The following is a 57671-nucleotide window of genomic DNA, read 5'->3' on the forward strand; positions in this document are numbered from 1 at the left end:
CGGCAGCAACAGCCAGATCATTAAATCGATAACAGTATGAACAACATCAAGATGTTGCCCCGATGTCCTCAACAATAAGCTCATCCACAATGGCGTGACGAAGATTCCGATGGTGCTGGAAATCGAGGCATTGAACACGGCCACCGGCACATTGCCCTTGGCGGCAGAGGTCATGGCGACCGAAGACGAAATGGTCGAGGGCAGGGCGCACAGATAGAACAGACCGATCCTCAGGTCCGGCACGATCCAATTACCCGCCAGCAGCAAAAACACGGCGCCTATGGCCGGAAACAGCAGGAAGGTCGCACCCTGGATGATCAGGTGCAACCGCCAGCGCAAAACCCCGTCCTTCAAGGCCGCAAACGACAGGCCGGCGCCATTGAGAAAGAAGACCAGCGCAATGCCCGCCTTGGTCAGCAATTCCGGATGCAGGATGCCGCCCTCGGCGCCGGGCGCCGGCAAGAGCGCCGCCAGGATGATCGCCACCCCCATGCCGGTCAAAAACCAGTCCGGCAGTTTCAGCCGCTTCAACACCCTACAGCCCTTGGGCGGCGTAAATCATAATGCCCGTCGCCACCGACAGGTTGAGGCTGTCGGCCCGGCCGCGCATCGGGATCTTGACGTTGGTATCGCAGATCGCCGCCACTTCCGGCGTCAGGCCGGATTGCTCCGTCCCCATCAAAACAAGGGTCGGGCGACGGTATTCCGCCGTGCGATGATTATGCGTAGCGGTCAACAGGGTACCGACGACCGAGCCGGTCCAGCGCGACCGGTCGGCCAGGAACTCATCACGTGTACATTTGACGATCGGCAGGGCGAAGATCGAGCCCATGGTGGCGCGCACGGTCTCGACCGAAAACGGATCGACGCAGTCGCCGATCAGGATGACTCCGCCAATGCCCGCCGCATCGGCGGTGCGGATGATGGTGCCGAGATTACCGGGGTCGCGCACCTGTTCCAGCGCCACCCAGACCTCGGCCGAGGACGGCTCAATATCGCTCAACTGTCGGATCACCTGGGCGAAGACGGCGATCACCATCTGCGGGTTGTCCTTGCGCGAAATTTTCTCAAGGATTTCGCGGGTTACTTCAAGAACCTCACCATGTGTCTTAAGCGTCTCGGCGATGGCGCGGTCCAACAATGGATGGCGGTCGGCGTCCTTGCCATAGACCAGTATCTGTGGCGCAAAGCCTTGATCCAAGGCATCGACAATGATCTTCAAACCTTCAGCGAGGAACTGCCCGGTCGCTTCACGCTCCTTGCGCATGTGCAGCGCGCGAATGTCCTTGATCGTCTGGTTGGTCAGCGAGGTGATCGTCTTAATCACGCAGCCACCTCGCAAAAAACGACAGGCCGATCTCCCGCGGAGCCACATCGGCCGCCCGCAAGCCCTTGGGCGCCTTGGCATCCTCGATCAGGGTCAGTTCGCCGTAGTCGATGCGTCCATCTTTTGCGGGGCCGACGGCTTCGGCGACGAGGTGCGCCAGAGCCGGGCCCGACACCCGCGCCGCATAGGCATTCAGCAACAGAAAAGCCGCATCGTCCGACAGCAGCTGCGCGCACAGATGGATCATTTCCGGCAGGTCTTCGAACAACCGCCATACCTCACCGGTCGGACCGCGGCCATATTTCGGCGGATCGAGGATGATGCCTTCATATTTCGAACCGCGCTTGACCTCGCGTTGGACGTACTTGCGTGCGTCCTCGCAGATCCACCGCACCGGTGCCTCGGACAAACCCGACAAAGCGGCATTGTCACGCGCCCAACCGATGGCCTTTTTCGAGGCGTCGACATGGGTGACCTTGGCGCCGGCGGCCGCCGCCACCAAACTGGCGACGCCGGTATAGCCGAACAGATTGAGCACGCGCATGCCCGGCCGCGCGGCGACGGCTTTCTGTTGCCACGCCCAATTGGCAGCCTGTTCGGGAAAGAAGGCGAGGTGGCGGAAATTGGTGAAACGGCCGTAGAACTTGACCTTGTCCCAGCCCAAAACCCATTGCTCTGCCGGCTTGCGATTGAAGCGCCAATTGCCTTCGTCGTCCTCGCCCTGCGGATCGAAGGTGGCGTCGGCCTTGTCCCATAAGGCCGGATATTTCGGCGCCCACCAACATTGCGGCTCCGGCCGGATAACCAGATACTCGCCATAGCGTTCCAGCTTCTTGCCGTCGCCGGAATCGATTAACGCATAGTCGGCCCACGGCCGGGTGCGCAAGGTGATAGGAAGGTCGCTGATGATCATGTGTTTCCGCATAGGCGGATGGCGCCTTTTCGGCAAGGTTTTTATGGCGCAAAACGACGCCTTTGCCTGTACGTCGCGCGCAGAATCCCTGTACAGCCGTACGAACTAAACCGGTGGCGGGCGGCATATTGAAACACCTCATCTCCATTTGCCTTGCCCATCTGCTGGCCGCCCTGCTGTTCGCCTTGCCGGCGGCCGCGGATCCGCAGCGCATCGTCTCCCTGGATGGCTGTGCCGATCAATATGTCCTGGGCCTGGCGCCTTTGGCCCACGTCGTGGCTGTCTCCGACCGCGCCACCTTGCCCGAATCCTGGTTTCGCGATCGCGTCGGCGCCATCCGCAAGGTCAAACCCAAGCTGGAAACCATTCTGGCCCTGCGCCCCGATGCCGTCGTTCGCACCTGGGGTGGTGATGCCAAGCTGCTTCAGGCGCTGCAACGCTATGGCATAAAGGTTATCAATATCAATGAGGTGTCGACCTATTCTGCTGCGAAAGATGAACTTTTTCGCGTCGGCCATGAGATGAATGAGGACGCCAGCGCCAGCATCGAGGCCCATAATTTCGACGACGCCATGGACGGCATCCGCGACATCGGCCACGGCCGCTCCGTGCTCTACTACACCCCGTCAGGCTATACCGCCGGCCCGGATACCATGCAGGGCGACATGCTGAGAAAGCTGGGTTTCCGTCTTGAGACTCAGGATAAGGGATACGCCTACCTGTCGCCGGAGGTCCTCCTGAGCTTGAAACCCGACGTCTTCGCCCTCGGCTTTTACGACGACCGTTACGCCATGCGCCGTGTGCCTGGGCGCAATCCGCTGGTTCGCGCTGCGATAGCCCGTACCCGCCACTTCACCATTCCCGCCCGCGCCCTGGCCTGCAACGGTTGGTACACGGTCTACGACCTCGAAAACCTGTCGCTGCGAGGCGTGCCGTGATTCACCTCAGCAATTTCACGATCAATGTCGCCCTAGCCGCCACGATCGCGGTCCTGCTCCTGGTCCTGATGGCCTTCGGTGATGTGACCCTGGACGGCACGGCCTGGGTCGGCGCCCTGTTGCATCCCCATTCCCTCGGCGCCGAAATCGTCTGGGGCATCCGCCTGCCGCGCAACCTGACCGCCGTCGGTGTGGGCGCCATGCTGGGCATGAGCGGCGCCATGATGCAAGGCTTGCTGCGTAACCCGCTGGCCGAACCCGGCTTGCTCGGCGTTTCTGCCGGCGCCGGTCTGGGTGCGTCCCTGGCCATCGTGTTCGGTCTCGGTCTCGTCCCGTTCGTTGTCGAGGGCGCCGCCCTCCTGGGCGCGGCCGCCGTTGCCGTTCTGCTGATCGTCTTCGTCCAGCGCTTTCCGCAACGCCAGTCCCTGATCCTGCTCGGCGTTGGCCTGTCCGCCTTCTGCGGCGCCCTGATGTCGCTCGTTTTCAACCTGTCGCCGTCGCCCGTCACGACCGCGGAAATCATAGGCTGGATGATGGGCAGCGTCGAAAACCGCAGCTGGTACGACGTGTTGTGGTGCATGATCGGCCTCGCTGCCGTGAGCCTGTTGTCCCTTCGTCTCGGCAAGGGGCTGCGCTTCCTGACCCTGGGCGAGGAGACGGCGCGATCCATGGGCATCGACATGACCCGCCTGACCCAAATCATCGTCATCGGTTCCAGCCTGTTGGCCGGTCTGTCGGTAGCAGTCGCCGGCATTATCGGTTTCGTCGGCCTGGCGGCCCCGCACTTTATCCGCGCACTGGGTATCAAGGATCCCTATCGCCTGATCTGGCCGTCGGCCCTGGCCGGCGGTTTGATGGTCCTGGCGGCCGACGGTCTGGTGCGCATCATTCCGGCCTCGGGCGATCTGCGGCTCGGTGTCCTGACCTCGCTGATCGGGGCGCCCTTGTTCGCCGTGCTGGCCTATCGCAGCGCCAAATCATGGATGCAGGACTGATGGCGCTCGATCTCACAGATGTCAGTGTCAAATTGGGCGGCCAAACCGTCGTCGAAGCGGTCACCGCGTCCCTGGCGCCGGGCAGGCTCTATATCATGGTCGGCCCCAATGGCGCCGGCAAGACCACCCTGCTGAAGGCCATGGCTGCGCTCTTGCCGTTAAGTGCTGGAACCATAAAGCTAAACGACATCGACGTGACCCGGATGCCCTACGGCCGGCGCGCCGACCACATCGCCTATTTGCCCCAGGATCGCAATATCGCCTGGGACCTGAGCTGCGTCGATGTCGCCGCCCTCGGCGCCCAGCACCTGACGCCCGATCTGGCGCGGCAAAAAGCCTTTGCCGAGCTCCAGGCCCTGGGCCTTCAGGAAGTCGGCGATCGCGGCGTCTTCGGCCTGTCTGGCGGTCAGCGCGCCCGTGTCCTGCTGGCCCGCGTCCTGGTGTCGTCCGCCCAGGTCCTGCTGCTCGACGAGCCCCTGATAGCGCTCGATCCAGCCTGGCAGAGACAGGTTCTGATCCGCCTGAAACAACGCGCCGCGGCCGGCGAAACGGTGATCCTCAGCCTGCATGACCTGCACCTGGCCGCGCAATTCGCCGACGAAGTCCTGCTGATGCACAAGGGCCGCCTGATCAAGCAGGCCACGGCCGAAATCGTCTTTACACCCAGCTATTTGGCGGATGTTTTTAATCTGAAAGGCGAGCTGGTTGTCGCCGGAGAGCAAAGGGCCTTACGGCTCGAAAGCCTGCCCCTTCTTTAGCCTACTTCCGCTTCTTCTTTTTCGCCGGCGCCGCCTTCTTGGCCGGTGTCGCCTTCTTTTTCGCCGCGGGTTTAGCGGACGCCTTGGCCGGCGTCGTCCTCACCGCGGGAGGATCGGCGATCGGCCGCATGGTTGTCGTACCGGACGCCAAGGCCGCCGCGGCCGCACCATCCGTCGTCTGGGCCTTCTGATAGTCGAGATAATTGACCGGAGCGTCCGGAGCCGAACCGTCGCCGATATCACTGTCATCGAAGCCGCCGATCGGCACCGGCATGCCACGCGTTACGTCGGCCATGGCCGTCAACGGGGCCGTGCCGCCGTTCAACCGCGCACGATAGATGCGCATGTTCTCGGTCACCCGCATCATATAGTTGCGCGTTTCGCCAAAGGGATGGCACTCGATGAAAAACAGCGCATCGGCGGTTGGGCCGCGCGGATCGCCGCAATCGCCGATCCAGGTGTTCATGCGGCTGGGGCCAGCATTGTAACTGGCGGCGGCCATGATGTAGGAGCCGTCGAAATGGTCGACCAACTCACCGAGATGATGGGCGCCCAACGACATATTGTAGTCGGCTTCATACAGCCGCGCCTCGCTCCAGGGCATGCCGAGGCGCCTCGCCACCGCCTTGGCGGTCGACGGAATCAACTGCATCATGCCCTTGGCATTGGCGCCGGAACGGACGCTGGGGTCGAAGCCGCTTTCCTGACGCGTGATGGCCAGGACGAAGGCTTTTTCCGGCCCCTGAACGTCCGGGACATTGCGCAGCGGATAGGCGCGTTCCGGCAGGTAGAAGCCGCGCTGCATCGACATCCGCGCCACCTTCATCGCGATTTCCTGACTGTCGAAATTGGCCGTCATATCGACCAATAATGCCTCTTCTTCGGCATTGGGCAGGATGGTGTCGAGCGTCAGGATGATCTGGCGGAACAGGTCGGTTTCGCCGAGACTGCCCAGGATCCGTGCCGCCTGGACCATGTCGCGGCTGTTGAAGCGATCGCGGTCGGCGGCCGACGGGATCGGGTCCTTGCCGAGCACGATCTGTTTGACGCCGGCCTTTTCCGCCGCCAATTGGCCGTAGAAGGCATAGATATATTGCCCGCCCTTAGCGTAATAGGCCTGGGCTGTCGCCGCATCATTCTGGGCGGCGTCGTTGCGCGCTTCATAGGCGCGGCCCAGCCAGTAATTGGCCCGCCCCTGGGTGATCGGTGACGTGCCGGCCGTGCTCAGGGCCTGGAAATGCGAGATCGCCGCTTCCTTGTCGTTCAGTTTGGTCAGGGCGATCCAGCCGGCGAAAAACTCGGCTTCGGCCATGCTTTCGCCCGGCGAGAAGCCCCCGCCGTTCATCGCCGCATAGGCGGCGCGATAGTCGTGCGCTTTCAAGGCCGCCTTGAAATAGGCCAGCCGCAACAGATAGATCTGTGACGCCGCATCGGGCGAAGCCGAGGCCGGCGGCAAATCCGGCAACAACGCGAAGCCCAACGGCTCCAGCCCCTTGCCGGACAGATATTTCGCCCGGGCGAAGGCCAGGACCTTATTGTGCGGATCGCCTGCCAGGGCGGTTTGATAGAGACCGTCGGCGCCCGCGGCGGAGGTCCGCATGGCGATGACGGCATTGCCGACGTCGCGCTGATGCGCATCGGCATAGGCGCCCATGTCGCGAATGGCCTGGGACGGACCGCTTTGGGTGTTCAACTCCAGGCAGGCCATGCGGGCGGCATGGTCGTCCTGGGTCAGGTAACCGCCGAACGCCTGATAAAAATTGGCCTGGGCGTTGGAATCGAAGATATGCGACCGCCACCATGTCTTGGCCAGGGCCGCGGCATCGTCGCGCCGCGCCAGATTGCCATAGGCGTTGATCAGGGCGGTGGCGCCGTCGACGCTTTGCGGCGGCGAGCCCTGGAACCAGTCGACAACCTGCTGAGCCGTCATGCCCGACATGGCCATCTGTTTTTCAGCGGCGATCTGACGCTTGACCTCGCGCGGCCAGCCCCACAGATCGCGGCGCGCCGCGTCCAGACTGGCGAAGCTGTAGATATTGCCGTCATTATTGATGATCGCCCAGGTGACGATCTTGCGGGCCACCGGATTGCTCAATGTATGCCCCAGCGAGTCGGCCTGGGTGAAATTGCGCGACTTGACCGCCTGCAGCGCCATTTCCAGCATCTGCGAGTCCGAATCGGACAGCATGGAGGACGAATAGGCGCCGGGTTGCGCCGGCTGCATGGGCTGGCTTGACGGCGGGGGCAGGGTGGATGGGCCGGTCGCCTGATACGGAATCGGCGCCGATGGCGTATCCTGGGCTGCCACGGATTGCAGGCCCAATAAACTCAGTGCACTGACGCTCAAGGCCATTGTGGCTTTACGCCATCTGTTTGTGCTGTGCGGCGGTCGTTGGCTGGTCATCGGGTCCCCGTATATTTGGTCAATAGGACTATAGGCGATAGTTTCTTTTTATAAAGACATTGCAGCAACAGCTTTGTCGTCATAAGGCTAATTTCTCCATAATGTGATCGGCTGATGATCAATTAGCCACAGATCGACGCGTACAATTTACGGACCCCAGAAAACCACCAAGATGACTGCCAATCCCTTACAGCCCCTCTTCCGCGGCGTGATTACCGCCCTGGTGACGCCCTTCCGCAACGGTGAGGTCGATTACGACGCCTTCGAGAACCTGATCGAGTATCAGATCAAGGGCGGCGTCCACGGCGTCGTCCCCGTCGGCACGACCGGTGAAACCTCGACCCTCAGCATGGAAGAGCACAAGGCGATCGTAAAACTTTGCGTCGAAAAGGCCCGCGGCCGGATCAAGGTCATAGCCGGCGCCGGCTCCAACAACACCGCGGAATCGCTCGACCTGGCGCGCCACGCCAAGGAGGTCGGCGCCGACGCCGTCCTGGTCGTCGCGCCCTATTATAACCGCCCCTCGCAGGAAGGTTTATATCAGCATTTCAAGGCCTTGAACGATCATGTTCAGATTCCGGTTATGCTGTACAATGTCCCCAGCCGCACCGTCGTCGACATGAGCAACGAGACGATCGTCCGTTTGTCCAAGCTGCCTAACATCGTCGGCATCAAGGACGCCACCGGCGCGCTCGATCGCATGAGCCAGCTGCGTGTCGAAATCGACGGCAATTTTTCCTTTATCTCCGGCGACGACCCGACCCTTCTGGGCTACATGGCCCATGGCGGTCATGGCGTGATTTCGGTGACATCGAACGTGGCCCCGGCCGCCGTCGTCGCCATGTATAATGCCGTTAGCCAGGGCGCGATGGACGCCGCCTTGCAATGGCAAGACAAGCTGATCCGCCTGCATAAGGTCCTGTTCGCCGACTCGTCGCCGTCGCCGACCAAATACGCCATGAGCCGTCTCGGTCTGTGCACGGACGAAGTCCGTTTGCCGATCGTCGCCTGTTCCCAGGCCGTCCGTCCGTTGGTCGATCAAGCCATGGCCATTGCCGGCCTGGAGCTGGAGCCCGCGTAATGGACGTCATCTCCGTCGCCAAGGTCATCGCCGACAATCGCCGGGCGCGCTTCGACTATTTCCTCGAAGACAACCGCGAAGCCGGCATCGCCTTGACCGGCACCGAGGTCAAGAGCCTGCGCATGGGCCGCGCCAATATCGCCGAATCCTATGTCAGCATCGAAGACGGCGACGACCTGTACCTGATCAATGCCGACATCCCGCCCTACGGCCAGGCCAACCGCTTCAACCACGAACCGCGCCGTAAACGTAAGCTGCTGATGCACCGCAAGGAGATCAGCCGGCTGATGATCTCGATCCAGCGCGAAGGCATGACCATCATCCCGACCAAACTCTATTTCAACGACCGCGGCCTGGTGAAGCTGGAAATCGCCCTGGCCAAGGGCAAGAAAAACCACGACAAGCGCGAAGCCACCGCCGAACGCGACTGGGCGCGGGACAAGGCCCGCCTGATGCGCGACAAGGGCTGACGGTTAACGAAGCGCATAGCCGATTTTCGTCGAGGGGAGCGAAAACATGGACGGTAGCGAAACCATACCACCATATCAGATGGATGCGTCAGATTGGATCACCCTGCTTGTGCTCGCCGTCCCCGTTGTGGCGGTCATTGTCTGGCTGCTCATCGGCCAGGCCAAACGAGCGCGGCAATCCCAGGCCAACCTGGCCGAGGTTACCCGCCTCCAGGCCAAGTACAAGGACTATAAGCTCTACGTTTCGCCCATCGATCTGACATTTATCGGCATAAATCTTGATCTCGCATCGTTTGTCCTCGGAAGCGCCTCGCGCGAGCGCGTCTACACCTTCGACCAGTTTATCGATGCGAAGGTCTTGCAGGACGCGTCCGACGAAACCAGAACCTCGGGCTACAACTATCAGGGCGGAAGCTATACCGCCACGAGCCGGACCTATTACATCGTCTCAAAGCTCGACCTGAAAATTACCGTTTCGGATACCGAAACACCGGTTCAGGTCGTCAACTTCTATCAGGCCAACGGCGCCGTGTGGCAGGATCTGGACGCCCAGATAGACCTGGTGAACAAGGTCGTGGGCTATCTTAACGCTATCTTGCACGATCGCCGGCAGGCACTTGCCGCGGCCGCTAAGGATGACGACGCTGTCGACGACACCGCCGACGAACTGCAAAAGCTGTGGGACCTTTGCCAAGCCGGCGCCCTGACGACCGAAGAATTTGAAACCATGAAGGCAAAACTGCTGCGTAAAAAGCGATGACCGGCGGCGAAATGGCCGAGGTAATGCTTATCGACAGCGAAGTCATACAATACTGAATATTGATGCCGTCGCGCTCATCCTGTCTCCCAGCCAAAGGAGGCCGCCATGCCCGATACAGCCCAACCCGCCAAATCCCCCGTCCTCAACATCAACGACGCCGAACTGATGCCGCGGCCCCCGCAGATGGCCCCGACGGGCCCAGCCGCCGAGCGCTTTGACGGCGCCCGCGTCGCCTTGATCGGCAAGGCCCTGGGTGCGCAAAAACTGGGCTACAGCGTTATCGCCGTGCCACCTGGCAAACGCGCCTTTCCGTTTCACAATCACCGCAGCAACGAAGAGATGTTCTACATCCTGGAAGGCGAGGGCACGCTCCGTTTCGGCGCCACCACCTATCCCGTCAAGGCCGGCGATGTCATAGCCTGCGTGCCCGGCGACGAAAGCGTGGCCCACCAATTCGTCAATACTGGCACGGCCGAACTGAAATATCTCGCTGTCTCGACCAACCTCTTGCCCGACGTCGCCGACTATCCCGACTCCGGCAAGTTCGGTGTCCTCGACAATGGTTTCAGCTTTATTGGTCGCAAGGATAAGCAGGTGCCTTATTGGGAAGGCGAATAGCCATCGAGATGGGCCCGGCATTCGGCGATGCCGGCCTCAACCTGGGCCTCGCTGTAATACGCCAAAGCTTCCGACCAAAACGCCATGGCCCTGTCCATCCGGCCAAGCGCTTCATTCAGCAGGGCCAAAGGGCGTAAGGTGTTGGCGATGGCCAGGGACTCCTTGGTCGGAAGGTCGCGATAGATATCCAGGGCGGACAGCAGGTGGGTCTCCGCCTTTGAGATATCGCCGTTTTCGCGCTGAATATCGCCAAGATGACGCAGGCAATGGGCGATGGCCAGGTTGCGCCCAAGATGCCGATAGCACTCGATGGCTTCTTCATACAAATCAATCGCTTCGGATGGATTATTGAGGTCACGCTTGATTTGCGCCAATTTGCTGACGTACTCAGCATGGATATCTTCATCGCTAATGTCGACATTGAGCTCGAAAGCCTGGTTCAAAAGGCTTTCCGCATCGTTGAACCGCCCCTCGTGGCGCGCTTCGTTGGCCTGCTTGAACATTGCCCTGATCTTCTTTTCGGTCATGACAAACCCTCGCGAGCCCGATCAAAAATGTCTTTGAAACCATCAACCGTCAGTCGGCCGGTGTTCATATTAAGCCGCGAGCAATGATATGAATTGATCACCCGGTAACCAGCCATGTCCGCCGTGACGCCATGGCCGCCGGACATCGCAGCGGCGCCAAAACCCAGGGCTTGTAAGACATTCCTTCGCGCAACATCGCCTAGAGTCACGATGACTCGAAGCCGTTTCATCTCACCGATCGAGGCCGCCAGGTTCCGCCGGCACGTCGCCTGTTCCAGCGGTGTCGGGGCATTGCCTGGCGGTGCGCACAGGACGGCATTGGTGATGCGGCAGTCGATCAAGCGGATATCGTCGCGCCCATCATCGCTGTAGGTACCGCTGGCAAACCCGGTTCGCATCAAGGTCTCGAACAGCATCCGTCCCGCGGCATCGCCGGTAAATACCCGGCCCGTGCGATTGCCGCCCAATCGTCCTGGCGCCAAACCGACGATCAAGACCCGCGCATCGGCGTCACCGAAAGGGGGGGCCGGCGCGTTATGCCAATCGGGATTCGCCGCCCTGTTGTCCGCGCGGTAATCGACAAGCCGCGGACACAGGCAACAGCCAACGGCGAATGAATTTATTTCATCGCCGTTGGCAGCGGGCAAGCGCCCGCCCGAGCTGTTGCGAGGAGCCATGCGGCGATTGAGCTCATTAGATTCATGAATGGTCATCCTTTATGACCATTCATGTCAGACATGCTGGGACAGCGACAGCAGATTGCCGTCCGGATCCTTGAACCACGCCACCTTGTCGCCGCTGGGCGCCGTCCAAACGCCGTGCGCCGTCTGGGCGTCGCCAAAGAAGTCGTAGTGTTCGAACACCACGCCCTTGGCGGTCAGGCCGAAGACCTTGTCATCGACATTGACGACCTGCCAACCGAACACCGTATAAGGTGCGACGACGATCTGCGGCGGCTTAGCCAGCCGGATGAGGGTCGATCCCGATCGTAGAACCAGAGCGAAATCGTCCTGAGCATAGACCTGCAGGCCCAGGACGCCTTCGTAAAATGCCCGCGCCTTGTCGTAGTCGCTGACGGCGATAAAGCCCATGGGGGTTGCGTCGCTGAGCATGGTCGCACCTCGGAATAAGGGATTCACAGGTTACGCAAATTCTACGCCCGACCACGGGTTAGGCGCCACAAATTACCGCGGTCCCGCCAAAACATCTGCGTGATCCGGCCCTTACACCGTCTCTTCGAAATCCTCTTCGGGGCTGAGGAATTTTGGCGGCGAGGTATGGGCCTGACGCGGACGCCCGACGACGCTGGCCAAATCGGCCAGGTCGACAAAGGTATCGGCCTGACGGCGCAACTCGTCCGATGTCATGGGCGGCGAAGACTTGACGGTCGAGACGACGGTGACGCGCGCGCCCTTACGCTGCACGGCCTCGATCAGGCGGCGGAAGTCGCCGTCGCCGGAAAACAGCACCAGATGGTCGGCCGTCCCGGCCATTTCCATCATGTCGCAGGCGATTTCGATATCCATATCGCCGCGCCAACGCTTGCGGCCCTGGGAATCGACGTATTCCTTGGCCGTCTTGGTGACGAGGGCGAAACCGTTATAGTCGAGCCAGTCGACCAGGGGGCGGATCGGTGAGTAATCGTCGCCTTCTACAAGAGCGGTATAGTAGTACGCGCGGATCAATATTCCACGCTTGCGGAATTCGTCGAGCAGCTTACGATAGTCGATATCGAAGTTGAGGGCTTTCGCGGCGGAATAGAGGTTGGCGCCGTCGATAAACAGCGCGATCCGATCGGTTGGGTAAAAGCTCATTTCAGAAATACTTTCTCTTGAAAATGTGCGGTTAAAATAAAGGCGGTATGCATGGGCTTCGACCACGAGACAATCTTGATTGCCTACGGTTCCAACTTGTCTTTCGGCCCGGAATCTGCATCGCAAGCTTTCGCCTTGGTTGTCAAGACATTGCAGGGAAGGGGGATAATTGTTAACAATATTTCACGTTTGTGGGCATCGAAGGCGTGGCCGGATGAAAGTGACCCTCCCTATGTCAACGCTGTCATAGCCGCCGCAAGCGAACTGGAACCGCTTGATTTACTTGCACTTTTGCATGAAATCGAACGCGAAGGCGGACGTATTCGCGACGGACGCAGAAATGCTCCGCGTACGCTCGATCTTGACCTGATCGCGTACGGTCGCAGAATTGTGAATACCGAAGCCTTAACCCTACCTCATCCACGCGCTCACGATCGCGGTTTTGTCATGGGACCATTGGCGGAGATCCTGCCGGATTGGATTCATCCCACCCTGAACGAAACCGCAGAAAATCTCCGCAAAAACATCACTGTCGGCACCGATGCTCACCCGATAGACAAAGGAAAATAATCATATTTCACCYGCCCCGCCTGCGGGGAAGGTGGCATTTCGCTTGCGAAATGACGGAAGGGGGGACGGTCATATTCCAAAAGTCGGGAAGTCGACTTTTAACTCCGCTCCGCCTCGACGACCGCGCGCTTAGCCCTTTGATCCAGCCACGTGTACAACCCGACCCCCACCAGAACCAGCAAGGTCCCGCAGATATCCGCCACGCTGACATGTTGCCGTAATATCAACGCACTCAGAGCCAGAGTAAAAATCGGATTGACGAAACTGATGATCGCATTGGCCTGCGACGAAATGTGGCTCAGCGCGAAATTGGTCAAATAGCTCGGCAATACCGTCGCCCCGATGGCCAGGCCCAGCACCAGGCTGAACAAGCCGGGCGTCATATGAATATCGCTGATCCTGTGCACGACAAAAAAATGCACCCCCATCGCAATGCCGGCGCCGCTCATGGCCCATGAGGTAAATAACGACGGCCCCATACGCGTGATCAAAGGCTTGGCCAGCAACAGATAAAGCGCAAACGCCAGCGATGAGATCATGCACCAGCTGGCGCCGATAACCACGCCCGAACCATAGGTCGACAGATCGGTGAGGAAGACAAAACCCAGGCCGATATAGCTGATGGCGAACGCCCACACCGCCGACAAGCGCATCGGCTGCTTGAACAAAGCGGCGCCGAACAGGATGACGAACAACGGGTAAGTAAACAGGATCAGGCGTTCGAACTGCGGCGACAGGGTGCGCAGGCCCTCGAAATCGGTATAGCTGGCGATCCAGTAACCGAGCGCCCCAACCGCCAGGGTCTTAATATAAAGGTCCGGCCGTGCCGTGATCCTGGGCAGTGTAACTTCGCCGCGCGACCGCTTGACCCACCAGGTCGCAATACCGAAGGCGACGAAAAACGGCGTCGCCATGGCCAGACGTAGCGCCATCAGGGTCGAGGCATCGATATCGTAATTGTAGGCCAGCTTGATCCAGATGCCCTTGCCGGCGAACAGAAACGCCCCGAGCGCGGCCATGACATAGCCGCCCCAGATGAGCCACCATTGCCTCTGTTGGGAGGGTGGCTTTTGCTGGACGGGGAGGGGGGCGCTGTCTCTGGGCATCGAAAGGGCCTTTTACGGGCACCTTGTCGCGGTTTGGGTGCCCCGGTTACGGGAGGGGCACTGCGAGTTTACACAGGCCTCAGGATTTTTTGCGCAGATTGAGGCGCACATTCTGGCACGCCCAAATGAGGCGCGAGAGAATGTCCATCTGAACGAGGACCTGGCGGGTGGCGAATTGTGTAAACATGGTGCGTGCCTTATAGGTTCGGACGGGCCTTGGCAACCGCCAGCCATGAGGAATCCGAATGTCGCGTTCAATCTGTGTTGCACTTTGTATGGCGGCCTGTGTGATGGCCGGCAACGCGGACGCCAAACCCGTCGTGTTGAAAGGCCATGCCGAGGCCGTCGACGGCGACACTCTGATGCTGAACGGCAAGCGCATCCGTCTGTTCGGCGTCGACGCTTTCGAGTGGGATCAGACCTGCGGCAAATTTGCTTGCGGAGCGCAAGCGGATAGAGCGCTAAGCTTGCTGATCGCAAGTCAATCGATAACTTGCGAACGGCAAGATATTGATCCGTACGGCCGAACGGTTGCGATTTGCAAGACATCGGCCGGCGTTGACATCGGTGGCGAAATGGTTCGCCGAGGCCTGGCCGTCGCCTATCGCACCTTCTCCATGAAATATCTGCCGGACGAAGCCTATGCCAAGGCTCATCACGCCGGAGCCTGGGCCTACGGCTTCCAAAGCCCGCTCGATTACCGAAAGAGCAGGGATTAGCCTTTCAGCTTCCTCACGGCCGCACGCCACATCGCGCCCGGGACCGCAGGCGTCGTTTCACCAAGATGCAGCAACTCCTGCAGGATCGCTGTCAAATCACCGGCGCTGCCCGGCAGGTTCAAATGCAGGATCTCCAGCTTACGGCGCAGGCTCGAATAGGCGTTGGCGGCGTTGAAATGGTTCTGCGACCGTTCGCCCCAACGCTGCACGGCCTGCAGAACCGAAATCAGCGACACGGCACCGCCCAAAACAAAGATCGCCGCGTTGATCAAGGTGCTGTGGGGTTGATAAACCGCCTGATACAAAACGGGCAGGGCCGCCAATAACGACACCAGGAAACCGCCGATCAAGGTGGCGATCGTCGACAACTGGTTCAGCATGTCGAAACGGTTCGTCGCCGCCCAATGGGCATGGGCCGAATGACGCACGCGCGTTTCCGTTTCATGCAGAATCCGCATGAAGTCGTCGGTCACTACGGTGTCGTGCGGGTCCCCCATGCGGGCATATTAGCGTGGTTAACCGGCTCAGTAAAGGAAAGTCGCAGGGGTCGCGGACCCCTGCACCCCATACGTTATTCAGGATTAAGAACAGTCTTCGCAGCCCTTAAAAAGAGCCCCCGAAGTGGGGCTCTTTTTAAGGGCTATAAAGGTTGCTTTACCCGAAAAACTTACGGGGTGTGGGGGCTGTGCCCCCACGTCTTCCCTTACTAAACCGCGTTCGCCGCGCTCAATATCGCCTTCACGGACGCCGTCGCGACATCCGAGTCGATCCCGACGCCGAAGACATGCCGGTCGTCGTGCGTCTTGCATTCGACATAGGCCACCGCCTGGCTTTCGCTGCCGGTATTGAGCGCGTGCTCGGCATAATCCAGCACTTCCAGCCCCAGGTCGTAGTGCGAATTCAGCCCGCGCACGACGCTCGAGATCAGCCCGTTGCCATGCCCGACGACCGAGGTCTCCAGGCCGTCCTTGATGATGCGGCCGACAAAGGTCCGGGTGGCGCCTGAACGCACCGGCCCCTTGTGATCATATTCGATCAGCTCGTATTTTTGCCCGCCGGTCAAACCATAGGCCGCCTGAAACGCCGTCCATATATCGGCGCCGGTCACCTCTTTTGCCGAGGCGTCGGTGATGTCCTGGACCTTGCGTGAGAAATCTACCTGAAACCTGCGGGGAAGCTTCAGGCCATGATTTTGTTCAAGTATCCACGCTATCCCCCCTTTCCCCGATTGCGAGTTGACGCGGATAACGGCCTCGTAGCTTTCGCCCAAGTCGGCCGGATCGATCGGCAAATAGGGCATCTCCCACACATCGTCATTGCGCTGGGCATGGGCGGCAAAGCCCTTCTTGATGGCGTCCTGATGCGATCCGGAAAAGGCGGTGAAGACCAGTTCGCCGGCATAGGGGTGACGCGGATGCACGGGGATATTGTTGCAATGAACGACGGTGCTGACAATCTCCGCCATATTGGAAAAATCGAGTCCCGGCGACACGCCCTGAGTATAGAGGTTGAGCCCGAGCGTCACCAGATCGACATTGCCCGTGCGCTCGCCATTGCCGAACAGACAGCCTTCGACGCGATCGCCGCCGGCCAGCAGAGCCAGCTCCGCCGCGGCCGTACCCGTGCCGCGGTCATTGTGCGGATGCAGGCTGATAACGACGCTGTCACGACGCGAGACGCGGCGGCAGAACCACTCGATCTGGTCGGCATAAATATGCGGACCGGCGACTTCCACCGTCGCCGGCAGGTTCAAGATCAATGGCTTTTCCGGCGTCGGCTGGATAACGGCAATCACCGCTTCACAGACTTCCAAGGCGAATTCCGGCTCAGTGGCCGTAAAGGTTTCCGGCGAATATTCGAACATCCATTCGGTCTTCGGCTGCAAAGCGGCTTCGTCGCGCAGCCAGGTCGCGCCCTTGACGGCCAAGGCCAACACATCGGCCTTTTCCATGTCGAAGACGACGCGGCGGAACAGCGGCGAGGTGGCGTTGTACAGATGCACGATCGCCCGCTTGGCACCGCGCAGGGATTCGAACGAGCGCTTGATCAGGTCCTCGCGCGACTGCGTCAGCACCTGGATGGTGACGTCGTCGGGGATCAGGTCTTCCTCGATCAGCTTGCGCACGAAGTCGAACTCGGTCTGCGACGCCGACGGAAAGCCGACCTCGATTTCCTTCAAACCCATTTTGACCAGCAACTTGAAGAAGGTCATCTTCTTCTCGACATCCATCGGATCGGCCAGCGCCTGATTGCCGTCTCGCAGATCGGTCGACAGCCAGCGCGGCGCCTTGGTCGCCGTTTGCGACGGCCAGGTCCGGTCGGACATGTCGAAACCCGGTACGAACGGGCGGTATTTGGACGATGGGTCTTTTAGCATGACGGGCACTCGGTTCAGGTTCGCATCGCTCTAGCGCGATCCGCGGCAAGAATGAAGGATTTTGTCGCGTGATGATGGTGGACAAACTCCAAACCCACATTTTCTTTTTATAAATTTTGCCCAATATTTGACGAGATTCTGTATCCGATGGCCCCCCAATCCACCGTTCTATGTCCCTTATCGAAGCCCTGCGACATCACACGCGCGCCCAATATGAAGCGCTCCACCAGCACCCGCTTCTGACCGGCCTCTCGGACGACCGGCTGACCCTCGACGACTTTCATCACATCCTGCTGGCCTTCGACGCCTACTATACTCACGCCGAAGCCGCCTGTTTCGCCGAATGGCCCGAGCACGCGCCCAATGCGCCGGTCCTGGCCTGGCTGGCGTCCGACCTGGCGCAGCACCGGCTGGAAAGCTGGGCCGATCGCATCGCGTTTCATCATCCCCCGCTCGATACGCCCTCGAAGATGGCCGGCTATCTCTATGTCAAACAGGGCTCGACCCTGGGCGGTCAGGCGATCAGCAAGCATGTCGAACGCCAACTGGCCTTGATACCGCACATCGATCAATGGTTCTTCGCCAGCTATCATCACGACAATGCGCAACAATGGAAGCGGTTCGCCGAAGTTCTCGACAGCCACGACTTCCACCATGACGATGTCGTCGCCAGCGCTCGCCAATCCTTTGAAAATTTGGCCTGGTTTTGCGATTCCGTCGTCCAGCTGCGGCAGGCCTCGACCTTTGAGAACCAAAACGAAGCCTGATCCGCGACGACACGCTTGACCTCGGGCGTCCTTCGTCGCACCTTGTCGTTTCACAAGAAACGGGCCAATAAGTGGCGCAGGACGGGGCCGGATGGATAACGCAAAAAAAGTCGGGCTTTGGGACATTGTCCTCTACGGCACCGCCATGAATTTCGGCATCCGCTGGCTGGCGACCGGCGCCAAGACCGGCCCCGTTGCCATTCCGATCTGGATCCTCGCCGCCGCGCTCTTCCTGGTGCCGCTGGTCATGGCGACCACGGCCTTGTCGAAGCACTTCCCCGAAGAAGGCGCCATCTACGCCTGGACGCGCAAGACGCAGGGACCCTTCGCCGGCTTCATGTGCGGCTGGCTCTACTGGGCCTGCAATCTGCCCTATTTCGCCGGGCTGCTGATCTTTATCGTCAGCCTGATGTCCCCGGTCATCGGCGGCGATGTCGGACACTGGATCGCCCAGCCCCTGGGCACATTTCTCCTGTCCTCCCTGATCGTCCTCGCCGTCAGCGCCATGCACGCCGCCGGCATCGGCGTCGGCAAATGGGTGCCGATCGTCGGCGCCGTCGCGTCCTTCCTGATCCTCGCCTTCCTCGTCGCAGCGGGCCTCATCCTGACCGGCCGCTTTGGCTCGGCGACCGATTTCGCCACGGCGCAATACCTCCCCAAGCTCGACGGCAACGGCGCCATCCTGTGGTCGACCATGGTCTTTGCCTATGGCGGCGCCGAAGGCGTGGCGCTGCTGCGCAATCAAGCCAAGGGCGGCGCCCCGCAAATCGCCCGCGCCCTGGTGCTCATCGGTGTTTTCCTGGCGGTGGCCTACGCCGTCGGCACGGCAGGCATGCTGATGATCCTGCCTCAGGACCAGGCCTCGCGCCTGGCCGGCCTGCCCGACGCGATGCAGGTCGCCTTGCAGAAGCTGAAAGCGCCGGCCTTGCAGCCCTGGCTGCTCATCGGCCTGGCCAGCACCATGCTGGGTGGCCTGAGCGCCTGGTTCGGCGCGGCGGCGCGCCTGCCGTTCGCCGCCGGCCTCGATCAGGCCATGCCCAAGGCCCTCGCTAAACTCGACCCCAAGACCGGCGCGCCGACGACGGCCATCTGGGGCCAGGCCGTCCTGGTCATCGCCTTGCTGGCCCTCAGCCAGGCCGGCGCCACGGTCGCCGCGGCCTATGACTATATCAACGCCATGAGCGTCCTGTCCTATACCTTGCCGTACCTGTTCCTGTTCGTGGCCTGGCTGATCATCGGCGGCAGCTGGAAGGCCATGCTCGGTTTCGCGGTCGCCCTCAGCGCCATTATTTGCAGTATGGTCCCCAGCCCCGACGCGGCTGACGGCATCATGGCAACCGTGAAACTCGCCATCGCCGCCGGCGTCATGATCGGTGCCGGCGTCATCCTCTATGTCATCGGCCTGATCCGCAAACCCAAAGAAACGTTATGAGCGACACCGTCATCCCCGCCCCGAAAGCCCCCGTCACCGCACCCTCCAGTTGGTATGTCGACCCCCAAATGTGGCCGCTCGAACGCCAGGCCATCTTTGCCAACAATTGGCAGTTCCTCACCTTTGAGACCGAGCTGTCGCAACCGCGCGCCTACCGCGCCGACACCCTGGCAGGCTTCCCTGTCATCGCCGTCCGGGGCGAAGACGGCGTTATCCGCGCCTTCCACAATGTCTGCCGCCATCGCGCCGGCCCGCTGGTCAAGGACGACTCGGGCGTTTGCGACGGCCACCTGACCTGCCAATATCACGGCTGGAAATACATGCTGGACGGCCGCCTGCGCCTGGCGCGCGACTTCGGCGTCGCCAGCGATTTCGACCCGCGCGACTTCGGCCTTTTCCCGGTTCAGGTCGCCCTGTGGCGTGGCCTGGTCTTTGTCGGCATCGGCGACAGCCTGCCGGACTTCGCCGCCCAGATGGAGCCGCTCGACGCCCGCCTGGACTCTCGTCTGGCGGGGGCCGACTGGTCGGGCCTCAAGGTCGGCCTGCGTCGTCACCACGTGCTGAACTGCAACTGGAAAACCTATGTCGAAAACTACCACGAAGGCTACCACGTCCCCGCCATGCACCCTGGCCTCGATGCCGAGATCCAGTCGGCGCTGTACAAGGTGACGGTGGAGGGCAGGGTGGTCCTGCACGACGCCCCGCCGAAATCCAGCGACGCCGTCTATGACGGCCTCTGGGGCTGGGTCTGGCCCAATATCGGCATCAATGTCTATCAACGCGGCCTGATGATCGAGCGCATGTCGCCGATCGGCCACCTCCAAACCCGGCTCGACTACCTCTACCTGACGCCGGACGGCGAAGCTGTTTCCGCCGACACCCTCGCCATGTCGGATCAAGTCACCGCCGAGGACATCTGGATCACCGAACGTGTCCAGGACAACCTCAATGCCGGCGTCTACCAGACCGGCCGCCTGTCGCCGAAGCATGAAATCGCCGTCGCTGCTTTCCAAACCTGGGTGCGCGAGGCACTCGCCAAGTAAAGGCGGCATCGTGATCACCGGCGCATTTTATAAGGAAACCGCAAATTTAGCGGCGGCCTCTATTATAACTATTTGAATTTAAACGAAAAATATTCTGACCGTTTGAAAGTTCAAATAACAATCGATATCTGGATGAACTTTCTTAACCGGTATTGATTTATAGTGATCATCAATAACGGGAGTGGGTTCGGTGTTTTGGCGTGCGTTGCTGCGATGTGTAACCGCCACAAAGGGTAATGTCTCACTGGTCTTCGGCCTGTGTGCCTTGCCATTGACCTTTGTTGCCTGCGCGTCGATCGATCTGTTCTCCGCCTCGAACGAACGTGCCGTGCTGCAAAACGCTGTCGACGCCGGTGCCCTGGCCGGTGCGGGCCACCTGTCCGTCGCCAGTTCATCACGCACCGACAGTGTCACCTCTGCCGCCATCGCCGTGGCGCGCCAGGTCCTGAAGGACGCCCATGTCACCAGCGCCGTCGTTTTCAACGTCGTGCTGGAAAATAACAATCAGGCCGTCACCGTCACGGCCCGCGCCGACCACAAGGCCCTGATCGGTTTTGACGGCTTCGGCAACGCCAACCTGAATGTCAAGGCGACGGCCGAGAGCCTGAACGCCTCGCCCCTGTGTATTCTGCAAACTGGCGGCGGCGGCGGCATCGACATCAAGAACACGGCCCGTATTCGCGCCACCGGTTGCGCCATCCATGCCAACGAAAGTATTATTGTGGACGGCGGCGCCATGATCCAGGCCGACCGCACCCAGGCTGTCGGCACCGTCAAGGGGCCGGTCAGCCCGGCAGGCAATTCCGGCGCCATGGCCATAGATGACCCGTTCGCCTCGATGAATTTGAAGGCACCGACCGCCTGCGTCGGCAAGCCGGAAGAGATCAAGACGGAAAGCGCGGGGATTCTGGTCCTGGCGCCCGGCGTCCATTGCGAGCATTTCAAAATCGAGCAATTTGCCACTCTGCAATTGCTTCCGGGCGACCACTATTTCATGGACGATCTCGAAGCCCATGACAACGCCATTATCCGCGGTGACGACGTGGTGCTGATCTTTGGCTCGACCAAGAAGATCAATTTCGCCGACAAGGCCTCGGTGGAACTCGGCGCGCGCAAAACGGGACCGTTCGCCGGGTTTCTGATCGTCACCACCCGCGACAATCATGAGCAATTCATCATCGCATCGGACCACGTCAGCAAGCTTCTGGGCACCATCTATATTCCCAACGCCCAGCTGGTCGTCCAGACGTCCGGCAATGTCGCCCAGGATTCCGCCTGGAGCATCATCGTCGCCAGTTCCCTGCAACTGACCAAAAACCCAACCCTGGTGATCAATACCGGCTATGCCGGCTCGGGCGTGCCGGTGCCCAACGGCGTCGGCCCCACCAGCCACGCCCCCAAGCTCTCGCGCTGATGGCAATCCTTTGCAGGCGCATTTCTAAAAARGACGAATAGCAATATTTTAGTCTTTTTGCGGTAACTCTTGCACGATGTTTATCATGAGGGTGCCGACATTGTCTTTGCGTGCCAAGTCTATGCGTACCAAGTCTGACGTTCAGCCCAGCCTCCGGGTTGGTTTTTGCGACCGCTTTCGCCGCGACTGCGGCGGCAACACCATCCTGATGTTTGGCTTGTCCCTGTTCGCCATTATTCTGGCCATCGGCTGCGCCATCGACATGACCCGCGTCATGACCGCTCGCAAAAATATGCAGGATGCCGCCGACGCAGCGCTTCTGGCCATCATGATCAAGAGCGCCAGCACGACCCAGGACCAGCGTGTCACCTGGGCTGCCAGCGCCTTCGACAAGAATTTTCACAATCCGTCGGTCTATGGCGTGAACAAGGTCCTGACCAATACCGCCACCGGCACGACAATCAGCCAGTCCTATGCCGTCACCGCCAACGTCACCAGCTATTTCGGCGGCTTCATCGGCATCGATCACTATAATGTCAAGGTCCTCGCCAAGGCCGAATCCCAGATGCAGACCTCGGAAATTGCCCTGGTCCTCGACAGCACCGGTTCGATGGCCGACTCGAACAAGATGACCAACCTGAAATCCTCGGTCGACAGCGTCCTCGCCAGCTTGCTCAACAGTTCCGGCGTCAATGTCTCCAATACCAAGGTCGCCATTGTGCCGTTCAACACCCAGGTCAAGATCGCCCAGGGTACGGCCTTGACCTATGTCGATTACGGCGCCGAGAGCATGAGCGAAGGCTGCAAAAATATCAGCGGTACGATCTGCACGGCGGCGTGGGACGTTTATGACAAGATTTGCAACGGTCTGACCGATCAAACCGCCTGCCGCGCCAGCGTCAAGGGCTGGTCCAATGTCACCTCGCCCGCCGCCGACGGCAGCTATTTCACCACGGTGACCTTCAAGGCCAATGTCAACGGCAATACGGTGACCTTCACCGATATCTACAAGACCAAAACGACGACGACGGCCGCCTACAGCTATACCGACGAAACCGGTGTCCACAATGTCGCGGCCGGCACATCGACCTCTACAGGCTTCTTCAGCGCCTCCACCAGCACGGCATCCGGTAGCGGGGGACTTGGCGTGGCGCCGACCACCACCGACCCCAATGGCTACAAGTCCATTGCCGGAGGTTCACTGGTCTACAATGTCAGCAATAGCGGCGGCTATGGCTCGGTCGCCGCCAAGACGACGGTCAGCACGGTCAACGGCACCTCACGCACCTATCTCTATCCCGCCTATAACGACACCAAGACGGCCTGGACCGGCTGCGTCATCGACCGCACCAAACCTTACGATACTCAGGTGACCGCGCCGACGGCCTCAATCGCCGCGACCCTTTATCCGGCGCGCACCTGCGCCACCAGTACCCTGAAGCCTGTCCAGGCGCTGAGCACCAATATCGCTACGGCCCGCAGTTTCGTCCAGACCCTGACGCCCGGGGGCAATACCAATATCACCATTGGCGTCCAGTGGGGCATGGAAGTCTTGTCGCCGACCGATCCGTTTGTTGGCGGCGTCAATTTCAACGACCCGCTGACCCACAAATATATGATCATCGTCACCGACGGCGAAAACACCGCCAACCGCGACTATACCAGCTCCAATCCGGCCAACGCCGTCAATATCGACCCACGCACCGCACTGGCCTGTACCAATGCCAAGGCCCAGGGCATTACCGTCTTCGTCGTCAAGGTCATCGAAGGCAATTCCGACATGCTGCGCGCCTGCGCCTCACGCTCGGACTATTTCTACGACCTTTCCAGCGCCAGCCAACTCAATACGGCCCTGAGCGCCGTCTTCGAAGCCATCAAGAAGACGCGCCTGACCCAGTAGCCGGCCCGGCACCGTCGACCCCGACACCATCGACGATCATCCGGCGGAACAGGGCGTCCATCTCGCGCGGCGCCGTCGCGGCGCCGCCGTCCAGCCACCAGGTCAGGACCGACATCAGGGCGCCTACCGCGAACTGCACGGCCATTTCGTCGGCTTTCGTTTTCGAAGCGCGGTTGGCGAACCACGGATCCTTGCGCACCGCATCCTGAAGAATATCCCTGATGGTCGACATAGCCACCACACCGCCGGTCGTGCCGAACAGGGCGCGATACAGGTGGAGGTGGTCGCGGGCATGTTCGAACATGGCCAGGCTGAAACCCAGCGGCGCTTCCGCGGCGGAGGCGCCGAGCCGTTGCGCCGTCAGCACCATCCGTAAATGTTCGAGGCCGGCGCGCTTCAGCTCATCCTTCCCGGTATAGTGGGTATAGAAGGTCGATCGGCCGACATCCGCGGCGTCGCAGATGTCCTGAATGGACACCGCGTCATATCCCTTCTCCAGGATCAGGTTCATGAAGGCGTGCTGCAAGGCGCGCCTTGTCTTCACTACGCGTCGATCGATATTCGGCGGATGCATTGTCGTGCTCCAATACTGGTTTACTTCCGCCCACGCTGCGAAGCGGGGAGGCCGGATTCACACAATTTTCTATTTAACTTCCAACATCATCTGGCGGTCGGAAAGGAACAATAAGTTATTGATTTCCTGATCCTCCCCGCTTGCCGGGGAGGGGGACCGCACGACGCCGCGCCTTCGCGGCTAGATGCGGTGGTGGGGCATCGTGCCTGGGTTTGAGCTGATTAAAGGCCGTTCTAAGACAATTGCGAGGTTGACGGCCAACTGCGTGTAAGGGCGCGTTGTGTTGAAGCGTGGAGTGGCGCTCCTCGGTAATGATGTGTGAACACGGTAGGTTTACGGAACGGGGCATTCTTAAGAGTCATAATTAAAGGCCATTGATACAATTCCTGGAAAATTTCAGCCCACCGTCCAGTAACGGAGCACAGCCTCATTTCGTCCGGCAAAAATTATTGAACAGAGTGTCCAATAACGTAGGCCATGTCCAGCTATTCCACAATCATGATTGGACAGGCCCATGGACCACACACATCTTCGCCACCTGCACGGCAAGGRACAAAGACTAAGTCATGACATCGCCTTCAAATCCAAAGCCCTGATTGCCGACGACACCTGGCTGTTCGTCTTCGAAAAACCGCCCGGGTTTCGCTACCGCGCCGGCCAGCACGTCAGAATGACCCTTCCGCGGCTCGCCGGCAAGGATCCGGCCGGCAAATATCGCTTCTGGTCTTTCGCCAGCGCGCCGTTCGAAGCCGACCTGGCCTTTGCCATCCGCATGCGTCCATCGCCGTTCAAGCTTGCCCTGTCCCAGCTGGCGATCGGTGACACGGTCCATATCGACATGCTGGCCAATCCGCCGAAAGGCGCCTTCGCCCTCGACGCGGACGACCATCACCCTGTGGTTTTCCTGGCCGGCGGTATCGGCGTCGTTCCGGCCTATGCCATGCTGAAACAGGCCATGGCCGACGATGTTCAGCGCGACTTCCTGCTTATCTATTCGAACCATCGGCCGGAAGATGCCCCTTTTCTCGCTGAACTTCAGGCCCTGGCCGCCAGCCATCCGAATGTTCGCCTGATCGCTACCATGACCCGGACGGACGACTCCCATGCCTGGTCTGGAAACACCGGGCGGATATCGCCGGCCATGCTGAAACGCTACCTGCCGGATATGAAAGCGCCGGTCTACTACATCGCCGGCCTCCGGGACATGGTGGCGGCGATGCAGGCCATCCTGGCCCAGGCCGGCGTTCCGAAAACCGCCATCCATTCGGAAGAATTCGGCAGTTTCACCATGACGACGAAACACCGCGCGTCCGCGACGGGGCGCCTGTCGCTCGTGGCCCTGGGTTTGGTCCTTGCCGCCGTCGCCGCCCTTCATGCCGTGCCCTTTGTCCTGATCCTGAGAACGCTGAACCTGCATAAACTCGGGTCCAATCCCCTTGTTTACCTTGCAGCGTCGACCGTACTGGCTGCCATCATCATCAAGGTCGGCTTCATGCGTCGATTGCAACGGCGGGCCTGACACAATAACGTGCAACCCCCGCGACAGGCGTTGACCGGCTACCCGTTTACCCTATTGTTGTCTTACCGCGCCCAAGAGCACGGTCGGGGGGAATCGGGAGAAACGCCATGGTCATGATTTATAATATCCGTCAGGGCGAGCGCATCGATGACGGAGCGGAAAATTATATAGCCTCGTCGAACGTCGCCGCCCTGAGTGACGGGACCTATGTGGTTGTGTGGACAGCCTCCGACGAGATCAGCGAGGCAGGCATTGCTTTCGCCCAACACTACTCGGCCGCGGGAGAGAAGCTGGGCGGAATTGTGCAATTGTCGACCCAGGCCGGTGAATTTGGCGGCGTCGTAGCCCTGACGGGAGGCGGCTTCGTTGCCGCCTATTATCGCGATGATGGCATTCATATTCAAAGATATGACGCGGATAACGCGGCCACGGGCGCTGAAATAAGCCTGGGTCATGACCCTTTCGATTGGTTGATAGCGGGAATTTACGCGTTATCGGACGGCGGCTTCGTTGTTGTCCGCGAAGCCGAAAAAACCTACGAAACGGCTTCCAGCGATTATTACGCGAAAGCCTCCCACTACGACGCACAAGGCGTATTGGTGAGTTCTGACGTTGTTTACACCGGCCGCGCCAGCTCCGACGATTGGTACACGTGGGCCGATTTCAGCGTCGATGATCAAGGCCATCTGGTCTATAACTATACTCACTATACCTATGACCTGCATGTTAACGCCTACCCGGGTGCGGGTACGGTCGACCTGGGAACCGCTACGGTAGCAGACTCTCCTGGGAACAGCACCGACCTGGCAGGTGGCGGTAATGTACAACTGGCCGTCAGCTATGATGAAAACGGCCACCTTCTTGGCATCTTTCAGGATGTTAAGGTCTTGACAGACCACGCCGGCGCCGGCGTCGACTATCTTTACGGAGAAGCCGCAACCGACGCCATGGCAGGCCTGGGCGGCGACGACATCTATTTCGTCAACCTCGCCGGCCAGACCGTGGTGGAAAATACCGACGCTGGCCATGATATGGTCAATTCGTCCGTCACTTTTGCCTTGGACGACAATGTCGAAAGCCTGGTCCTGACGGGTACCGCCGCGATTAATGGCACCGGCAATGACCTTGCCAACACCATAACCGGCAATGATGCCGCCAATGTCCTGACCGGCGGCGCCGGTGACGACGCTCTGGATGGCGGGGCGGGGATCGATACCTTGATCGGTGGAACGGGCGATGACAGCTATAGGGTCGACGTCACCGGCGATATGGTGAGCGAGAATGCCGGCGAAGGCGACGACACGGTCAAGGCCGGCGTCAACTTCACGCTCGGCGCCAATATCGAGAACCTGATGCTGACCGGATACGATAATATTTCGGCTACGGGCAACGCGCTTGACAACCATCTGACCGGTAATGGGAGCAGCAATACCTTGAACGGCATGGCCGGGGCCGACATCATGACCGGCGGGTTCGGAAACAACTTCTATTATGTCGACAACGCCGGCGACGTCGTCAATGAAAATGCCGGCGACGGCCGCGACGCCGTCATCGCCGCGGTTGATTACACACTCAGCGCCAATGTCGAAGACCTCTATCTCAGCGGCGGCGCCAAACGCGACGGCAGCGGCAATGCTCTCGACAACGCCATTTTCGGCAACAACAATATCAACCACCTCTTCGGCTTCGACGGCAATGATATGATCGATGGCGCCAAGGGCGGCGACATCATGACCGGAGGCCTCGGCGACGACACCTATGTCGTCGACGATACGGCCGACGTCGTCGTGGAACTGTCCGGCCAGGGGAACGATACGGTGCGCACCAAGCTTAGCTATACGCTCAGCGCCACCGTGGAAAATCTGATCCTGACCGGAACCGCCAATCTGCGCGGCAAGGGCAATGCCGGCGATAACCACCTGAGCGGCAACGCCGGCATCAATACCCTGACAGCGTTCGACGGCAATGACACGCTCGATGGCGGCGCTGGCGCCGACACTATGGCTGGTGGTTTCGGCAACGACACCTACTATGTCGACAATATCCACGATGTCGTGAAGGACTATACCGGACAAGGCACCGACATCGTCTATGCCTCTGTGAATTACAGTCTTGTGGGCCTGTCCGTGGAGCGCCTGACCCTGATCGGCACAACGGCCACCAATGCCACCGGCAACAGCGGCGCCAACGTCCTGACCGGCAACAGCGCCGCCAACAAGATTTACGGCGGTGCCGGTACCGACTATGTCAGCGGCATGGACGGCAACGATATCCTCGATGGCGGCACCGGCGCCGATACCATGCGTGGCGGCTTGGGCAATGACACCTACTATGTCGATGATGCCGGCGATGTCGTGCTGGACTATAGCAATCAGGGCATCGATACGGTCTACGCCTCGGTCAGCTACGCGCTGTCGGGAACCGCGGTCGAGAACCTGGTTCTGACCGGTGCGGCCGATATTGATGCCCGCGGTCACAGCGGTGCCAACTCGCTGACCGGCAACAGCGGAAACAACCTGCTCCTGGGTTATGGCGGTATCGACGAACTGTCGGGACTTGCCGGTAACGACATCCTGAACGGCGGCTCCGGCGCTGACACCATGGCCGGCGGCACTGGCGATGACACCTATTATGTCGATGATGCCAATGACAAGGTCATCGAATCCGCCGCCGGCGGCCACGATACCGTTTACAGTTCGGCGTCCCTCAATCTGGCCTTTGTCGAGGCCGTGACCCTGACAGGAGCGGCTGCCATCAATGCCCAGCTCTACGGCGACCTCGCGATCACGGTCACCGGCAATGGCGGCGATAACCTGCTGACCACGGGAGGCAGTAATGATACGCTCTACGGCGGCGGCGGCAATGACCGCCTCGACGGCAGTGCCGGCGCCGACACCATGATTGGCGGCATGGGCGACGATACCTATCAGATCGACAATGCCGGCGACGTCGTTGTTGAATTGGCCGGGCAGGGGACCGACCTCGTCCGCGCCAGCGTCACCTACAGCCTCGTCGGCAGCCAGGTCGAAAACCTCGACCTCAAGGGCGGTCGTACCCTCAATGCCACCGGCAATGATGGCGACAATATCATCCATKGCAATAGCGGCGCCAATACCGTGTCCGGCCTTGGCGGCAACGACCAGATCGACGGCAAGGAAGGCAACGACATCCTGATCGGTGGCGCCGGTGCCGACACTTTCAAATTTTTCCAGGGCAGCGGCGTGGATGTCATAGGCGATTTTTCTGCGGCCCAGGGAGATAGTATCAATATCCATGGCTATAGCAGCGGGACTGTCGAAGGGCATGGCGTCACCGTTACCCAGTCAGGCTCGGATACCGTCATCGACCTCGGCGCCGGCAACACGATCACGGTTCAGAACGCGATCCTGCCCGACGTCTACAGCCATATCGTCTGGTAACTTGGCAACGGGCGCTCCCCCTGCGCCTTAGCAAATCAGGTCATCGAGGGTCTTGTACATAAAGGGCTTGCTCTTGCGCTTGGGCGGCTTGCTGACGATTTCGCTCGCTTTCTTCGGCGATAGCCACGCAATCATCCGGCACTGCACATCGATCACCAATTTGGCGGCTTCATTCAGCGCCTTGGTCTTCGCCGCCAGCTGCGGATCGCTCGCATCGACCAGGACCTTGACATCCCTTTGGTAGTCTTCGGCGATCACCTGACACGCCGCCCATCGCGCCTCGGCCTGGGCTTCCCGGGCCGCATGATACTTGTCGTGGAAGTCGGGATAGAGCTGGACCCACAGATAGATGGTGCTTTCGCTGGGCAGCGTCATGTCGGCGGCCACCATCCGCTTCAATCCGATCGTACTGACCGCAATCAGCTGGCAAACCCGCTCAGCCAGTTTTTCCGAATAGGTGCTGCGCGGACGCCGCTCTGTCTTTGTCTCGTTGGTCATGGAAGGCCCTCCTCAGGCATAAAAAAGCCCCACCGGTCAAAAACCGTGGGGGTTGATTTCATTCGCAACACTGGATGCTGAGAAAAACCTACCAAGCTTGCCCTGCCATGTCAACGGATAAAATACGAAATATGATAATTAATTTCACATATCGTAATCATGCGGCAACATAATACCCGTCAAAAATCGCCAAATTGAGATTCGGAGCGTCGGTTTTCGGCCAATCCGGGCACAACCACTCCGAATCTCGACCCCGGTCGGCTACATCGGCAGTCGCAACCCAACGAATGTCTTGTTTTCGCCTCAAGCCACCTGTATAGGGAGGCAACTTGTTTTCGCACGCCGGGACACGGATGATGATTCGTGGCCGTGGCGTTGTTGTCATTTGAGGTGCCCATGGCTCGCGTTACCGTCGAAGATTGCGTCGAAAAGATCGACAACCGCTTCAATCTTGTTCTCCTGGCCGCCCACCGTGCGCGCGCCATCTCGTCGGGCTCGGCCATCCTGGTCGACCGCGACAATGACAAGAACCCGGTTGTCTCCTTGCGCGAAATCGCCGATGGCATGTTGGCGCCGACCCAACTGACCGAAAGCCTGATCGCCTCGCTGCAACGTGTCGACGAACGCACCGAAGCCGAGGAAGAGGCCGAAACCCTGGCCCTGCTGGCCGATCCGCAGCACATGCAAATGTCGGAAAGCGAACTGATCCGCGCCCTGCAATCGGATCGCGATGGCGGTCAAGAAGAGCGCTACTAAAAATCTGCGCCCAACATCCTATTTAAAAGGTCCGGAAGTCATCTTCCGGACCTTTTTGTCTTGCGCGCCTTGCCAAGCCTGTGAGACACTTTTTGCACAAATTTGCATTTACAGGACAGGATATGTCGGCAGAGGGTGAACAGCAACTTCAGGCAAAACTGGCGTCCGTCTCGGGCGACGTCCGGTCTGCGCCGGATGATGCGCCCCCGACTCCCGTCGCTCCCACCATCGTCAAGGACGCCGTGGCGCCGCTGATGGCTGTCAACCGGCCGAAATTTCTGCGCCAGGTCGAACTGATCGAACGCGTCTCGGCCTATGACCCGACCGTCGACGAAGCCTTGCTCAACCGCGCCTATGTCTATGCCATGAAGATGCACGGCGCCCAGCTTCGGGCCTCCGGCGACCCGTACTTTGCCCACCCCATCGAAGTCGCCGGCATCCTGACCGACTATAAGCTCGACTCCGCCGCCATCGTCACCGCGCTGCTGCACGACACCATCGAGGATACGGCGGCAACGCGCGAGGAGATCGCCGCCAAGTTCAGCGAGGAAATCGCCACCCTGGTCGAAGGCGTCACCAAGCTGACCCGGCTGGAACTGCAATCCGAATATACCAAGTCGTCGGAAAACCTGCGCAAGTTCATCCTGGCCATCTCCAAGGATATCCGCGTCCTGTTGGTCAAGCTGGCCGACCGCCTGCACAATATGCGCACCCTGCAATATGTCGCGCCGGAAAAGCGCGAGCGGATTTCGCGCGAAACCCTGGAAGTCTATTCGCCGCTGGCCCGCTCGATCGGTTGCAACCGTTTCGCCACCGAGCTCGAAGACCTGGCCTTTTCCTTCATCAACCCGCTGGCCCATCAGGCGATCATCCAGCGCCTGAAGGAAATGAACGAAGAGAAGGGCGGGGCGATCGCCGCCATCGCCCGCGACGTCGCCGGCAAGCTGGAAAAGCAGGGTATCTTTGCTCGCGTCATGGGCCGGGAGAAATCGCCTTATTCGATCTGGAAGAAGCTGCAGCGCAAGAGCGTCGGCTTCGCCCAGCTCTCCGATATCTATGCCTTCCGTGTCGTCGTGCCATCGCCCGAGGAATGCTACAAGGCACTGGGCGTCATCCACCGCGCCTGGCCCTGTGTCCAGGAACGCTTCAAGGACTTTATCTCGACGCCGAAGTCGAATAACTACAAATCCCTGCACACCACGGTCGTCGGCCACAAGGGCACACGTATCGAGCTGCAGATCCGCACCGAGGAAATGGACCGTATCGCCGAAGAAGGCGTCGCCGCCCACTGGGGCTACAAGAACCAGGCCTATGGCTTCGACGAAGAAGCGGCGACCCGCGACGGCGGCCGCAACCCGATGAATTCCCTGCGCAATATCGTCCATATCGTCGAAAACGGCGGCGATTCCGAAGACTGGGTCGAACATGCCAAGATGGAGATGTATCTCGACCAGGTCTTCGTCTTCTCGCCGAAGGGCCGGCTTATCTCCCTGCCGCGCGGCGCCATGCCGCTCGACTTCGCCTTCGCCGTCCACACCGCCATCGGCGAAACCGCCATTGGCTGCCTGATCAATGGCGAGCACAAGCCGCTGCGCACCGTGCTGCAAAACGGCGACCAGGTCGAAATCCTCACCGGCCTCGAAGCCCGCGTCAACCAGGATTGGTTCTCCCTGACCGTCACCGGCAAGGCGCGCTCGGCCATCCGCCGCCACATCCGCCAAAGCGAGCGCGGCGACTTCATCAAGCTCGGCCGCACTGCCGTCGAACGCGCCGCCGCCCAGGTCGACAGGCGCCTGACCGATATCAGCTGGCGCACGGCGTTCGAGCGCTTCCACGTCACCAACGAAGACGATCTCTTCGAACTGTGCGGCCGCGGCAAGATCTTCCCGGCCAAGATCCTCGAAGCCATCTTCCCCGGCCTCAAACTGCCCTTGATGCTGTCGACCGACAGCCTGGTTCGTATCAAGGACGGCGAGGGCGGCATGGCCTTCGTCCGCGGCTCGGCCCTGACCGAAACCCACCGCATGGTGTTCTCGAAATGCTGCTACCCGGTGCCGGGCGACCGCATCGTCGGCATTGTCGAGGACGACGGCATCCACGTCCATTCGATCGAATGCGAAACGCTCGAAGCCCTGGAAGGCGAAAAGGACCGCTGGATCGACCTGCACTGGACGCTCAATGCCGAAAAGAACACGCTCAGCGTGGCGCGCATCCGCGTCAATATGCAGAACAAGCCGGGCGTGCTGGGCCAGGCCTGCACCCTGATCGGCGAGGCCAAGGGCAATATCATCAATGTCCGCATGCACCCGCGCAGCCAACTTCAGGACTTCAACGACACCGACTTCGATATCGAGGTCATGGACGCCCGCCACATCATCAACATCTCCGCCGCCCTGCGGACCTCGCCGATGATCGAAAGCGTCGATCGGGTGAGAGGCTAATACCTCAGCAAAAAGTCCTTCACCGCGCTCAGCGTACTTTTTGCCGGATTTCAGCGGAAAACCTTTAGCTTGAGGCGGCTCTGCGCTAAAGGTTTGAGTCTGGATTTTAAGGTAGATTCCCATGACCTCCGAAGACGTGATCAACGAATTCCGCGCCGCCAACGCCCTGCGCGAAGGCCATTTCGTGCTGTCGAGCGGCCTGCACAGCCCGATGTTCCTGCAAAAGAACCTCGTCTTCATGAATGCCGACCGCTGCGAGCGCCTGTGCAAGGCGCTGGCCGAGAAAATCACGGCCGCCGTCGGAAGCGTCGACGTCGCCATTTCGCCGGCGGTCGGCGGCATCATTCCGGGCTATGAAACCGCACGCCACCTGAAAGTGCCATCCCTCTATGTCGAGCGCGAAGGCGGCGCCTTCAAGCTACGCCGCGGGTTCCATATCGAACCCGGCGCCCGCGTCGTCATGGTCGAGGACATCGTCACCACCGGCCTGTCGTCGCGCGAATGTATCGCCTCGATCCGCGAAGCCGGCGGAAACGTCGTCGCGGCCGCCTGCATCGTCGATCGCTCGGGCGGCAAGGCCGATGTCGGCGTGCCCTTGATCGCGCTCGCCACGCTCGAAGTCCCGGCCTATCCCGCCGATCAATTACCGCCGGAGCTGGCCGCCATTCCCGTCCAGGATCCCGGCTCGCGCCGGCTGGCTACAGCATGACCCCGCAACGCATCCGCCTCGGTATCAATGTCGACCATGTCGCCACCGTGCGCAATGCCCGCGGCGGTCACGCACCCGACCCGGTGCGCGCCGCCCAGATGGCGTTGAAAGCCGGCGTCGACGGCATCACCGCCCACCTCCGCGAAGACCGTCGGCACATTATCGACAAGGACATCTGGGCGCTGAAAGAAGTGTGCGACACCTTCGGCCGTCCGTTGAATTTCGAAATGGCCGTCACCGACGAAATGGTCGGCATGGCCCTGAAGCTGAAACCCCATGCCGCCTGCCTGGTTCCGGAACGCCGCCAGGAGCGCACCACCGAAGGCGGTTTGGACGTGCTTGGCCAGATCGACAATATCGGCGAGGCGGTCAAGCTGCTCGGCAAGGCCGGCGTCCGCGCCTCGCTGTTCATCGCCACCGATCCGGCCCAGATCGAAGCCGCGGCCGCCGTCCACGCCCCCGTTGTTGAATTTCATACCGGTGCGCTTTGCGATGCCTATCGCGAGGAGGAGAGGGCCATTTTCGACCGTGAACTCAAGCGCTTGCAGGACGCCGTCGCCCAAGCGCATGAGCTTGGCATCGAAGTCCATGCCGGTCATGGCATCGACTACGACACCGTGCCTTTCATCTGCGCCATTCCGCATATTCGCGAACTGAATATCGGCCATTTCCTGATCGGCGAAGCGGTGTTTGTCGGCCTCGACGCCGCCATTGGCCGGATGCGCGGCCTGATGGATGCAGGCCTCAAATGATTGTCGGGATCGGCGTCGATCTCTGCGACGGCACACGGATCGCCGCATCGCGTGAACGCTTCGGCGCCCGGTTTCTCAACCGCATCTATACGCCGGGCGAGCAGCAACACGCCCTTGCGGCCGCCAAACCCGACCTCAGCCTGGCCAAACGCTTCGCTGCCAAAGAAGCCGTCGCCAAGGCCCTCGGCACCGGCGTGCGCGGCTTTTTCTTTACCGATATCGAGGTCGTCGCGGGCCCCTTGGGCAAACCGCATGTCCTCCTGCATGGTCCCGCAGCCGAGATTCTACGCGGGCTGCTGCCCGAAAACCACACCGCCCACATCCATCTGTCGCTGAGCGACGAAGCGCCCTACGCGACGGCCTATGCGATCATCGAGGCCCTGCCATTAACCTAGCCCAAACAATCTGAAGCACCTTTCCCCTCGCCCCTTTCAAGGGGAGAGGGTGGCAGGCTTCAGCCTGCCGGGTGAGGGGTACTTCCTTTTACTGCATGTTTTGGTTAGCCCCGCGCCCCCTGAGCGCCAAGACAAGCGACAAGAATGGTCTTGTGCTTGCCATAATCTGTGGTTAGGTGAATTTCGATGTAAAGGGGCGTGCCCCGATTTACCATACCAGGGAAAGTTTGGGGCAATCCTTATGACGACACGCGACAACGACGCGCAAAACGCAGCCGACCAGGCCATCGAATCGGCGGCGGCCAAGCCGGCCGAAGCTGAAGCCGAAAAGATCGAAGCCGCCATGCCTGAAGCCGCTGAAGAAGCCGCCGAGGCCGCGGAAGAGGTCGAGGATACCCGCACCGCCCAGCAAATCGCCATCGACGAGTTCAAGGAAATCGCCTCCGTCGTCGGTATCGCCCTGGTCCTGGTCCTGGTCCTGCGCACCCTGCTGTTCCAGCCCTTCACCATCCCCTCGGCCTCGATGGAGCCAAACCTCTATCAGGGCGATTACATCATCGTGTCGAAGTGGGATTACGGCTATTCCAAGCATTCCATCCTGTTGTCGCCGCCGCTGTTCAGCGGCCGCATCTTCGACCGTCAGCCGACGCGCGGCGATATCGTCGTCTTCAAGCTGCCCAGCAACAACAAGACCGACTATATCAAGCGCGTAGTCGGCTTGCCGGGCGACACGCTCCAGATGAAGAACGACCAGCTCTATATCAATGACAAGCTGGTGCCCAACGCCGTTCTCGGCGAAGTCCCGGCGGAAGACGCCGTGCGCATTTCCGGTCAGCAAACGGCAACCCTGGTGCGTGAAGAGCTGCCCGGCGGCCGCACCCACCTGATGCAGGACATGGTTCAGGACGGTCCGGTTGACAATACCGACGTCTATACCGTCCCCGCCGGCCACTACTTCATGATGGGCGACAACCGCGACAATTCCGAAGACAGCCGCTTCCCGATGGTGACCGGCGGTGTCGACTACGTCCCGGCCGAAAACCTCGAAGGCCGCGCCGTCCTCGTGCTGATGTCGTGGAAGGAAGGCTCGTCGATCTGGAAGCCGTGGACCTGGCTCAACTTCCACTGGGACCGCTTCTTCAAGAGCCTTCACTAAAGGTTTTTATCCGCAGATTGACGCAGATTTTAAGCGGTGATTTTTCACAACCTGATCGGCGAAGCCAGTGGCTGTGCTTCGGTCAAATTGGCGCGGTGCGCCGGTGAAGCTCTGAAAAATCACCGCTTAAAATCTGCGTCAATCTGCGGACAACCTTTTTACCTTTGCGAGACACGTCTCACGGTGTAAACGGGCGGCATGAATCCCCGTCAAAAAGCCATTGAGACGCTGCAGAGCAATCTCGGCTATACATTTCGTAATCCCGATCTGCTCGAACTGGCCCTGACCCATGCCAGCGTCGCAGAGGGCGCGCGCAAGATGGCCGACAACGAACGCCTGGAGTTTCTCGGCGATCGCGTGCTTGGCCTGATGACCGCCGAAGCCCTGATGGAAGCCTTGCCGGACGCCGAAGAAGGCGAACTCAGCCGCCGTTTCCACACCCTGGTCAGCCGCGAAACCTGCGCCGACATCGCCCGCCAGCTCGAAGTCGGCCCGGCCCTGCGCCTGGCCGCCGGCGAGACCAAAAGCGGCGGCCGCATGAACCCGACCATTCTCGGCGACGCCTGCGAAGCCCTGATGGCGGCCGTCTATTGCGACGGCGGCTACGAAGCCGTGACGCGCTGTTTCAAACCGCTGTGGGCCAATGCGCTGAAAAACAGCGGCAACGCCATGGTAACCAACCCGAAATCATTCCTGCAGGAATGGGCCGCGGCCCAGGGCAAGGCGCCGCCGGCCTATAATGTTATCGGCCGTAAAGGCCCCGACCACGCACCCATCTTTACCATTGAGGTCGTCATAGACGGCCTGGAACCCCAATCGGCCCAGGGCAGATCGCGACAGGAGGCCGAGAAGGCCGCCGCCCTGGACCTCATCAAACGAGAAAGACTCCCTTGAGCGAATATAACACGAGCGGCCAGCCGACCACCTGCGGGTTCGTCGCCATTATCGGCGCCCCCAATGCCGGTAAATCGACCCTGGTCAACCAACTGGTCGGCACGAAAGTGTCCATCGTCACCCAGAAGGTCCAGACGACGCGCTTCCCTGTGCGCGGCATCGCCATCGACGGCCAGTGCCAGATGATCCTGGTCGACACCCCGGGCATCTTCAAGCCGCGCCGGCGCCTGGACCGCGCCATGGTCAAATCGGCCTGGGGCGGCGCGCAGGACGCCGACTGTGTCGTCCTGTTGGTCGACGCCGCGGCACAACTGGCGGTCAAGCATCCCAATGCCGAAGCCGAACTGAAAAGCCCCAAGGCGACCGCCGCCGACCATAAGGCGGTCGAAGACGTCGACATGATCGTCAAGGGCCTACAGGACAATGGCGCCCGCGCCATCCTCGCCCTCAACAAGATCGACCTGATGAAGTCGGAAAACCTGCTGGCCGTCGCTGATGAACTCTACAAGACCGGCGTCTTCGACGACGTGTTGATGATCTCGGCGGAAAAAGGACACGGCGTCAAGGATCTGCGCGCCTTGCTGGTCAAGAAGATGCCGCCCAGCCCCTGGCTCTATCCGGAAGACCAGGCCGCCGACGCGCCCGTGCGCATCCTGGCGGCCGAAATCACCCGCGAAAAGCTGTTTCTGCGCGTCCACGAAGAACTGCCCTATGCCGCGGCCGTGGTCACGACCGAATTCACCGATAAGCCCGACGGCTCGGCGCGCATCGAACAGACCATCTATGTCGAACGCGACGGCCAACGCGCCATCGTCCTGGGCAAGGGCGGCCAGACCCTGAAATGGATCGGCCAGAAGTCGCGCGAAGAACTGGCTGTTTTGCTCGACCGTCCGGTCCACCTGTTCCTCCACGTCAAGGTCGAGGAACGCTGGAGCGACGACCGCGCCCTCTACGCCCAGTTCGGCCTCGAGTACGATAACTAATCAACGAGCGTTGCCCTTTCTTCCCCTGGCCCCGTTTCTTTACGGGGAGAGCCGGGCGGCCGGTGCCGGTACCAGGCTTCAGCCTGGCGGGTGAGGGGCCGCCGACGAGGACACGATGTTCGCTGCCAGTCTGACGAGACATTGCCCAACATGCGGTATCTCTTCTAAACCCCTCGCCCCTTTTAAGGGGAGAGGGTGGCAGGCTTCAGCCTGCCGGGTGAGGGGATACTTCCTTCTTTTTAAAATGGCCTTTACATCTCATGGAATTTGAAGACGAAGCCATAGTCCTCGGCGCCCGCGGCCATGGTGAAACGGGCGCCATCGTCCATCTCCTGACCCGCGAGCACGGCGTCTATGCCGCCCATATCGCCGGCGGAGCCTCCCGCCGCATCAAGCCCTTGCTTCAGGCTGGATCCACCGTCCTTGTCACCTATCGCGCCCGTCATTCGGATCAACTCGGCTCGGCGACCCTCGAAGCCACAGGCGGCGGCCTCGACCTGCTCGACGATCCGCTGGGCCTGCTCGGCCTGCAAACCGCCTGCGCCATGACACAACTGGTTCTGCCCGAACGCGAAGCCCACACCGGTGCCTTTTTTGGCCTGTCCGCCCTCTTAATGGCCTTTGCCATGCCGGAAATCTGGCCGGCCATCTATGTCCGCTATGAGGCCGGCCTGCTTGAAGAACTCGGCTTCGGCCTCGACCTCAGCAGTTGCGCCGTCACGGGGTCGCATGATGATCTCGTCTATGTCAGCCCCAAATCCGCCCGCGCCGTCAGCCGCGCCGCCGGCGATCCTTATAAGGACAAGCTCTTGCCCCTGCCGGCCTTCCTCCTGTCGAGCCAGGGCGGCCTGCGCGAAGGCGATATTGCGCGCGGTTTGAGCTTGACCGGCTTCTTTCTCGAACGCCACGTCTTCCATCCCCACAACAAGCCCTTGCCCGATATCCGCAATCGGTTGCTGGACGCCCTGACCGGCGCCGGTTTCGCCTGACACGCGAGGCTTGCGAGTCGCCCCGAACACTGTTTAGTAAGGGATATGTGCGATAACAGCGTACTGACCGGGGCAAAACGCGCGTATGAAGCCATTTAACGAACAGGAATTGTTAGCGGCCAATGTCAATCCCAAGACGGGTTTGGCGACCGACTATCTGAACCTGTTCAACGAAGCCATCATGCTGTTCGAAATGGGCCTCGACATGCCGGACCTTATCGAGGAACTGGCCGATTGGAAAAAGCGTGGCTATGTCGAACACTTCGAAAATTCGGGTTTCGAGCTGAAAGACGTTGTTGTTTCCGCCTATCTCTATGCTCCGCCCACCGTCCGGCACGATTTCGACACCTGTGTCGAACGCGCCCTGACGGCCTTCGATTCCTCGATCGATATCCTGCTCAGCTCCAACCTGGAAGACGAGGCGGCCCGCGCCGACCTCAATGACCGCCTGCGCGACATGAAAGCCTTGGTGCTCGAAATGGACTCGCACATCCATGGCCGCGTCAAGGCCATGGAAACCAACCTGCAAAGCGAAGTCGACGCGCTGTTTTAGACGCGCATTTATCGCTCCATGACGCACAGAAACATTTACAGCCGGCTTGGTGACCCTCTATAGGTCGCGCCTGCGGCCGAAACCCACGCACCACTGGTCGCGCGAAGGTCTGCTGGCCTTGTTTTCCTTCTGTTCCCGCATTAGCGTAATTCCATGAGTGACATTCTGATTCCCGACGACGCCGGCGGGCGTATTCTTGACGAGCCGATGAGCGACGCGCTGTCGAAGCGCTATCTGGCCTATGCCCTGTCCACCATCATGCACCGGGCGCTACCCGACGTGCGCGACGGCATGAAGCCGGTCCACCGCCGCATTATGTACGCCATGAGCAATATGCGCCTGTCGCCCGACGCCGCCGCGCGCAAATGCGCCAAGGTCGTCGGCGAGGTCATGGGTAACTTCCACCCGCACGGCGACCAATCGATCTACGACGCCTTGGTCCGCCTGGCCCAGGACTTCGCCCAACGCTACCAACTGGTCGAAGGCCAGGGCAATTTCGGCAATATCGACGGCGATAACGCCGCCGCCATGCGTTATACCGAATGCAAGCTCACCGTCGCCGCCATGCTGCTGCTCGACGGCATCAACGAAGACGCCGTCGACTTCCGCGCCACCTATGACGATCAGGACGAAGAACCCGTCGTCCTGCCGGCCGGTTTCCCCAATCTCCTGGCCAACGGCGCCACCGGCATCGCCGTCGGCATGGCGACCTCGATTCCACCGCACAATGTCGCCGAACTGATCGACGGCTGCCGGCAATTGTTGCGTAAACCCGAGACCACGACCGAAGAGCTGATGGAGTTCATCCCCGGTCCCGACTTCCCGACCGGCGGCGTCAGCGTCGAAACCCGCGCCTCCCTGCTGAAATCCTATGAGACCGGCCGCGGCGCCGTTCAGGTGCGCGCCCGCTACGAAGTCGAAGACCTCGGCCGCGGCAACTGGCGCATTATCGTCCGCGAAATTCCCTACTATGTGCAAAAATCACGCCTGATCGAACAACTGGCCGATCTGATCGAGGCCAAAAAGGCGCCTCTGCTCGGGGATGTCCGCGACGAATCCGACGAAGAAATCCGTCTGATCCTCGAGCCCAAGACGCGCAATATCGAACCCGAAGTCCTGATGGAGAGCCTGTTCAAGATCTCAGATCTCGAAACGCGTTTCCCGGTCAATATGAACGTGCTCGACGCCACCGGCACGCCGCGCGTCATGGGTCTGAAGGCCTGTCTGATCGCCTTCCTCGACCACCGCCGCGTCGTCCTGGTGCGTATGTCGAACTGGCGCCTCGATCGTATCGAAAAGCGCCTGCACCTGCTCGATGGTCTGATGATTGCCTTCCTCAATCTCGATGAGGTCATCCGCATCATCCGCGAGGACGAGAAGCCGCGCGACGTCCTGATGGCGCGCTTCAGCCTGTCGGAACTCCAGGCCGATTACATCCTCGATACTCGCCTGCGCCAATTGGCGCGGCTCGAAGAGATGACCATTCAGGACGAGCACAAGAAGCTCTCCGAGGAACGCGACGGCATCCAGGCCCTGCTGGCCAACGAAAAACTGCAATGGAAGCGCATCGACCAGCAATTGGTCGAGGTGCGCAAGAAGATGCTTTCGGCGCGCCGCACCACCTATATCGACGCACCCGTCGGTATCGAGATCGCCTCGATCGAATCCTACCTGCCGAAGGAGCCGATCACCGTTATCCTGTCGACCCGTGGCTGGATCCGCGCCGCCAAGGGTAAGGTCGAGGACCCGTCGGAGCTGAAATTTAAGGAAGGCGACGACCTGCACTTCCTGGTGCCGGGCTTCACCACCGACAAGCTGCTCATTCTCACTTCGGACGGCCGTTTCCTGACGCTCGCCTGCGACAAGCTACCGTCGGCCCGCGGCCACGGCGAGCCCTTGCGCCTGATGCTCGACATCGAGGAATCCGCCAAGATCGTCACCATGTTTATGTTCACCCCGGGGCAGAAACGCCTGATGGTGGCCAAGAACGGCTACGGCTTTGTTATGAACGAGGAGGAGGCCGTCGCCAACAAGCGCGCCGGCAAGCAGACCTTGACCGTCGACAAGACCGAGGCCCTGGCGGCCCTGGCCGTCACCGGCGACCACGTCATGGTGCTCGGCGAGAACAACAAGCTTCTGGTCTATCCCGTGGCCGAACTCCCCGAAATGCCGCGCGGCAAGGGCGTCAAGCTCCAGGCTTACAAGGACGGCGGCGTCAAGGACATCGCCATCTTCGACATGGCGACCGGCGCCACCTGGTACGACGGCTCGGGCAAGGCGCGCGACTTCAAGGACGTCAAGGACTATATCGGCCGCCGCGCCAGCGTCGGACGCATAGCCCCGCGTGGCCTGAGGAAACTGCGGCTTTAACCCTGTTCACAAAACTGTGGTATCAAAGTTACCGTCGCGTAAATGGCCACGGTTGTCATGACGTCAGGCCATGGTAAGCTATGGCCGCGTCCGCGGATGGGCGTGTCAGCGTGGACATGACCATGACCGGTGTTCTCAATCGTGGCGCGGAAAATATCGTCGGATCAATAGACGACGGCCATTTCAACGATGTCGATATAACGACCCTGGTTGACGGTACCTATCTCGTCGTCTGTTCGGGCAGTAATCACTTCAACGATGGCATTGCCATGCGTCACTTGAGCGCCGCCGGTCTGCCGATTGGAGACTATGTCTGGATCACCGGTTCGGGACACATCAGTACGGCTCCCAGCATCATCGGCCTGGCCGACGGTGGTTATGCCGTCACCTTCGTCGACAGTCCTAATCAGTACCAAATTACGCACATGTACAGCGCCGCGGGCGTCGAGACAGGATCGGTGTCCTACACGTATGCGGCCGCGGAAACGGCCTCCGCCTCCCTCTCCAACCAGGGGCATGTCCATGCCTTCACGATACCCGTTGGTTCCGGCAGCACCGTGGCAGGGCTCTACTTTCAGCTCCTTACATCGTCGAATAACCTGATAGGTGGTTCCACCCTGGTCAACACTTCGGGTAATATTGCCGTCAACCCGGCCGTCGCCGGCCTGGCCAATGACACCATGGCGGTGGTATGGGCGGAGGTCGTACCGGAGACGGGTTACTATAACATTTTCTCGCGCCTTTATTCCGACACCGGCGTCGCGCTCGGACCCGTTAGTCAGATCGAGACGCCGGTCGCGTCGCACCGCATTCGCCCCGATGTTGTGGCGCTCGAGAGCGGATTCGTCGTCACCTGGGAACAGGAAGGCGACGACGGCGACCGCGACATTTACGCCCAGGTCCTGGATGACAATGGCCAAAACGTGGGCGACATGTTCCGCGTCACGGAATCTTCGGACGGGGCGCAAACCATGCCCTCCATGGCCGCGCTCGACGACGGCGGTTTCGTCGTCACCTGGACCGCCATGGACAATGACGGCAGCGGTCTCAACATCCATGCCCGCCATTTCGACGCCAACGGTCATGCAGTCGGACCGGAGGAGCGCGTCAACACCATCGTCAACGGGACCCAGGACGATTCGCGCATCACCGCCCTGGCCGACGGCGGTTACGCCATTGTGTGGAATAACGAAACGGCCAAGACGATTTCCATGCGGACCTATTCCCCGGCCGGCTCGCTGAACGGCGCCCAGGTCGTCTATGGCACGGCGGATTCCGACACGCTCGACGGCGGATCGGGCAACGATGCCATGTACGGCGGTTGGGGCGACGACACCTATATGGTCAATGCCGTCGGCGACAGCATTGGCGAAGACGCCGACGGCGGCAATGACACGGTCATGGCGTCGGTCGCCTATACGCTCGGCGCCAACCTTGAAAACCTGGTCCTGACGGGACTTTCCCCGCTGAGCGGCACCGGCAACGCCCTGTCTAACATCATCACCGGCAATGCCGGCAACAACAGCCTCGTCGGCCTTGGCGACGACGACTACCTGTACGGCGGCAACGGCAATGACAGGCTGGACGGCGGCGCCGGCAACGATTTTCTCTACGGCGAGACCGGCAACGATACGCTGCAGGCCTCCACGGGCACGGACTATCTGGACGGTGGCACCGGCGCCGACACCTTCGTCGCGATCAAGGCCGGCGGGAGCGCCGTCATCAACCTGACCACAGGCAAGGCGACCCAGGGTGCCGGTGACACGGCCTGGCTCACCAGCGTTGAAAACGCCACCGGCGGCGACGGCGCCGACACCCTGACCGGCACCGGCGACGCTAATGTCCTCGATGGCGGGGGCGGCGCCGATACCATGTCCGGCGGCCTTGGCGACGATACCTACTATTTCGACAATGCCGGCGACATCGTCACGGAGTCCGCGAACGCGGCGCTCGGCGGCATTGACACAGTCTATGCCGCTGTCGACTACACCCTGACCAACTATACCGAAAACCTAATCCTGACCGGCACGGCCGTCACCGGCAATGGCGAGGGCCACGCCAACACCATCACCGGCAATGGCGGCAACAATCTTATCGACGGCAAGGCTGGCGCCGACACCATGACCGGCGGCCTCGGCGACGATACCTATTGGGTCGACATCTCCGGCGACGTCGTTGTCGAAAATCCCGGTGAGGGCACCGACACCGTCCGCGCCGGCGTGACCTATACCCTGAGCGCCAATCTTGAAAACCTGGTCCTCACCGGCACCGGCAATTTCAATGGAACGGGGAACGACGTCGCCAATGCGATCACCGGTAACGCCGGCAACAATATCCTGACGGGCGGGGCGGGGGCCGACACCATGGCCGGTGGCAAGGGCGACGACACCTATTATGTCGACGCCGCCGGCGACATCGTCACCGAGGCCGATGGCGAGGGCAACGACATTGTCTTTAGCTCCGTCACCTACAGTCTGGCCGGACGTTTCATCGAAACCCTGCAACTGACCGGCGAAGGCAATATCAACGCCACCGGCAATTCGAGGGTCAATACCCTGATCGACAATATTGGCAACAATTCCCTGACCGGAGGCGGCGGGGCGGACGTCTTCAAATTCCTGCTCAACAACCACACGGACACCATCACCGACTTTAATTCGTCCCAGGGCGATAGCATCGACGTCACCGCCTACCACGCCGTCTCGCACCTCGTCTATCTGATGGGCACAACGGTCGTCATCGATTTCGGCGGTGGCAACACCATTTCGGTGCTGAACGCCACGATCAACGACGTCACCGCCCACACCGTGTTCTAACGCCCATCCCATTGCTTAGAAAGGCGCCCGCCATGACCACCATCCTCAACATCGGAAACGAACCTCAAACTCGCGTCAACACAACGGTTGCCGACGCACAGGATACGTCGGCGGTCACCGCCCTGGCCGGCGGCGGATATGTCGTGACCTGGCAGAATTATTTTCCGACGTGGACCGCTTATGCGGTTTTCGCCCAAATCTATGACGCCACGGGTGCAAAGATCGGCAACGAATTCCGCGTCGATACCTCTGTTCAGGACAGCGACTACCCTTATCCCGTGCCCTCGATTGCAGCCCTCAGCGACGGCGGCTTTATCGTGGTCTGGAACAATACCAGCACTGGGGACACAAATGGCTCCGGCATCTATGCTCAGCGCTACACAGCGACGGGGGGAGGGGCCAGCGCCGAGTTCCGCGTCAATACCTACATAGCCGGTGACCAGATAAACCCTTCGGTAACGGGCCTGAGCGACGGTGGTTTTGTCGTGACCTGGACCAGTATCGGCCAGGACGGTAGCGGCGCTGGTGTTTACGGTCAACGCTATTACGCAAACAACGCACCGGCCGGTGGCGAGTTCCGCATCAATACCACCACGGCCAACGACCAGGAACTGCCGCAAGTCACCGGCCTCAGCAACGGCGGATTTGTGGTGACGTGGCACAATTACGACTCCAGTGGCAACCTGGGTGATGTTTTCGCGCAGATCTACAGCGCTGCCGGAACGGCGGTCGGCGGTGAATTCCGCGTCAATACCTATACCGCGAACTATCAATTCCGGCAGGCGATCACCAGCCTCAGCGATGGTGGCTTCGTCGTGACGTGGACCAGCTTCCAGCAAGACGGCGACGATTACGGCGTCTATGCCCAGGTCTATAGCGCGGTCGGCGCCCCGGTCGGCGGTGAGTTTCCCGTCAACAGCTATACGACCAATCCCCAGGATTTGCCGGCACTCACCGGCCTGAGCGACGGCGGTTTTGTCGTCACATGGCGAAGCTTTGGCCCGGGCGGTGATGGCTACGACATATATGCCCAGCGCTATGATGGCGAAGGCCGGGCTCTGGGGGGCGAAATTCAGATCAATACCATCACGGTGGGCTTTCAGACCAGTCCATCGGTGGCGGCGCTTGATGACGGTGGCTTCGTCGTCACCTGGACGGACAGCAGCGGGCTGGACGGTGACGGCAATGGCGTCTACCAGAAGGTGTTCGCGGCCGCCGACAGTTTGGGCGGAACCCAATGGCTGTACGGCACATCCGACAGCGACCTGCTCGACGGTGGGGCTGGCGGCGACATCATGTACGGCGGCACGGGCGACGACGTCTATGCCGTCAACAGCACCTCCGACCAGGTCAATGAGCGCGCTGGCGAAGGCGACGATACGGTCGAGGCGACGATCAGCTATACCCTGGGCAATGACGTCGAGAACCTCACCCTGTTGGGCTCGGCGGCGATCAACGGCATGGGTAATGCCGGAGATAACGTCATCCTCGGCAATGCGGGCAAGAACGTGCTCAACGGGTTGGGCGGCGGCGACACCATCGACGGCGGCAGCGGCAACGACACGATCAATGGCGGGGCGGGCGATGACGTGATCAATGGCGGCAACGGCAACGACGTCATCCAGGCGTCGGACGGCGCAGACTATGCGTCCGGTGATTCCGGGCTGGACACCTACGATGTCTCTACAGGCACGGGCGCGGCCGTCATCGACCTCAATGCAGGCAAAAGCACGCAAAACGGCTATATTACCTATCTCGAAACCATCGAGAACGCCGTCGGTGGCAATGCGGCGGATACCATCACCGGCTCGACCGGCGACAACGTCATAGATGGCGGGGCCGGCGCCGATACCCTGTCCGGCGGTTTGGGCGACGACACCTACTATATCGACAACTCGGGCGACGTCGTGGTGGAATCCTCGAATGCTTCGCTGGGCGGTTATGACACGGTCTATGCCAGCGTCGACTACACCCTGGCCAACTATGCCGAAGGCCTGCGCATGACGGGGACGGCCGTGGTCGGCAACGGCAACAGCCGCGACAACGTCATCGTCGGTAACGCCGCCGGCAACGCCATCGACGGCAAGGCCGGCAATGACACTATGACCGGCGGCCTTGGCGACGACATCTACTGGGTCGATAGCGCCGGCGATGTCGTCGTGGAATCCGCGGGGCAGGGGGCTGATACTGTCCGCGCCGGTCTGACCTATACCTTGGGCGCCAATGTCGAAAACCTGATCCTGACCGGCACCGGCAATATCAACGGCACGGGTAATGCCGCCAACAATCAGCTTACCGGCAATGCCGGCAACAACGCCCTGAACGGACTTGCCGGCGGCGACACCATGATCGGCGGCAAGGGCGACGATACCTATTTCGTCGACAATACCGGCGATATCGTCACCGAAGCCGACACCGAAGGCACGGACATCATCTATACGACAGTGACCTATTCCCTGAGCGGTCGTTTCGTCGAAACCCTGGCCCTGACCGGTTCGGCCAATATCAACGCCACCGGTAACAGCCGCGCCAATACCCTGGTCGGCAATGCCGGCAACAATTCGCTGACCGGCGGCGGTGGCGCCGACATCTTCAGTTTCAATCTGAACAGTCACGCCGATACCATCACCGACTTCAACTCGGCCCAGGGTGACAGTATCGACGCCACCGCCTATCACGCTGTCGGCCACTCGGTCACCCTGTCGGGCACCAGCGTCATCATCGACTTCGGAGGGGGCAACACGGTCACCGTATTTAACGCGACTGTGAGCGATGTCACCGCCCATACCGTATTTTAAGCCGCGGACAACGGCGTTATTTCGCTTGTGCGGCTCTTGCGGCGTGTTAGGTTCGGCGTGAACAGGCGTCCGTAGTGACCGGACAGACCGGCGGTGAGGGGCCATAACAGGAAACGCCGCCATGACCTCCGTGCTCAATCTCAGCCCCGAAGCCCTCGTCAATACCTATACCAATGGGGGGCAGGACGTTTACGCCTCTGCCACCCTGACCGATGGCAGTTATGTTCTGGTATGGACATCCGGTCAGGACGGCAGCGGATACGGCATCTACTACCAGCGCTTCGACGCCCAGGGGCAAAAGCTGGGTCTTGAGGGCCGCGCCAATACCTACACGACTTCGGACCAGGATCGCCCCACCATCGCCGCCACCGGTGACGGTGGTTTTGTCATTGTCTGGGACAGTTTCGGGCAGGATGGCGCGAACCAGGGCATTTACGGTCAGCGCTATGCCGCCAACGGCACGGCGAGCGGCACGGAATTCCGTGTCAGCACCCAAACGGCGTTGTCGCAGCTTCAGCCCTGTGTCACCGGGCTTCTGGGCGGTGGTTTCGTTGTGACCTGGGGAAGCGACGGCCAGGACGGTAGTGGATACGGGACATATGCCCAACGTTACAGTGCCGGCGGTGTCGCCGCCGGCATAGAGTTTCGGATTAACACCTCCATCATCGACGATCAGAAGTACAGTACGGTAGCCGCCTTGGCCAATGGCGGGTTTGTCGTGACCTGGTCCGATGCCGACTCGTCCGATGTCTATATGCAGAGATATGATGTCTCCGGTGCGGCCGCCGGCGGCGAGACCCTTGTCAACACGACCCCCTCCGGAATTCTTTCCCATGTTGCGGCATTTGCTGACGGCGGCTTTGTCGTGGCCTGGGCCGCGGATATCCAGGACGGCAATCTGCGGGATGTCTATTTCCGGCGCTTTGACGCCAACGGCAATCCGGTCGGCAGTGGAACCTTGGCAAATGCGACCCGGACAAGCTACGAAACGGTCACTGACGTCACCGCCCTGAGTGACGGTGGTTTCGTCATTACCTGGTACGGCGCGGACAGCGATACCTATGGCACCTGGTTGCAGCGTTTCGACAGCGAAGGCCAGGCCGTCGGTTCGGAAATTCTGATCAATACCTACATGGCCAACGATCAAACAAACGCAACCGTAACGGCACTGGCCGACGGTGGCTTCGCCGTGGCCTGGTCCAGCTACGGCGAGGACGGCAGCGGTTACGGCGTCTATCAACGCGTCTTTACGGCTGCCGACAGTCTGGCCGGCAACCAAATGCTCTACGGTACGGGCGATGCCGACGACCTCGATGGCGGCAGCGGCGCCGACAAGATGTATGGCGGCTTCGGCGACGATACCTACCACGTCAACAGTTTGGGTGATCTTGTCTACGAGTTGACGGACCAGGGCATCGATACGGTGATGAGCTCGGTCAGCTATACCTCGCTGGACGTCAATATCGAAAACCTGGTCCTGACGGGGCTTTCGGCCATTAACGGCAACGGTAACGCCAACGACAACATTCTCATCGGCAACGACGCCGCCAATCACATGCTCGGTGGTGGCGGTTACGACGATATCCATGGCGGTGGTGGCGCCGATACCCTCGACGGCGGACCGGACAACGATACGATTAGCGGTGACGCCGGCGACGACTACATAACCGGCGGCGATGGTTTCGATACCTTGGATGGGGGCGCTGGCTCGGACTTCATCACCGGCGGCAATGACGATGATACCGTCGATGGCGGGGCCGCGAATGACACATTGGTCGGGGGCAATGGCAATGACAACATGCTTGGCGGCGACGGGAATGACGAGCTGTATGGCCAGAGCGATGTCGACGCGCTCGACGGTGGAAGCGGCCAGGACTATGTCGACGGCGGCAGCGGCGGCGACGTCGTCACCGGCGGCAGCGGCAACGATTCGGTCTATGGCGGCACAGGCGATGACATAATCGATGGTGGTACCGGCAATGACACTTTGGACGGCGGCGACGGCAATGATCTTGCGACGGCGGGTGAAGGCGTGGACGTCATCTATCTCTCGACCGGCGCCGACCGCCTCTCGGGTGGTCTTGATGAAGATACGCTTTCTGCCGTCAATATATCCCAGGCAGTAACGATCAATCTTAACAACGCCAGAGCAAGCTTCTCGGCCGGTCCGGGACTACGCAGCACGCTCGACGGCATTGAGGACATTATCGGCAGCGATTATGGCGATACGCTCACTGGCGGCGCAGGCGACAATGTCATCGATGGTGCCTCCGGCGCCGACAAGATGGCCGGATCCCTGGGCAATGACACCTACTATGTCGATGACGCCCTGGACACGGTGACGGAGTCGTCCAATGCGACATCGGGCGGCGCCGACGAAGTCTTCTCGGTCATTTCCTTCACGCTCGGCAGCTATGTCGAGGTCCTGACCCTGACCGGCCTCGGCAATATCGACGGCACCGGCAACAACCTCGACAATGTCATCACCGGCAATGCCGGCAATAATCTGATCGACGCCAAGGCCGGCAGCGACGTCATGATTGGCGGCCTGGGCGATGACACTTATTGGGTCGATGTCGCCGGTGATGTCGTGATCGAGCAGGTGGGCGAGGGCACGGACACCGTCCGCGCAGGCTTAAGCTACACATTGGGGAGCAATGTCGAAAACCTGCTCCTGACCGGCACCGGCGATTTCAGCGGAACCGGCAATTCGGCCGTCAATGCCATCACCGGCAATTCCGGCAAGAATACGCTCGATGGGGGCACCGGCGCCGACATGCTCGCAGGCGGTACGGGCGGCGACACCTACTATGTCGACAATGCCGGCGACAATGTCGTGGAAGCCGACAGTGCCGACGTCGATATCATCTTCTCGTCAGTGACCTATAGCTTGAGCGGCCGCTTCGTCGAGGTGCTGAACCTAACCGGCGCCGGCAATATCAATGCCACTGGCAATAGCAAGGCCAATACCCTGGTCAGCAATGCTGGCAATAATTCGCTGACGGGCGGTGGCGGGGCGGATATCTTCGTCTTCCAGACCGGCAGCAAGGCCGACACCATTACCGATTTCAATTCCACCCAGGGCGACAGCATCAATGCCGCCGCTTATTCGGCGGTGTCCCATACTATCGTCCAATCTGGCACCAACGTCGTCATCGATTTCGGCGGCGGTAATACCATCACCGTTCTGAACGGTACGGTCGCCGATGTCACGGCTCATACCCTGTTCAGTTAAGTTCGTAACTATGTTAGGTTTGCCGGCGAGACCCGCACTGGAGGCTGTGCCATGACCGCTGTACTCGACATTGGGCCCGAGACCCACGTCAATACCGTTACCACCAATGACCAGATGCGCCCCGCCATAGCGACACTTCAGGATGGCAGCTATGTCATCACCTGGGACAGCTACGGTCAGGACGGTTCGGCCGAGGGTATCTATTTCCAGCATTATTCGGCCGAGGGAGCGCGCATCGGTGGCGAAATCCGCGCCAATTCGACGACGACCAACGGCCAGCGTGACCCGTCGATTGCGGCGACCGACGACGGCGGCTTCGTCATTGTCTGGGCTGGTAACGGCTCAGGCGACGCGAACGGCATTTTTGCTCAGAGGTTCAGCGCCGCCGGCACAGCTATCGGAGGCGAAACAAACGTCGTCACCTCATCCGGCAATTTCCAGGCCGTGGCCGACGTCGCTGCCTTGGCGGGTGGTGGCTTCGTCGTCAGTTGGGAGAGCCTCAACCAGGAAGTCGGCCAGTCGAATTACGGTGTCTTTAGCCAGGCGTTCGACGCCTCCGGGTTCAAGTTCGGCGGTGAGATCCAGGTCAATACAACGACGGTGAATGACCAGCATTCGGCCAGCGTCGCCGGCCTCGCTGACGGTAGCTATATTGTTGTGTGGTCCAGTGTCGGCCAGAATGGCGGGTTGGACGGCATCTACAGCCAGCGGCTTTCGGCGAATGGCTCACCCATGACCGCTGAGACGCTCGTCAATACGACCACGACCGGCAACCAGGAAACGCCGACGGTTGTGGCCCTGGCAAGCGGCGGTTATGTCGTCGCGTGGGAGGGCAGCAGCGCCAGCGATAGCGCCGGCATTTTCATGCGGTTCTACGGCTCGTCAGGCAATCCCCTGGGTGGCGATACGATCGTCGAGACAGCGATAGGTGTTTCGCAACATTCCCCCGCCCTGGCCGCTTTGGACGACGGCGGTTTCATGGTGACCTGGGATGCGCCGGCCGACAGCTCCGGCTACGGCGTCTATGCCCAGCGCTATGATGAGGAGGGCAATGCCGTAGGACCGGAAACCCGGATCAATGCCACGACCTCCGGCGATCAATTTGTGTCTGCGGTCGCAGGCCTGCACGACGGCGGCTTTGCCGTTGCCTGGCAGAGCAACCCTCAGGAGGGTTTCCTTACAGGAATCTATAGCCGCGCTTACACAACGGCGGATACTACGGTCGGGGTCCAGGTGCTCTACGGCACGGGGGACGCCGATCGCCTCGATGGCGGCAGCGGCGCCGACCTGATGTATGGTGGCGGTGGTGACGACACCTATGTCGTTTCGGCCACGTTGGACAGTGTCAGCGAAGTGCCGGGGCAGGGCTACGACACGGTTGAAAGCGCCATCAACTGGGCACTCGGCTTTGCCGTCGAGAATCTGACCCTGACCGGTTCGGCGCCGATCACCGGCACCGGCAATGACGACAGCAATGTCATTATCGGCAATAACGGCGCCAACGCCATCCATGGCGCTGGCGGCTCTGACACGGTCGCGAGTGGCCTTGGCAATGATAGCGTCTACGGTGAAAACGGCGACGACTACCTCGACGGCGAGGGCGGCAACGACTATATGGAAGGTGGGTTCGGCGACGACTATATGAGCGGCGGCGCCGGCAAGGACACCGAATTTGGCGGTGACGGCAATGATAGCCTTTACGGCGGCGACGGCGACGATCAGCTGTCCGCCGATACGGGCAACGACACTGTGCACGGTGGCGACGGTAATGACGTCATCTATTCCTCCAGCGGCACCGACACACTGAGCGGCGACGGCGGCGAGGATACCTACAATGCCGGCGGTCTCGTCGCTTCAGTCAATGCCAGCCTGTCGCGCGGCACGGCGTCTCAGGGCGGCTACACCGCCCGTATCTATGGCTTCGAGGACATCCACGGATCGTCTGTCAACGACATCCTGGCAGGCGACACCAATGCCAATATCATCGATGGCGGCACAGGCGGCGACGCCATGGCCGGGTCTCTGGGCGATGACAGCTATATTGTCGACGACCTCGGCGATACCGTGACCGAATCTTCGAATGTCGAAGGCGGCTACGACATGGTCACGTCTTCCGTCGACTTCACCCTGGGCAACTATATCGAAAAGCTTGTCCTCACCGGCACGAATGACCTTTCAGGAAACGGTAACAGCTTCAGCAATGTCATTATCGGCAATGACGGCGCCAATTTCCTCGACGGCAAGGTCGGCAGCGATACCCTGACCGGCGGGTATGGTGACGATACCTATTGGGTCGATGTCGCCGGCGATGTCGTGGTCGAACAGGCGGAAGGGGGGACGGATACAGTGCGTGCCGGCCTGAGCTGGAGTCTGGGGACGTATTTCGAAAACCTCGTCCTGACCGGCACAGGCAATTTCGACGGCACCGGCAACGCAGACGCCAACAGCCTGACCGGCAATGCCGGCAACAATGTCCTGAATGGGGTCGCCGGTGCCGACACGCTGGCCGGTGGCAAGGGCGACGACACCTACTTTGTCGACAACACCGGCGACAATGTCGTCGAAGCCGACGGTGAAGGCACCGACATCATCAATGCTTCGGTCACCTATAGCTTGAGCGGCCGTTTCGTCGAGACTTTGTGGCTGACCGGCTCCGCTGCGATCAACGCCACCGGCAACAGCCGAGCCAATACCTTGGTCGGCAATAGTGGCGCCAACACCCTGAACGGCGGTGGCGGCAACGACTCGCTCACCGGCGGCCTCGGCGCCGACATCTTCCTGTTTTCCGGCGGCAGCGGCGCCGACACAATCAACGATTTTGCCTCCGCTCAGGGCGACACCATCAATGCCCACGCCTATAACGCTGTGTCCCACAACGTGATCCAGTCCGGCAGCAATGTCGTCATCGATTTTGGTGGCGGCAACACCATCACCGTCCTGAACGATACCGTGGCCGATGTCACGGCGCATACGATGTTTTGACCTGGCGAACGGATACTATAACCCATTGTCAGACCTGTACTGCGTGGTAACCTGAGCCCGTACAACAGGTCCGCTACCGGGCCGCGGCCAAGCCCGGAGGCAATGCCATGACGTCGGTTTTCAACAGCGGACCCCAGACCCAGGTTAACACCTACACCAGCGGCGTTCAGAGCGAACCGGATATCGCCACCCTGGCTGATGGCAGTTACGTGATCACCTGGGCCAGTGCCGACCAGGACGGGTCTGCCTATGGCATCTATTTCCAGCATTTCGCGGCTGACGGGACCCCCGTCGGCGGTGAGACCCGCGCCAACAGCACAGTGGCCAATTACCAGGACCAACCGCATATCGCCGCCTTTACCGACGGTGGTTATGTTATTATTTGGACTGGCAACGGCCCGGGGGACGAGGCAGGCCTGTTTGCCCAGCTGTTTGCCTCGGATGGCGCAGCGGTCGGCGGCGAAATCCTTGTCGACACTACCGTTCTGAGTAGCCAACAAAGCCCGGCCGTTGCCGCGACAGCCGATGGATTTGTGGTCAGTTGGGAGTCCTACGGTCAGGATGCCGCAGATAGTTACGGCATTTTCGCGCAGGCTTTCGACCGCGACGGCGGCAAGATCGGTGGCGAATTCGGCGCCAATCTCGCCTCCGCCTATGACCAGTTCGACACGGCCATCACCGACCTGAGTGACGGCAGCTATATCACCAGTTGGACGGAAAACACCGGTGGTGCCTCCCACATTGTCGTTCGCCATTTTTCCGCGGCCGGTGCCGCCCTGTCGGGTGAAATCGCGGTCACGCCCGTTACGGGTACCATCGCTTACGGAGCCAGGGTCGAAGCGCTGCCCGATGGCGGTTTCGCCGTCGTCTGGGCCAGCACCGGCACGGGGTACGATATCTTGATGCGCCGTTACGATGCGTCGGCCAATCCGCTGGGCGCTGCCACCTTGGTCAACAGCCAGACCGCCGGCACGCAGTCGACGCCGGATCTAGTGACCCTGAGCGAGGGCAGCCTCATGGTCACCTGGCAAACCCCGACCAGCGGCGGCAATAGCGAAATCCACGGCCAACGCTACGACTCGCTGGGTCATAGCATGGGCCCGGAAGTCACCATCAGCACCTCCGTCGGGCCGAATGTCCACGCGGTGGTGACCGGCACGGCCGGCGGCGGCGTGGCCGTCGCCTGGGAAGGCCACGCCACGCCCGACATCCTCACCCGCGTGTATGGCAATGCGACCAGCCTGTCAGGCCCGCAAACCCTCTTTGGCACCAGCGACAGCGACCTCCTCGACGGCGGCGGAGGCGGCGACCATATGTACGGCGGCTACGGCGACGACGTCTATGTCGTCCATTCCGCCTCCGACATCGTCGACGAAAACGGGGGCCAGGGCTATGACACGGTCGAAACCTATCTGTCCTATACCCTGGGCGCTGGCGCCGAAGCCCTGATCCTGCTGGGCGCCGCTCCCCTCAGCGGCTCCGGCAACAACCTCGACAACGTCATCGAGGGCAATGCTGGCGCCAATGCCCTGAACGGAGGCGACGGCAACGACACGATCGAAGGCGGCGGCGGCAACGATACCTTGAACGGCGGCAATAACGACGACGCGCTCTACGGCGACAACGGCAACGACATTTTCTTGTCGTCGACGGGTTATGACGATGTCTATGGCGGCGCCGGCAAGGACACCTATGACGCATCCGGCCTGTTCTCCGCCGCCTCGGTCGACCTCGGCACCGGCCTGTCGATCCAAGGCGGGTACGTCACGACTCTGGAAGCCATCGAAAATATCACCGGGTCGTTGCTCAATGACAGCTTGACCGGCGACGCCGCCGCCAACGTCTTGAACGGCAATGGCGGCACCGACACCCTGTCGGGCGGTCTCGGCAACGATACCTACTATGTCGACGATGCCGGCGACACGATAACGGAATCGTCCAACGCCTCCCTTGGCGGCAACGATACCGTGAATGCCGCCATTTCCTATACCCTGGCCAACTATACCGAAGTCCTCAACCTGACCGGCAGCGGCCATATTGATGGCAACGGCAACAGCCGCGACAACACCTTGAACGGCAATGCCGGTAATAACCTGCTCGACGGCAAGGCAGGTAACGACTATATGGCGGGCGGTTTGGGGGACGATACCTATTGGGTCGATGCATCCGGCGACACCGTCATCGAAGTCGCCGGCCAGGGCAATGACACCATACGCTCGGCCATCAGTTACGCCCTCGTGGACACGGTGGAAAACCTGGTCCTGACCGGCGCCGGTGACCTAAACGGCACTGGCAATGCCTCCATCAACAGCCTGACCGGCAATACCGGCGCCAATAACCTCAATGGCGGCTCGGGGGCCGATATCATGGCTGGCGGTACCGGCGACGATACCTACTATGTTGACAATGCGGGTGATAACGTCGTCGAAGCGGACGGCGCCGGCAACGATACGATTATCGCGACCGTGAGCTATACTCTGAGCGGTCGATTCGTCGAAACCCTAAGTCTTTCCGGAGGCGCCAATATCAACGCGACAGGCAACAGCAGGGCCAACGTCCTGATCAGCAATACCGGCAACAATAGTCTGAGCGGCGGCGGCGGCGCCGACCTGTTCGTGTTCTCCGCGGGAAGCCATGCCGACACGATCACCGACTTCAACTCAGGCCAGGGCGACAGCATCAACGCTACCGCCTATCATGCTGTGTCCCATACCGTCATTCAAAACGGCACCAGCGTCCTCATCGATTTCGGTGGCGGCAATACCGTTACGGTGCTCAATGCCGTCGCAGCCGACGTCACGGCGCACACGATATTCTGACCGGAAAACCCGCCGGCTACACACACACACATTTCGCGAAAAAGACGGAACGGCGGCGCAAATTGCGCCGCCGTCATCGTTCCCATACCAACCGCTCGCTCCAAATGTATGTAATAAAATAGCAGTCTTCGTATATGGCGCAAGGCTTTTGCGGCATATGCCACGCGGGCCGTTCGGCGCTGTGCCATAGCTTTGTGATCTCCGATCCGAAAGGCTGCGCCATGACCTCCGTTCTCAACACAATGCCCGAGTTCCGCGTCAATACCACGACCTTCAGCACCCAGATGGACCCCAGTGTCGTGACCTTGAGTGACGGCACCTACATTGTCGCATGGGAAGGCGCCGGCGCCGGCGACGGTTATGGCATCTTTGGCCAGCATTATGACGCGACCGGGCACAAGATCGGCATGGAATTCCAGATCAATACCGCCGGGGCTCCCGATCAGCACAGCCCCAAGATTGCCCTGCTTGAAGACGGCGGCTTTGTCGTTACCTGGTACAGCGGTGGCCAGGACGGCTCGTCCTACGGTATCTATGCGCAACGTTATGATGCCGGCTTTCATGTCGTGGGCGGCGAAACCCTGGTCAATACCACGACCACCGGCTCGCAAATCACGCCTTCGGTAACCGCAGTGAACGACGGTGGCTATGTCGTCACCTGGCTCGGGCCGGACGCGAACAACGGCGGAATTTACAGCCAGACCTATAATGCCAATGGCGTCAAGGTCGGCGGCGAAACCCTGGTCAACACGACGACGGGCGGAAATCAGGAACGCGCCGTGACCGCTCAGCTTTACAATGACGCCTATATCGTGGTTTGGGTCAGCAACGGTCAGGACAATGTCGACGGCAGCCGCGGCGTTTACATGCAAAGATACTTTGTCGGCGGCACGCCCATCGGGAGCGAGACCCGCGTCAATTCCGTCACAGCCAACGACCAGAGCGACCCCGCCGTCTGCGTCCTGACCAATGGCGGCTTTGTTATCACGTGGAGCAGCGAGGGCCAGGACGGCGATGGCACCGCCATCATGTCTCAGCAGTATAACAATGCCGGCGCCAAGGTCGGCGGCGAGGTTCTGG

General features: G+C 60.7%; 46 protein-coding genes (2 of these 46 cut by a window edge). 33 read left to right on the forward strand and 13 right to left on the reverse strand.

Going from position 1 to position 57671, the window contains the following annotated elements; genetic code table 11:
• The 3 genes in view from AC1DX3_RS00275 to AC1DX3_RS00285 are tightly spaced (at most 1 nt apart) and all read right to left on the reverse strand, a layout consistent with a single transcriptional unit that may run on beyond the window.
• Window positions 1–534, reverse strand: partial view of a bile acid:sodium symporter family protein gene (locus AC1DX3_RS00275; RefSeq protein ID WP_476987224.1) — the 5' portion only. It extends 447 nt beyond the left edge of the window; the window shows 534 of its 981 coding nt (coding positions 1–534); it begins with the start codon at window positions 532–534; its stop codon lies beyond the left edge, outside the window.
• 1 nt (window position 535) lies between these two features.
• Entirely contained in the window at window positions 536–1327 is a 792-nt protein-coding gene (locus AC1DX3_RS00280; RefSeq protein ID WP_476987225.1) for a TrmH family RNA methyltransferase, read from the reverse strand.
• A complete protein-coding gene (locus tag AC1DX3_RS00285) occupies window positions 1320–2240 on the reverse strand; it encodes a class I SAM-dependent methyltransferase (protein ID WP_476987226.1) in 921 nt (306 codons plus the stop codon). The genes AC1DX3_RS00280 and AC1DX3_RS00285 overlap by 8 nt, the downstream gene beginning before the upstream one ends.
• 128 nt (window positions 2241–2368) lie before the next feature.
• On the opposite strand from AC1DX3_RS00285, the gene AC1DX3_RS00290 reads away from it, so the two are divergent.
• Genes AC1DX3_RS00290 through AC1DX3_RS00300 form a run of 3 tightly spaced genes read left to right on the forward strand, consistent with a single transcriptional unit; the run spans window position 2369 to window position 4931 of the window.
• On the forward strand, window positions 2369–3178 hold the full coding sequence (locus tag AC1DX3_RS00290; RefSeq protein WP_476987227.1) for an ABC transporter substrate-binding protein: 810 nt from the start codon (window positions 2369–2371) through the stop codon (window positions 3176–3178).
• Window positions 3175–4173: a FecCD family ABC transporter permease gene (locus AC1DX3_RS00295; protein ID WP_476987228.1), complete on the forward strand. Its 999-nt coding sequence runs from the start codon at window positions 3175–3177 to the stop codon at window positions 4171–4173. Before AC1DX3_RS00290 ends, AC1DX3_RS00295 begins: the two co-directional genes overlap by 4 nt.
• Complete coding sequence (locus AC1DX3_RS00300) at window positions 4158–4931, forward strand: ABC transporter ATP-binding protein (RefSeq protein WP_476987229.1); 774 nt, start codon at window positions 4158–4160, stop codon at window positions 4929–4931. The genes AC1DX3_RS00295 and AC1DX3_RS00300 overlap by 16 nt, the downstream gene beginning before the upstream one ends.
• Window position 4932: 1 nt before the next feature.
• Here AC1DX3_RS00300 and AC1DX3_RS00305 read toward each other — a convergent pair whose 3' ends face one another.
• Window positions 4933–7284 carry a lytic transglycosylase domain-containing protein gene (locus tag AC1DX3_RS00305; protein WP_476987230.1) on the reverse strand — a complete coding sequence of 784 codons (2352 nt, stop codon included), beginning with the start codon at window positions 7282–7284 and terminating at the stop codon, window positions 4933–4935.
• 223 nt (window positions 7285–7507) lie between these two features.
• Here AC1DX3_RS00305 and dapA point away from each other — a divergent pair, with 223 nt between their 5' ends.
• The 4 genes from dapA to AC1DX3_RS00325 all read left to right on the forward strand — a co-directional run bounded on the left by dapA (window position 7508) and on the right by AC1DX3_RS00325 (window position 10264).
• Window positions 7508–8416, forward strand: coding sequence for a 4-hydroxy-tetrahydrodipicolinate synthase (dapA, locus tag AC1DX3_RS00310; protein WP_476987231.1), 909 nt, complete (start codon window positions 7508–7510; stop codon window positions 8414–8416).
• Window positions 8416–8886 carry an SsrA-binding protein SmpB gene (gene smpB / locus AC1DX3_RS00315; protein WP_476987232.1) on the forward strand — a complete coding sequence of 157 codons (471 nt, stop codon included), beginning with the start codon at window positions 8416–8418 and terminating at the stop codon, window positions 8884–8886. The genes dapA and smpB overlap by 1 nt, the downstream gene beginning before the upstream one ends.
• A gap of 46 nt (window positions 8887–8932) precedes the next feature.
• Window positions 8933–9646 (forward strand): SHOCT domain-containing protein, encoded by a 714-nt coding sequence (locus AC1DX3_RS00320; RefSeq protein WP_476987233.1) that lies wholly within the window; start codon window positions 8933–8935, stop codon window positions 9644–9646.
• 105 nt (window positions 9647–9751) lie between these two features.
• Window positions 9752–10264, forward strand: coding sequence for a cupin domain-containing protein (locus AC1DX3_RS00325; protein ID WP_476987234.1), 513 nt, complete (start codon window positions 9752–9754; stop codon window positions 10262–10264).
• Here the strand turns inward: AC1DX3_RS00325 and AC1DX3_RS00330 are convergent.
• From AC1DX3_RS00330 to AC1DX3_RS00345, 4 genes are all read right to left on the reverse strand, one after another.
• On the reverse strand, window positions 10246–10791 hold the full coding sequence (locus AC1DX3_RS00330) for a tetratricopeptide repeat protein (protein ID WP_476987235.1): 546 nt from the start codon (window positions 10789–10791) through the stop codon (window positions 10246–10248). The two genes, AC1DX3_RS00325 and AC1DX3_RS00330, sit on opposite strands and share 19 nt — an antisense overlap.
• A complete protein-coding gene (locus AC1DX3_RS00335) occupies window positions 10788–11504 on the reverse strand; it encodes a uracil-DNA glycosylase (protein ID WP_476987236.1) in 717 nt (238 codons plus the stop codon). Before AC1DX3_RS00335 ends, AC1DX3_RS00330 begins: the two co-directional genes overlap by 4 nt.
• Window positions 11505–11522: 18 nt before the next feature.
• Window positions 11523–11903: a VOC family protein gene (locus AC1DX3_RS00340; protein WP_476987237.1), complete on the reverse strand. Its 381-nt coding sequence runs from the start codon at window positions 11901–11903 to the stop codon at window positions 11523–11525.
• A 111-nt stretch (window positions 11904–12014) separates the two neighbouring features.
• Entirely contained in the window at window positions 12015–12605 is a 591-nt protein-coding gene (locus tag AC1DX3_RS00345) for a LabA-like NYN domain-containing protein (protein ID WP_476987238.1), read from the reverse strand.
• Window positions 12606–12656: 51 nt separating this feature from the next.
• Between AC1DX3_RS00345 and folK the strand changes: the two genes are divergently transcribed.
• The gene (gene folK / locus AC1DX3_RS00350; RefSeq protein WP_476987239.1) at window positions 12657–13175 is read left to right on the forward strand and encodes a 2-amino-4-hydroxy-6-hydroxymethyldihydropteridine diphosphokinase; all 519 of its coding nucleotides are present in this window, start codon (window positions 12657–12659) and stop codon (window positions 13173–13175) included.
• A gap of 98 nt (window positions 13176–13273) precedes the next feature.
• On the opposite strand, the gene AC1DX3_RS00355 is transcribed toward folK, so the two are convergent.
• Window positions 13274–14281, reverse strand: coding sequence for a DMT family transporter (locus AC1DX3_RS00355; RefSeq protein ID WP_476987240.1), 1008 nt, complete (start codon window positions 14279–14281; stop codon window positions 13274–13276).
• A 290-nt stretch (window positions 14282–14571) separates the two neighbouring features.
• On the opposite strand from AC1DX3_RS00355, the gene AC1DX3_RS00360 reads away from it, so the two are divergent.
• Complete coding sequence (locus tag AC1DX3_RS00360; protein ID WP_476987241.1) at window positions 14572–15000, forward strand: thermonuclease family protein; 429 nt, start codon at window positions 14572–14574, stop codon at window positions 14998–15000.
• Here the strand turns inward: AC1DX3_RS00360 and AC1DX3_RS00365 are convergent.
• On the reverse strand, window positions 14997–15497 hold the full coding sequence (locus tag AC1DX3_RS00365; protein ID WP_476987242.1) for a hypothetical protein: 501 nt from the start codon (window positions 15495–15497) through the stop codon (window positions 14997–14999). The two genes, AC1DX3_RS00360 and AC1DX3_RS00365, sit on opposite strands and share 4 nt — an antisense overlap.
• Window positions 15498–15706: 209 nt before the next feature.
• Complete coding sequence (gene leuA / locus AC1DX3_RS00370; RefSeq protein ID WP_476987243.1) at window positions 15707–17377, reverse strand: 2-isopropylmalate synthase; 1671 nt, start codon at window positions 17375–17377, stop codon at window positions 15707–15709.
• 170 nt (window positions 17378–17547) lie between these two features.
• Here leuA and AC1DX3_RS00375 point away from each other — a divergent pair, with 170 nt between their 5' ends.
• From AC1DX3_RS00375 to AC1DX3_RS00395, 5 genes are all read left to right on the forward strand, one after another.
• Window positions 17548–18144, forward strand: a complete 597-nt coding sequence (locus AC1DX3_RS00375) for a biliverdin-producing heme oxygenase (RefSeq protein ID WP_476987244.1) — start codon at window positions 17548–17550, stop codon at window positions 18142–18144.
• Window positions 18145–18235: 91 nt separating this feature from the next.
• Window positions 18236–19576, forward strand: a complete 1341-nt coding sequence (locus AC1DX3_RS00380) for an APC family permease (protein ID WP_476987245.1) — start codon at window positions 18236–18238, stop codon at window positions 19574–19576.
• Window positions 19573–20619: an aromatic ring-hydroxylating oxygenase subunit alpha gene (locus tag AC1DX3_RS00385; protein ID WP_476987246.1), complete on the forward strand. Its 1047-nt coding sequence runs from the start codon at window positions 19573–19575 to the stop codon at window positions 20617–20619. The genes AC1DX3_RS00380 and AC1DX3_RS00385 overlap by 4 nt, the downstream gene beginning before the upstream one ends.
• A 190-nt stretch (window positions 20620–20809) precedes the next feature.
• Entirely contained in the window at window positions 20810–22033 is a 1224-nt protein-coding gene (locus tag AC1DX3_RS00390; protein WP_476987247.1) for a TadE/TadG family type IV pilus assembly protein, read from the forward strand.
• Window positions 22034–22154: 121 nt separating this feature from the next.
• Entirely contained in the window at window positions 22155–23933 is a 1779-nt protein-coding gene (locus tag AC1DX3_RS00395; RefSeq protein ID WP_476987248.1) for a vWA domain-containing protein, read from the forward strand.
• On the opposite strand, the gene AC1DX3_RS00400 is transcribed toward AC1DX3_RS00395, so the two are convergent.
• Window positions 23908–24507: a TetR/AcrR family transcriptional regulator gene (locus AC1DX3_RS00400; protein WP_476987249.1), complete on the reverse strand. Its 600-nt coding sequence runs from the start codon at window positions 24505–24507 to the stop codon at window positions 23908–23910. The two genes, AC1DX3_RS00395 and AC1DX3_RS00400, sit on opposite strands and share 26 nt — an antisense overlap.
• A 514-nt stretch (window positions 24508–25021) precedes the next feature.
• On the opposite strand from AC1DX3_RS00400, the gene AC1DX3_RS00405 reads away from it, so the two are divergent.
• Both AC1DX3_RS00405 and AC1DX3_RS00410 read left to right on the forward strand, forming a co-directional pair.
• The gene (locus AC1DX3_RS00405; RefSeq protein ID WP_476987250.1) at window positions 25022–26026 is read left to right on the forward strand and encodes an FAD-dependent oxidoreductase; all 1005 of its coding nucleotides are present in this window, start codon (window positions 25022–25024) and stop codon (window positions 26024–26026) included.
• Between the two features lie 107 nt (window positions 26027–26133).
• Complete coding sequence (locus tag AC1DX3_RS00410) at window positions 26134–29445, forward strand: beta strand repeat-containing protein (protein ID WP_476987251.1); 3312 nt, start codon at window positions 26134–26136, stop codon at window positions 29443–29445.
• A gap of 27 nt (window positions 29446–29472) precedes the next feature.
• Here the strand turns inward: AC1DX3_RS00410 and AC1DX3_RS00415 are convergent, their stop codons facing one another.
• The gene (locus tag AC1DX3_RS00415) at window positions 29473–29943 is read right to left on the reverse strand and encodes a terminase small subunit-like protein (RefSeq protein WP_476987252.1); all 471 of its coding nucleotides are present in this window, start codon (window positions 29941–29943) and stop codon (window positions 29473–29475) included.
• A gap of 396 nt (window positions 29944–30339) precedes the next feature.
• Here AC1DX3_RS00415 and rpoZ point away from each other — a divergent pair, with 396 nt between their 5' ends.
• From rpoZ to AC1DX3_RS00500, 17 genes are all read left to right on the forward strand, one after another.
• Entirely contained in the window at window positions 30340–30699 is a 360-nt protein-coding gene (gene rpoZ / locus AC1DX3_RS00420; protein ID WP_476987253.1) for a DNA-directed RNA polymerase subunit omega, read from the forward strand.
• A 122-nt stretch (window positions 30700–30821) separates the two neighbouring features.
• Window positions 30822–33140 carry a RelA/SpoT family protein gene (locus AC1DX3_RS00425; RefSeq protein WP_476987254.1) on the forward strand — a complete coding sequence of 773 codons (2319 nt, stop codon included), beginning with the start codon at window positions 30822–30824 and terminating at the stop codon, window positions 33138–33140.
• Between the two features lie 121 nt (window positions 33141–33261).
• Window positions 33262–33849, forward strand: coding sequence for an orotate phosphoribosyltransferase (gene pyrE, locus AC1DX3_RS00430; protein ID WP_476987255.1), 588 nt, complete (start codon window positions 33262–33264; stop codon window positions 33847–33849).
• Window positions 33846–34601 carry a pyridoxine 5'-phosphate synthase gene (locus AC1DX3_RS00435; RefSeq protein WP_476987256.1) on the forward strand — a complete coding sequence of 252 codons (756 nt, stop codon included), beginning with the start codon at window positions 33846–33848 and terminating at the stop codon, window positions 34599–34601. The genes pyrE and AC1DX3_RS00435 overlap by 4 nt, the downstream gene beginning before the upstream one ends.
• A complete protein-coding gene (acpS, locus tag AC1DX3_RS00440; RefSeq protein ID WP_476987257.1) occupies window positions 34598–34996 on the forward strand; it encodes a holo-ACP synthase in 399 nt (132 codons plus the stop codon). Before AC1DX3_RS00435 ends, acpS begins: the two co-directional genes overlap by 4 nt.
• Before the next feature lie 241 nt (window positions 34997–35237).
• On the forward strand, window positions 35238–36152 hold the full coding sequence (gene lepB / locus AC1DX3_RS00445) for a signal peptidase I (RefSeq protein WP_476987258.1): 915 nt from the start codon (window positions 35238–35240) through the stop codon (window positions 36150–36152).
• A 198-nt stretch (window positions 36153–36350) separates the two neighbouring features.
• Window positions 36351–37046, forward strand: a complete 696-nt coding sequence (gene rnc, locus AC1DX3_RS00450) for a ribonuclease III (RefSeq protein ID WP_476987259.1) — start codon at window positions 36351–36353, stop codon at window positions 37044–37046.
• Complete coding sequence (era, locus tag AC1DX3_RS00455) at window positions 37043–38029, forward strand: GTPase Era (protein ID WP_476987260.1); 987 nt, start codon at window positions 37043–37045, stop codon at window positions 38027–38029. Before rnc ends, era begins: the two co-directional genes overlap by 4 nt.
• A gap of 260 nt (window positions 38030–38289) precedes the next feature.
• The gene (gene recO, locus AC1DX3_RS00460) at window positions 38290–39018 is read left to right on the forward strand and encodes a DNA repair protein RecO (RefSeq protein WP_476987261.1); all 729 of its coding nucleotides are present in this window, start codon (window positions 38290–38292) and stop codon (window positions 39016–39018) included.
• Window positions 39019–39103: 85 nt separating this feature from the next.
• Window positions 39104–39571 carry a hypothetical protein gene (locus tag AC1DX3_RS00465; RefSeq protein ID WP_476987262.1) on the forward strand — a complete coding sequence of 156 codons (468 nt, stop codon included), beginning with the start codon at window positions 39104–39106 and terminating at the stop codon, window positions 39569–39571.
• Between the two features lie 153 nt (window positions 39572–39724).
• Window positions 39725–41941: a DNA topoisomerase IV subunit A gene (gene parC / locus AC1DX3_RS00470; protein WP_476987263.1), complete on the forward strand. Its 2217-nt coding sequence runs from the start codon at window positions 39725–39727 to the stop codon at window positions 41939–41941.
• 122 nt (window positions 41942–42063) lie between these two features.
• A complete protein-coding gene (locus tag AC1DX3_RS00475; protein ID WP_476987264.1) occupies window positions 42064–44757 on the forward strand; it encodes a hypothetical protein in 2694 nt (897 codons plus the stop codon).
• A gap of 32 nt (window positions 44758–44789) precedes the next feature.
• A complete protein-coding gene (locus AC1DX3_RS00480; RefSeq protein WP_476987265.1) occupies window positions 44790–47555 on the forward strand; it encodes a hypothetical protein in 2766 nt (921 codons plus the stop codon).
• Window positions 47556–47676: 121 nt separating this feature from the next.
• The gene (locus AC1DX3_RS00485) at window positions 47677–50790 is read left to right on the forward strand and encodes a hypothetical protein (RefSeq protein ID WP_476987266.1); all 3114 of its coding nucleotides are present in this window, start codon (window positions 47677–47679) and stop codon (window positions 50788–50790) included.
• A 51-nt stretch (window positions 50791–50841) separates the two neighbouring features.
• A complete protein-coding gene (locus tag AC1DX3_RS00490; protein WP_476987267.1) occupies window positions 50842–53772 on the forward strand; it encodes a hypothetical protein in 2931 nt (976 codons plus the stop codon).
• A 107-nt stretch (window positions 53773–53879) separates the two neighbouring features.
• Window positions 53880–56591: a beta strand repeat-containing protein gene (locus tag AC1DX3_RS00495; protein WP_476987268.1), complete on the forward strand. Its 2712-nt coding sequence runs from the start codon at window positions 53880–53882 to the stop codon at window positions 56589–56591.
• A gap of 221 nt (window positions 56592–56812) precedes the next feature.
• Window positions 56813–57671 carry the 5' portion of a hypothetical protein gene (locus AC1DX3_RS00500; RefSeq protein WP_476987269.1) on the forward strand. 2165 nt of this gene lie beyond the right edge of the window, so the window shows 859 of its 3024 coding nt (coding positions 1–859); it begins with the start codon at window positions 56813–56815; the stop codon falls past the right edge of the window.

It is taken from the genome of Asticcacaulis sp. P2_B1, assembly GCF_056404915.1.

Bases quoted from the DNA above. Each gene is read 5' to 3' on its own strand.
- AC1DX3_RS00285 (WP_476987226.1), bottom strand. From the start codon at position 2,240: ATGATCATCAGCGACCTTCCTATCACCTTGCGCACCCGGCCGTGGGCC.
- AC1DX3_RS00300 (WP_476987229.1), top strand. From the start codon at position 4,158: ATGGATGCAGGACTGATGGCGCTCGATCTCACAGATGTCAGTGTCAAA.
- AC1DX3_RS00305 (WP_476987230.1), bottom strand. From the start codon at position 7,284: ATGGCCTTGAGCGTCAGTGCACTGAGTTTATTGGGCCTGCAATCCGTG.
- dapA (WP_476987231.1), top strand. From the start codon at position 7,508: ATGACTGCCAATCCCTTACAGCCCCTCTTCCGCGGCGTGATTACCGCC.
- smpB (WP_476987232.1), top strand. From the start codon at position 8,416: ATGGACGTCATCTCCGTCGCCAAGGTCATCGCCGACAATCGCCGGGCG.
- AC1DX3_RS00320 (WP_476987233.1), top strand. From the start codon at position 8,933: ATGGACGGTAGCGAAACCATACCACCATATCAGATGGATGCGTCAGAT.
- AC1DX3_RS00325 (WP_476987234.1), top strand. From the start codon at position 9,752: ATGCCCGATACAGCCCAACCCGCCAAATCCCCCGTCCTCAACATCAAC.
- AC1DX3_RS00330 (WP_476987235.1), bottom strand. From the start codon at position 10,791: ATGACCGAAAAGAAGATCAGGGCAATGTTCAAGCAGGCCAACGAAGCG.
- AC1DX3_RS00335 (WP_476987236.1), bottom strand. From the start codon at position 11,504: ATGACCATTCATGAATCTAATGAGCTCAATCGCCGCATGGCTCCTCGC.
- AC1DX3_RS00340 (WP_476987237.1), bottom strand. From the start codon at position 11,903: ATGCTCAGCGACGCAACCCCCATGGGCTTTATCGCCGTCAGCGACTAC.
- AC1DX3_RS00345 (WP_476987238.1), bottom strand. From the start codon at position 12,605: ATGAGCTTTTACCCAACCGATCGGATCGCGCTGTTTATCGACGGCGCC.
- folK (WP_476987239.1), top strand. From the start codon at position 12,657: ATGGGCTTCGACCACGAGACAATCTTGATTGCCTACGGTTCCAACTTG.
- AC1DX3_RS00355 (WP_476987240.1), bottom strand. From the start codon at position 14,281: ATGCCCAGAGACAGCGCCCCCCTCCCCGTCCAGCAAAAGCCACCCTCC.
- AC1DX3_RS00360 (WP_476987241.1), top strand. From the start codon at position 14,572: ATGGCCGGCAACGCGGACGCCAAACCCGTCGTGTTGAAAGGCCATGCC.
- AC1DX3_RS00365 (WP_476987242.1), bottom strand. From the start codon at position 15,497: ATGGGGGACCCGCACGACACCGTAGTGACCGACGACTTCATGCGGATT.
- leuA (WP_476987243.1), bottom strand. From the start codon at position 17,377: ATGCTAAAAGACCCATCGTCCAAATACCGCCCGTTCGTACCGGGTTTC.
- AC1DX3_RS00375 (WP_476987244.1), top strand. From the start codon at position 17,548: ATGTCCCTTATCGAAGCCCTGCGACATCACACGCGCGCCCAATATGAA.
- AC1DX3_RS00380 (WP_476987245.1), top strand. From the start codon at position 18,236: ATGGATAACGCAAAAAAAGTCGGGCTTTGGGACATTGTCCTCTACGGC.
- AC1DX3_RS00385 (WP_476987246.1), top strand. From the start codon at position 19,573: ATGAGCGACACCGTCATCCCCGCCCCGAAAGCCCCCGTCACCGCACCC.
- AC1DX3_RS00395 (WP_476987248.1), top strand. From the start codon at position 22,155: ATGCGTACCAAGTCTGACGTTCAGCCCAGCCTCCGGGTTGGTTTTTGC.
- AC1DX3_RS00400 (WP_476987249.1), bottom strand. From the start codon at position 24,507: ATGCATCCGCCGAATATCGATCGACGCGTAGTGAAGACAAGGCGCGCC.
- AC1DX3_RS00415 (WP_476987252.1), bottom strand. From the start codon at position 29,943: ATGACCAACGAGACAAAGACAGAGCGGCGTCCGCGCAGCACCTATTCG.
- rpoZ (WP_476987253.1), top strand. From the start codon at position 30,340: ATGGCTCGCGTTACCGTCGAAGATTGCGTCGAAAAGATCGACAACCGC.
- AC1DX3_RS00425 (WP_476987254.1), top strand. From the start codon at position 30,822: ATGTCGGCAGAGGGTGAACAGCAACTTCAGGCAAAACTGGCGTCCGTC.
- pyrE (WP_476987255.1), top strand. From the start codon at position 33,262: ATGACCTCCGAAGACGTGATCAACGAATTCCGCGCCGCCAACGCCCTG.
- AC1DX3_RS00435 (WP_476987256.1), top strand. From the start codon at position 33,846: ATGACCCCGCAACGCATCCGCCTCGGTATCAATGTCGACCATGTCGCC.
- acpS (WP_476987257.1), top strand. From the start codon at position 34,598: ATGATTGTCGGGATCGGCGTCGATCTCTGCGACGGCACACGGATCGCC.
- lepB (WP_476987258.1), top strand. From the start codon at position 35,238: ATGACGACACGCGACAACGACGCGCAAAACGCAGCCGACCAGGCCATC.
- rnc (WP_476987259.1), top strand. From the start codon at position 36,351: ATGAATCCCCGTCAAAAAGCCATTGAGACGCTGCAGAGCAATCTCGGC.
- recO (WP_476987261.1), top strand. From the start codon at position 38,290: ATGGAATTTGAAGACGAAGCCATAGTCCTCGGCGCCCGCGGCCATGGT.
- AC1DX3_RS00465 (WP_476987262.1), top strand. From the start codon at position 39,104: ATGAAGCCATTTAACGAACAGGAATTGTTAGCGGCCAATGTCAATCCC.
- parC (WP_476987263.1), top strand. From the start codon at position 39,725: ATGAGTGACATTCTGATTCCCGACGACGCCGGCGGGCGTATTCTTGAC.
- AC1DX3_RS00475 (WP_476987264.1), top strand. From the start codon at position 42,064: ATGACCGGTGTTCTCAATCGTGGCGCGGAAAATATCGTCGGATCAATA.
- AC1DX3_RS00480 (WP_476987265.1), top strand. From the start codon at position 44,790: ATGACCACCATCCTCAACATCGGAAACGAACCTCAAACTCGCGTCAAC.
- AC1DX3_RS00485 (WP_476987266.1), top strand. From the start codon at position 47,677: ATGACCTCCGTGCTCAATCTCAGCCCCGAAGCCCTCGTCAATACCTAT.
- AC1DX3_RS00490 (WP_476987267.1), top strand. From the start codon at position 50,842: ATGACCGCTGTACTCGACATTGGGCCCGAGACCCACGTCAATACCGTT.
- AC1DX3_RS00495 (WP_476987268.1), top strand. From the start codon at position 53,880: ATGACGTCGGTTTTCAACAGCGGACCCCAGACCCAGGTTAACACCTAC.